Raw genomic sequence first — 56,936 nt, 5'->3', positions numbered from 1 at the left:
TGCTCTTCGCTTTCGAGCATCTCGCGGATTGCGCCGATGCGGCCGTCCATCATGTCCGATGGCGCGACGATGTCGACGCCGGCCTCGGCCTGCGCCTTCGCCTGCTCGATAAGAATCTCGACGGTCGCATCGTTGATCACATATCCGGCCTCGTCGAGCACGCCGTCCTGGCCGTGGCTCGTGTAAGGATCGAGTGCAACGTCCGTCAGCACGCCGAGCTCGGGGAAGCGCTTCTTCAGTTCGCGCACCGCGCGCGGAATCAGGCCGGCGGGATTGGTTGCCTCGTGGCCATCCGGCGTCTTCAACGACGGTTCGATGACAGGGAACAGCGCCAGCACCGGCACGCCCAGTTCGACGCACTGCTCGGCCACGCCTATCAGCAGATCGACGGAAACGCGTTCGACTCCGGGCATCGACGGCACCGCTTGCCGAACATTCGTGCCTTCGATGACGAACACGGGATAAATCAGGTCATTAGTGGTGAAAACGTTCTCGCGCATCATGCGGCGCGAGAACTCGTCACGGCGCATCCGGCGCGGACGGTGATGCGGGTAAAAACTCATATCGAAACTCGTGCGAATGTGAAACAGACGGCGTCTGTGTGCGAGAAACTTTTTGAGACAATGGTATATCATACCGATCGAGCAAGGCGCGCTGCGCCGACCTCCCCGCTTCTCCTCCCTGAGCGGGTGCCTGTCGTTATTCGATTAGGCTGTTTAGCCCGCCGTCTACTTGCGGCGGGTTTTTTTATGGTCGACGCAAGCGTTACGCTTCGCTCGTCGGATCAACCGCGGAGCCGTCCGCCACATCGGGCGCAATCCAGCTTTCGATCAACTCATGCGCCTCTTCGAGGCCGATTCGCTTGAGCGCCGAAAAAAGCTGTGCAGTGAGTTCGCCCTGATAGCCGGCGGCGCGATAGTCGGCAAATCCCTTCTTTGTCGCGCGCAACGCGTTGGTGCTTTCCTGACGCGTCAATTTGTCGCATTTCGTCAGCAACGTATGGATAGGCTTGCCCGTCGGCGCGAACCACTCGATCATCCGCCGGTCGAGTTCGGTCAGCGGGCGCCGCGAATCCATCATCAGGATCATCCCGCGTAATTGCGCGCGCGACTGCAAATAAGTGGACAGCAACGCTTCCCAATGGGCCTTCGCTGCACCGGGCACCTCCGCGTAGCCGTAGCCCGGCAGGTCGACCAGATGCGCGACCGGCTCGTCGGCCGGCCCGACCGAGAAGTAATTGATGTGTTGCGTGCGCCCCGGCGTTTTACTCGCGAACGCGAGGCGCCTCTGGTTGCACAGCACATTGATTGCCGTGGATTTACCCGCATTCGATCGTCCGGCAAACGCGATTTCAGGCTGCGCGGTGGGCGGCAGATCGCGCAAATGATTGACGGTGGTGAAAAAGCGAGCCTGATGGAGCAGAAAGGGCATGGGGGAACCGGGAAGGCGAGGCGGAAGCGGACGCGGAAGTGGGCACGACAGCCGCCGGGGCAAGCCCGACTGGCGTCTTGGCGATTAGCGAGTTATTGTACAATACGATGGTTTACTGAAAACCTGTGGAGCGTTGCGTGGTTCAAGGCATCATCAACGCGCACGTTCAATACGTAACTGGGTTGCGAGGTAATTCAATCAGGTAATTCGGTCGCCGTCGTATTTTGCAGAACCTCTAATTCCCACAAGACGAAACAGGGTGTGCGAATGAATCGACTGGGCAGGATTCTGGTGGTGCTTCACACAGCAGCAGGTCTTTCAGGTTTGGCGGTACAGGCAAAAGCGGCGGATCAGTCAAAGCCGGATTTGAATCGGGGGCAGGCAATTGCAGCGCAGGTTTGCGCTTCGTGTCACGGTGCGGATGGCAATAGCGCAGGCGGCGCGTATCCGAAGCTCGCCGGCCAGCATCCCGAATACCTCGTCAAAGAGCTCAAGGATTTCAAAACGCAACCGGGCGCAAAGCAACCCGCGCGGAACAATCCGATCATGGCCGGCATCGCTGGTGCGTTGTCGGATCAGGACATGGTAAACGTCGCGGCGTACTTCGCGACGCAAGCGCCGAAGCCCGGGTACGCGCACAACAAGAACACGGTGCCGCTCGGGCAGAAGATTTATCGTGCGGGTATTGCGGAAAAGGGCGTGCCGGCTTGCGCAAGCTGTCATGGACCGACAGGCCAGGGCATTCCGTCGCAGTATCCGCGCGTGTCGGGGCAGTGGTCCGACTACCTCGTTGCGCAGTTGACGGCGTTCCAGCAAGGGCCGGGCGCGCGCAACAACAATGAGGCGATGCATCAGATTGCGCAGCGTCTATCGGATAGCGAGATCAAGGCCGTCGCTGATTACATGGCCGGTTTGCATTAAGCTAGCGTCCGCGCGCAAGTCGAGCCGGCTTTGCAGCACGCTGTCGCCGCGTACACCGGTTGCGTGAAGCCGTGGTGACACGCAACCGCGGTGACGCACAGCATCGCCGGCAAAAAAACAAGAAAAGGGTGGGGGCGTCGCGACGATGCGATAGCCCTGCACCCTTTTTTGCTGTTCAGTTGGAGTGTGAATGAGCGTTACCACATCGGGTCTGCAGTCGAAATCGCGCCAGCGAGTCGCGCGCGACGCCATCGAGTTGCTCAGCTCGATGCGCTTTGCGATCGCGATGCTGGTGATCCTCGCGATCGCGAGCATCATCGGCACGGTCCTCACGCAGGACGACCCGTATCCGAATTACGTCAATCAGTTCGGTCCGTTCTGGGCCGACATCTTCCGGTCGCTGAGCCTCTACACCGTGTATAGCGCGTGGTGGTTCATGCTGATCCTCGGCTTTCTGATCGCGTCGGTATCGCTGTGTGTGATCCGCAATGCGCCGAAGATGCTCGCCGACACCAAAAGCTGGAAGGACAAGGTGCGCGAAGCGAGCCTGCGCGCGTTCCATCACAAGGGCGAGTTCGCCGTGCAGCAGACGCGCGCGCAAGCCACCACGACACTCACGCAACTGTCAGGCAAGCTCGGCTACCGGTTCGTCACGCGCGAGTCCGAAGGCGCGACGCTGATCGCCGCGAAGCGCGGCGCGATGACGAAGCTCGGCTATATCTCGGCACACCTTGCGATTGTCATTATCTGTATTGGCGGTCTGCTCGACAGCAATCTGCCGATCAAGCTGCAGATGTGGCTCTTCGACAAATCGCCGATCAGCAGCAACACGGTGATCAACGAGATTCCGCCCGAGCACCGCCTCTCGCAATCGAATCCGACTTTCCGTGGTTACGCATGGGTGCCCGAAGGGCAGCATGTGTCGACCGCGATCCTGAACCAGCCGAACGGCTCGCTCATTCAGGACCTGCCGTTCTCGATCCAGCTGAACAAGTTCATCGTCGATTACTACTCGACGGGCATGCCCAAGCTCTTCGCGAGCGACATCGTCGTGATCGATCACAAGACCGGCAAGCAGGTTCCGGCGCGCGTCGAGGTGAACAAGCCGTTCGAGTACGACGGCGTGTCGATCTATCAGTCGAGCTTCCAGGACGGCGGCTCCGAGATGAAGACGACCGCCTATCCGATGACGGGCGCAAGCGCGAAGCCGGTGCCGTTCGACGGCACGATCGGCAATTCGACGCCGCTGACGAGCGCGATTCCGGGCTCGGACGGCCAGACGGTCGAATTCGCCGATTTCCGCGCGATCAACGTCGAAAACATCACGAACGGCAACGGCCAGACCGACGCGCGCGGCGTCGCGCAGCACGAGACGCTAAAGCAGGCATTCGACGAGCGTCTCGGTTCCGGCGCGAAGACCTCGAAGCCGCTCGATCTGCATAACGTCGGCCCGTCGGTGCAGTACAAGGTGCGCGACAAGGACGGTCAGGCGCGCGAGTACAACAACTACATGCTGCCCGTGGACGTCGGCGGCGAACGTGTGTTCCTCGCCGGCATGCGCACGAATCCGGACGATCCGTTCCGCTATCTGCGCATCCCGGCCGACGAAGGCGGCACGGTCAAGGAATGGATGAGCCTGCGCGCGGCACTCGAAAATCCCGCGACGCGCGCAGAAGCCGCGCATCGTTTCGCGCAGCGCTCGGTACCGAATGCGGAACCGGAACTGCAGCAGCACCTCGAGGAAAGCGCCGTTCGCGTCCTGACCCTCTTTGCGGGCGCCGACAGCAGTCTCGCCGCGTCGGCGAACGCGCAGCCGAACACCCAGGCGCACGGCCAAACGAACACGCCCGGCGGCTTCCAGGCCATCGCGATGTTCATCGACCACTCGGTGCCGAAGGCCGAGCAGGAAAAGGCGGCAGGATTGTTGCTGCGCATGCTCGAAGGCGCGATGTGGGACGTCTGGCAAATCTCGCGCACGCAGGCGGGCGAAGCGCCGGTGCAGCCCGGCGATGCGGCGAGCCGTTTCGTGCAGAACTCGATCAACGCAATTTCCGACAGCTTTCTGTATGGATCGCCGGTTTTCCTGCAACTCGACTCGTTCAAGCAGGTGCAAGCTTCGGTATTTCAGTTGACGCGCGCGCCGGGCAAAAAAGTCGTGTATCTTGGCAGCCTGCTTCTCGTGCTGGGCATCTTTTCGATGTTTTACGTGCGTGAACGGCGCCTGTGGTTCTGGCTCAAAGACTCGGATCGCGGCGTCAACGTCGTGATGGCGATGTCGAGTGCTCGCAAGACATTCGACTTCGACAAGGAGTTCAAAGAGACGCGCGACGCGGTCGGTACGGCGCTTGGCGCCAGGCTGATCGACGAATCGGAAGCGTCCGCTGCGTCCGGCGGTGGCAGCCACCCGGCTGAACAGGCTCCCGGCCCACAAGATTCGACCCGGTAAGATCATGGACTTGACTCAGGTTTCCTCTTCCACACCCGAGCAACGGCGTGCCGGCGCGCCTGCACCGCATCATTCCCGTTTGCTCGACGACCGCCCCTTCCTGAAACGCCTGGCACCATTCGACTGGCTGTTCGCGCTGGCGCTGGTCGGCGGCGCGGGGTTTGCGCTGTCGCGCTACCACGCGTTCATGAACTACTACGACAAACTGGTGCTGGTCTGCGCGGTGCCCGTGTTCGTCGTGCTCGGCTGGCGCTGGAAACCGGTGCGGCCGCTGATGATCGGCATCGCAGCGCTGTCGCTGTCGGCCATCCAGATTTACCACGGCGATCTCACGCGCGCCGATCACGCGTTCTTCCTCAAGTATTTCCTGTCGAGCCAGTCGGCCATCCTGTGGATGAGCGCGCTCTTCGTGTTTGCGACGCTGTTCTACTGGATCGGCCTGCTATCGCGCTCCGCGACGGGCGCCGCGATCGGCTCGAAAATGACGTGGGCCGCCGTACTGATGGGCTTCACGGGCCTGATGGTGCGCTGGTACGAGTCGTACCTGATCGGCGCGGACGTCGGCCATATTCCGATCTCGAACCTCTACGAAGTGTTCGTGCTGTTCAGCCTGATTACGGCGCTCTTCTATCTGTATTACGAAACGCACTACAACACGCGCTCGCTTGGCGCGTTCGTGCTGCTCGTGATCAGCGCGGCGGTCGGCTTCCTGATGTGGTATTCGATCTCGCGCGATGCGCAGCAGATCCAGCCGCTCGTGCCCGCGCTGCAGAGCTGGTGGATGAAGATCCACGTGCCGGCGAACTTTATCGGTTACGGCAGCTTTGCGCTGTCCGCGATGGTCGGCGTCGCGTATCTGATGAAGGAACGTGGCGTGTTAGCGGACCGCCTGCCGACGCTCGATGTGCTCGACGACGTGATGTACAAGTCGATCGCGGTCGGCTTCGCGTTCTTTACCGTGGCGACGATTCTCGGCGCGCTGTGGGCCGCGGAAGCGTGGGGCGGCTACTGGAGCTGGGACCCGAAGGAGACGTGGGCGCTGATCGTATGGCTCAATTACGCCGCATGGCTGCATATGCGCCTGATGAAAGGCCTGCGCGGCGCGGTGGCGGCATGGTGGGCGCTGACCGGCCTGCTTGTCACGACCTTCGCGTTCCTCGGCGTGAATATGTTTCTCTCGGGGCTGCATAGCTACGGGAAGCTGTAATATTGGCGCTTCAGAACCGACCAATAACCGCCGCGTGCCATGCACCGGCGGTTTTTTTATGGGGCGCGGGATGATTTCCGAATTCCTTTCGTTTGCTACAACAGGGGTAGTGGACGACGCAATTCCGGACGAATCTTCGGACTGAACCTTCCGCTACACGCCGAACGATGAAATGAGCGTGCCCGACAAGGCGCGCGAGGAGCAGCAACATGTGGATCAAGCGTACCGGCACGTCGCGACTGGCCGGCGACGACATTGCGCGCAGCGAGATCACGCCGCAGCGGATCTTCGAAAACAGGCGGCGCGTGCTGCAGGCAGCGGGCGCCGCGGCCCTGGGTGGGCTGATCGGCGCGGGCGTGCACGAAGACGCCCATGCGGCGTTCTCGTCGCCGGACTCAAAGGCGCCGAAGCTCGTGGCAAAGACGAACCCGAAATTCGTCGTCGTCGACAAGCCGACGCCGTTCCAGGACGTCACGACTTACAACAACTTCTACGAGTTCGGCACGGACAAGTCGGACCCCGCGCATCACGCCGGCACGCTGCGGCCGCGGCCGTGGAAGGTGAGCGTGGAAGGCGAGATCAAGAACCCGAAGGTCTACGATCTCGACGAACTGCTGAAGCTCGCGCCGCTCGAAGAGCGCGTGTATCGCCTGCGGTGCGTCGAAGGCTGGTCGATGGTGATTCCGTGGATCGGCGTCCCGCTGTCGGAGCTGATCAAGCGCGCGCAGCCGACCGGCAACGCCAGGTACGTGCAGTTCATCACGCTCGCCGATCCGTCGCAGATGCCGGGCTTGTCGGACCCGATTCTCGATTGGCCGTATTCGGAAGGGCTGCGGATGGACGAAGCGATGAATCCGCTCACGCTGCTGACAGTGGGACTCTACGGTCAGGTGCTGCCGAACCAGAACGGTGCGCCGGTGCGCATCGTCGTGCCGTGGAAATATGGCTTCAAGAGCGCCAAATCGCTGGTGAAGATCCGCTTCGTCGAGAAGCAGCCGCCGACCAGCTGGAACACCTATGCGCCGAACGAGTACGGCTTTTATTCGAACGTGAATCCGAACGTCGACCATCCGCGCTGGAGTCAGGCGACCGAGCGGCGCATCGGCGAAGACGGCTTTTTCACGCCGAAGCGCAAGACGCTGATGTTCAATGGTTACGGCGATCTGGTCGCGTCGATGTATCAGGGCATGGACCTGAAGAAGAACTTCTGAGCGCAGAGGGAGACGTAGATGGCAACGGAAACGCAAACGGTATCGTCGGGGCGTAAGGTGCCGCTTGCGGCGACACCTGCCGCGGGCAGTGTTGCCGCGACGCGCGATGCCGGTGCCGCCGGCGCGAAGAAGAAACCCGCGACGGCGGCAAACGGGCGCTGGATCGTGCCCGTGAAGATCGCGGTATTTGTCGCGTGTCTCTATCCGCTCGGACGGCTCGTGCTGTTCGGCTTCACCGGTCAGCTGAGTGCGAATCCGATCGAGTTCATCACGCGCTCGACCGGGCTCTGGACGCTCGTGTTTCTGTGCATCACGCTCGCCGTGACGCCGCTGCGCAAGCTGACCGGCGTCAACGCGGTACTGCGGTTTCGCCGCATGCTCGGGCTCTATGCTTTCTTCTACGGCGCGCTGCACTTTACGACGTACTTCTGGTTCGACAAGTGGTTCGACGTCGCCGAAATTCTGAAGGACATCGGCAAGCGGCCGTTCATCACGGTCGGATTTGCCGCGTTCGTGCTGCTGATTCCGCTCGCCGTCACGTCGCCGAAAGCGATGGTGCGCAAGCTCGGGCGGCGCTGGCAGGTGCTGCATCGCGCGATCTATCCGATCGCGGCGCTGGCGATCCTGCACTTCTGGTGGATGAAGGCCGGCAAGCACGATCTGATCTTGCCGAAGATTTACGGCGCAATTGTGCTTGCGCTGCTCGGGTGGCGGTTGATCGTGTGGGCGCGCGAACGGGCTGCGCGGCGGAGCGCGGCGCGACGCTGATCGTCGGTCGGGCCGCGGTTGGTGACTCAGTGGGTGCTGAGCGGGTGACTCAGCGGGTGCCGCAGTCGGTGCCTTGGCGGGCACCCTGCTGGCGCTGCGGTCAGCGTCCGGCTCGGCGCCTTACCGAGCCGTTGCTGTTGCGTTAACCCGGCAGCAGCGATTCGCCCGCGAAGAGCTGCCCGACGTCTTCACGCGCACGCACGACATGCACCTTGTCGCCGTCCACCATCACCTCGGCGGCGCGCGGGCGGGTGTTGTAGTTCGAGCTCATCACGAAGCCGTACGCGCCCGCGGAGCGGATCGCGAGCAGATCGCCGGGTTCCACGGCCAGTTCGCGGTTGCGGCCGAGCCAGTCGCCGCTTTCGCAGACCGGGCCCACGACGTCATAGACGTGCTTCGGCTCATTGCGCACGACAACCGGTTCGATTGCGTGATACGCCTCGTACATCGCGGGACGCGCGAGGTCGTTCATCGCGGCGTCGACGATCACGAAGTTCTTTTCGACGCCCGGCTTCAGGAACTCGACCTGCGTCAACAGAATACCGGCGTTGCCGACGAGCGAGCGCCCCGGCTCGAAATACACTTCGCGATGGCCATGCCCGCGCGCTTCGATCCGATCGAGCACCGTGCGCACGAATACGCCGATATCGGGCGGTGTTTCGTCGTCGTAGGTGATGCCGAGGCCGCCGCCCACATCGATATGGCGGATCGTCAAACCATCGGCCTCGATCTGCTCGACGAGTTCGAGCAGGCGGTCGATCGCATCGAGATATGGCGCGACCTCGGTAATCTGCGAACCGATATGGCAGTCGATGCCGACCACCTCGAGGTGCCGCATCGCCGCGGCTGCGCGATAGGTGGCGCGTGCGTCGTCGAATGCGACGCCGAACTTGTTCGCTTTCAGGCCTGTCGAGATATACGGATGCGTTTTCGCATCGACGTCCGGATTCACACGCAGCGACACCGGCGCCCGCTTGCCCATCGCCCCGGCCACTTCGTTCAGGCGATCGAGTTCGGGAATCGATTCGACGTTGAAGCACTTCACGCCCGCCGCGAGCGCTTCGCGCATCTCGGCAGCACGCTTGCCGACGCCCGAAAACACCGTATTTTCCGCCTTGCCGCCAGCGGCAAGCACACGTGCGAGTTCGCCGCCCGATACGATGTCGAAGCCCGCGTTCATGCGCGCGAATACGTTGAGCACCGCGAGATTGCTGTTTGCCTTCACGGCCACATGCACGCTCGCCCGACGGCCCGCGCATGCGCCCGCATAGGCTTGCCAGGCGTCGGTCAGCGCCGCGCGCGAGTAGACGTAGAGCGGTGTGCCGAAGCGCTCGGCAAGCGAGACGGCCGACACGCCTTCGGCGTGCAGCACGCCGTCGACGTGGGCGAAGGCTGATCGAGTCATGCGAAGGTCTTGGTGAGGTCTTGAAGTCTCGGCAAGCGAGGGTCTTATTGCGCCTGAGGAACGCTGGAGGCGGGCCGTTGCGGCAGCGGCGCCGTGGTGCCGCTAGTAGGCATCTGCATTGCTTCGTCAGGCGACAGCGACAACGGTTCGCCGGTGGTGTCCGGAATGCTTGACGACGCCGTTTCCGGCGTTGGTTTCACCTCGTCGGGCGACGGCGGTTGCGTCTGTTCCTGCGGCTTTGGCGGCAACGGCGGTACGGTAGGCAGATAGAGCGCGCCGCGTTGGCCGCAGCCAGTGAGCACGACGGCTGCGAGAACGGACAAAGCCGCTACAATCGCGCTCATCCGGAAAACGGCTCGCATGACTGTCCCTGTGTAACGAATCCGCTGGAGTTTAGCATGTCCGATACTGATTACCTGGCTCGTGCCGAAGCTGTGCTGGCCGCCGTCGAGCGCGCACTCGACTACACCGACGCCGATATCGAGTTCGAACGCAGCGGCAATGTGCTGACGCTCGAATTCGAGAATGGCACGAAGATCATCGTGAACCTGCAGCCGCCGATGCAGGAGATCTGGATCGCGGCGAAGTCGGGTGGTTACCACTTCCGCTTCGTCGACGGCAAATGGCGCGATACCCGCAACGGCACGGAATTCTTTACCGCGCTGTCCGACTATGCGTCGCAGCAGGCCGGCGAGCCCGTGCAGATCACGCCCTGACGCTGGCATCGAGGCGTCATCGCGCACCTGAAACGCGGTAGGCGTGCCCGCTTTCGCGGGCACGCGTGCGCTTGAGCCTGCCGCTCGCTAGTGCCCGCGGAACAGGTTCATGATGTCCTGCTTCTCCTGTTCTCCGACCTGCTGTGGCGCGGCGCCCTCGGTTCCGCTTGCCATCTCGTCGGCCGGCGCTTGCGGGACGCCTACCGACGCGATAAAGCCGTTGCCCGGCGTAAAGCCATCGAGATACAGCTCGTCGCCGATCGTCGTGACGCCTTCGGGCATCGGCATCTTGTACTCGGGCACGCCTTTGAGTGCGCGGGCCATGTATTCGATCCACACCGGCAGCGCGAGCCCGCCGCCGGTTTCCTTATCGCCGAGGCTGCGCGGGTTGTCGTAGCCGATCCATGCAATGGCGGTCAGCGTGTGCTGGTAGCCCGCGAACCACGCGTCGCGTGAGTCGTTGGTGGTGCCGGTCTTGCCACCGAGGTCGGTGCGCTTCAGCACGTTCGATTTCGCGCCTGTGCCGCGTTGCGCGACGCTTTGCAGCAGGCTGTTCATCACATACGCGTTGCGCGGCTCGATCGCGTGCGGCGCGCTTTGCCCGGCCACGAGCGGCTGCGCGTGGGCCACGACGCCGCCGCGCTGGTCGGTCACTTCCGCAATCAGATACGGATTGACACGGTAACCACCGTTGGCGAACACGGAGTATGCGGCCGCCATCTGCAGCGGCGTGACGAGGCCCGCGCCGAGCGCCATCGGCAGGTACGCCGGATGACGATCGGCGTCGAAGCCGAATTGCGTGATATAGCGCTGCGCGTACTTCGTGCCGATCTGGTTCAGGATGCGGATCGACACAAGGTTTTTCGACTTCTGCAGTGCGGTGCGCATCGTCATCGGACCGTCGAAGCCACCGCCGTAGTTTTTCGGCTCCCATGCCTGGCCGCCTGTTTCGGCGGCGCTGAAAAAGAGCGGCGCGTCGTTGATCACCGTCGCGGGTCCGAGGCCTTTTTCGAGCGACGCCGAATAGATGAATGGCTTGAAGCTCGAGCCCGGCTGCCGCCATGCCTGCGTGACGTGGTTGAACTTGTTCTTGTTGAAGTCGAAGCCGCCGATCAACGCGCGGATCGCGCCGTCCTGCGGCACGACCGAGATAAAGGCGCCTTCGACCTGCGGCAATTGCGTGATCGACCAGTCGCCGTCGTCGTCCTTCACGACACGCACGATCGCACCGGGCCGGATCCGCTGATTCGGCTGAGCGCGTGAGTTCAATGCAGAAGCCGCGTAACGAAGCCCGCCGTCGGTAATCGTCACGGCGTTGCCGCCAATCAATGTGGCCTGCACCTGCTTCGGGTTCGCCGCTGTGACGACCGCGGCATAAATTTCACCGTTGTCCGGGTGTTCGAGCAGTGCATCGTCGATAGCCTGTTCGCGATCGTCGGCATCGGCCGGCAAGTCGATAAACGCTTCGGGGCCGCGATAGCCATGCCGGCGTTCGTAGTCCATCAGCCCCTTGCGCAGCGCACGATAGGCGACGTCCTGATCGGCCGAATCGATCGTCGTGACGACGTTCAGGCCACGCGTGTAGGCTTCTTCGCGATACTGCGCGTACATCATCTGCCGGACCATTTCGGCGACGTACTCCGCGTGTACGCTGAATTCCTTGCCCGCGCCCTTCACGACCAGCGGCTGACGCGCCGCATCGTCGAACTGCTGCTGCGTGATGTAGTGCAGTTCGAGCATGCGCTGCAGGATGTACTCCTGACGCACCTTCGCGCGTTTCGGATTGACGACCGGGTTGTACGCGGACGGCGCCTTCGGCAGCCCCGCAAGCATTGCGCATTCGGCGAGCGTGAGGTCTTTCAGATCCTTGCCGAAATACACGCGCGCCGCGCTCGCAAAACCATAGGCGCGCTGCCCGAGATAGATCTGATTCATGTAGACCTCGAGAATTTGATCTTTCGAGAGCTTCGACTCGATCTTGTACGCGAGCAGCATCTCGTACACCTTGCGCGTGTACGTTTTCTCGCTCGACAGAAAGAAGTTGCGTGCGACCTGCATCGTGATCGTGCTCGCGCCTTGCGTGGCATGGCCGTTCGTCAGCGCGACGAAGCCCGCGCGCGCGATGCCGGTCAGATCGACGCCGCCGTGATCGTAGAAGCGCGCATCCTCGATGGCGAGCACCGCCTTCTTGAGATTGTCCGGCACGTCGCGGATATGCACGATATCGCGCCGCTCCTCGCCGAACTCGCCGATCAGCACGTGATCGGCCGTATAGATGCGCAGCGGCACCTTCGGTTGATAGTCGGTGAGCGCTTCGAGCGAAGGCAGATTCGGCGTCGCGACGACGAGCGCATAGCCGAGTACGAGCGCGACACACAGGATGCCGGCAAAGATAAGGCCTACGAAACCGAAAATGAGCGTGAGCCACAACGGACGCTTGCGTTTGCGCGGCGCCGGCGGCGGGGAAGACGGATTCGAAGTTTGTTGCATATGACCACCAGAAACCAGTCCCGCGATTATAGCCGCGCGCATCGTCAGCTTTCGATGCGCTTACATGCGGCGCTGATCGGCGAGCACCCGCGAGGACAACCGGCGACGACCGCGACACTGAAAAACCCCAGTGCGAACGGCATCGCGGAATGACATCACTGTAGTCCCTTCGCGCACGAGCGGGCAGTCGTTGCGCGCGCGTTAGCCATTCGGCCGAATTTCGCAGACGAAACAGTCTCGACACAATCCTCTCCGTTGTCCGCGTTCGAATGGGTTGTGCGCGGGTTGGTGAAAGGGAGGCAAGATGGCGTTGAAAACTTCGTTGGAAATGGCGGTGCGCCGGTTCGCGGCTGGCATCGACCTGGGTCCGCACGCGGTGCGGCTTGTCGTGCTGAGCAGGGGCATGTGCGGCAATGGGCCACTGCGTATCGATTGCGTCGCGTCGATGCCGGTGCGATCCGGCGCGATGGCGGGCGCCGAGATCATCGATCGGCCGGCGGTTGCGCAGGCGCTCTTCGATGTGTTCGACTGCGTGCCGCCCGAACACGTCCTGCTTTCGCTGCGCTGTGCGATGGCGATTCCTGGCTCGGCCACGCTGACGGCAAGCGTGCCTCTCAAGCAGCTTCAGCAGCTCGCGCCGACCATGCGTCGCCCGCGCCCGCGCATGCCGGTGGCCGATTACGCGGAAGGCGACATGCTGACCGCACTGGAGCCCGCCGTGATGATTGAAATCGAGCGCATCGCGGGAGTCGAGCGGCACGCGCTCGCGGTCGACTGGTATATCGACAGGTCGGCGCTCGAAGGCGGCGAAGTGACGATTGCCGCCACCGCGAGGCAGCATCTCGAGGCGCGCATCGAATGCGCCGCGATCGCCGGCATCTCGCTAACGGCGATCGACGGCGAACCGCACGCGGCGCTGCGCGCGATGCGCTATTCGGCGGCGCAGGAACTGGAACCGGGTGACGAGTACGCAGCCCTTTGGGTCGGCGGCGACGGCATTTATGGCTGGCGCCTGACGGATGAAACGGTCATCGCATCGATGCACTATCCGGCGCCCGAGCACGGCAGTCTCGCCGATGCGCTGCGCGACCTCGCCGAGGGCGCCCCGCTTTCCGCGGTGTTCGTGGCGGGGGATATCGATCTGCTCGATGGTGTCTCGATGTCGCTTGCCGACATCGGCGACGTGCTCGGTTGCATGGTGTTCCCGTTCGAATGCACGTTGCTCGGTCAGGTCGCGGTGCCGTACGAAAGCGATCTGCTGCACGATCCCGCGACTGCGGTCGCGTTCGGGCTCGCCGTGCGCGGTGTGTACGAATGAAGCGGTTCACGTTGCGTGTCGGCGTTGCGCCGTCGCAGCGTGCGCGTCCGGTGCGGGCAGGCGGATTCAATCTGCTGCCGCACCGGCAGTTCGCCGCACGCCGCGAACGGCGGCGCCGCATCGTCGAAGTGCTGGCGGCGCTCGTCGTGGGATGCATCGCAGTGCTCATGCTGGCGGCCTGGCAAGCCGTCGAACGTGTGCGGCTCGATGGGCAGCGCGTTTCACTCGAGCGCTCGCTCGCGCAACTGTCGGCGCCGCTAGCCGAACACAAGCGGCTAGCGCGTGCCGCCGAGGATATGCGCACGCGCGCGGCGCACGCGGCGATGCGCTCGGAACCGCTGGTGCATCTCCTGTCGCTGCTCGACGCGCTGGGTCGCGAGTCGGACGACAAGGTCGTCTTGCAGCAATTGCGCCAGCGTGAACGCGAGACGGAGCTGCTCGCGAGCGCGCGCGATCACGCGGTGCCCGCGTCGTGGGTGAAACGGCTTGCCGCGATACACGGTGTGAAGGATGCCGAAGTCAAGGAGCAGCGCCGCGCGACGGTTCCCGCGCACGGTGACGTGCAAAACGCGAGTGGCGAAATCGAATTTTCGGCGCGCCTCTATTGGGCCGGTGCGCATGAACCGGCGGCGCGCGGCAATGCGCCTGCCGCAGCGCGTCCGGTACGAGGCGCCAACGTGCGAGGTTTGAAATGAATACGACGCTTACTGGCCGCCTCGGCCCGATCAATAGAGGAAAAACGCAGCGGCATGAGGCAGGGGCCTCTCTCGCACCCTTCGCGGCGCTGCGCGAGTGGTGCGTGCGAAACCCGCTGCTGTTCCGGTTTCTGGCCGCGAGTCTGATCGCAATCGCGACGTTCGCGATTGCGGCGAACGCGTGGATCGCGGCGGACTTCATGGGCACGCAGGCAATGCGTGCGCGGGTCGACGAGGCGCAAGAGCATCTTGACAGCGCGCAGCGTGCTGTCGGCGAACTGCCGGCACTGCGTGCATTGGCCGGCGCGGAAGGTCTTGCGAATCCGACGCGGGCGTCCGACAGCAGTGCATCGACCGATGACGTGCGCATCGTGTCGCAACTGGCGGCGCGCGGCGGCATGTCATTGGTCGCGCTTGAGCCCGGTGCGGTAACGGGCACCGGTATCGACGCGATGCGTCCGCTGCGCATGACGGCGCTCGCGAGTTTCGCGCAATTGCTGGCCTTCATGCGCGCGCTGCCCAGCCTGCCGGTGCTGATCGTGCCGGGAGAACTGCTCATCAAGCAGACTGGCAATCCAGGAGGCGGACTGTTGACGGTCAGTGCGACGCTCAACGTGTTCGACGCACTTCGTCCGTCCAGTCAGCTCGAAAGTCTGAACGACGATCTGACGACGGATGACGACGAAGATATCGTTTTTTACGACCCTTTCTCGCGTCCTTTCGCTCCCGATGCGCGTATACCCGGTTCGGACACGGTCGGCTTTCGCCTTGTCGGACTCCTTTACGATCTCGCACGCGGGCTCGGGCTCGTCGAAACACCCGATGGCGATGCAACGCTCGAGGCGGGGCAGCGTGTCGGCGCGGATAGCGTCGCGCGTGTCGACGGGTTCGGCATTACGCTCGCCGCGCGCGATGGAAGCGAGCACCGGTTGATGTTCGAGGAAGCGGTGCAATGAAGACCCGATATTGCGTGAAGTTGTTGCTTGCGTCGGCCGCGATGGCGAGTGCGGCCGCACATGCGTCGCTGCCGCCGTTGCCCGAGCCGATGCCGCTTGACGATGCGACTGCGCCTTATGGTGTGCCGCCGCTGCCGGCGCTTGCCTCCGACCAGCTGCGCAATCCGTTCAACGCGCAATCGGCAGGCAGCGATGAACTCGCCGAAGTCGATTCCCCCGGCAATGCATTGGCCGTGGCAGATGAGGACGAGACCGCACCGCGAACAATCGCGGCAAAGAGCGCATTGACGTCGCGCCCGGAGCCACCGCGCGCCGCAGACCCGCAGACCGCGCTCGAAGGGCCGCCCGTTCCGCTCGCGCCTTTGACGCGCCTCACGACCGCGTCGACCGGTTCAGCTACCGACGATCTGCCGCCCGACCGGCCGATTTCGCTGAACTTCCGGCACGCGGAACTCGGCGCGGTGCTGAATGCGTTTGCGCAGTTCACAGGCCTCAATATCATCGCGAGCGGCAAGGCCCGCGCGTCCGTCACGTTGCATCTCGACAAGGTGCCGTGGCGCACCGCGTTCGATACGCTGCTCGACGTCAACGGGCTGGCGATGGAGCGTCGCGGCAATGTGATCTGGGTCGCGCCGCTCGCCGAACTCGCCGCGCGCGAACGGCAGCGCTTCGAAGCGCACGCGCGTGGCGCGGATCTCGAACCGCTCGCGAGCCGCACGTTCGAACTGCACTATGCGCACGCGGAAGAAGTTCGCAAGATGCTGACGGGGTCGGGCAGCCAGCGCGTATTGTCGAAACGCGGCGCGGTGATCGCCGATCCGCGCACGAATCTGCTTTTCGTCACCGATCTGCAGGCGCGTCTCGACGACATCGCGCAACTGGTCGAGACACTCGATCAGCCGACGCGGCAGGTGATGATCGAAGCGCGTATCGTCGAAGGCGAGCTCGGCTTTTCGCGCAATCTGGGCGTTAAGCTGTCGATGGCGGCCACGAGCGAGGATGGCTCGGCTATGGGCATAACGGGCGGCAAGGAAGGGGCGATCCACGATCTGTCGGCGCGGCCGATTTCCGGCTTCGATGCGGCCACCGCGGGTTTGACGCTGTTCGCCGCGCGTGCCACGCGTCTGCTCAACATCGAGCTCAGTGCGCTCGAAGCGGAGGGGCGCGGGCAGATCGTGTCGAGTCCGCGCGTGGTCACCGCGGACCGCATGAAGGCGATCGTCGAGCAGGGCACGGAACTGCCGTATCAGGCGAAGGTCGGTCAAGGCGTATCGGGCGTGCAGTTTCGCCGCGCGAGCCTGAAGCTCGAGGTCGAACCGCAAATCACGCCGGACGGCAGAGTCGTGCTCGACCTCGATGTCGCGAAAGACAGCGTCGGCGAGCAGACCGCAGCGGGCCCCGCGATCAACACGAAACACGTGCAAACGCGCGTGCAGGTCGAGGACGGCGGGACGGTGTCGATCGGCGGCATCTACGAGACCGACAATCGCGACGATGTGACTCGCGTGCCGGTCCTGGGCAAAATACCGCTTTTAGGCGCGCTTTTTCGCCATCGCGCGCATCGGGACGCACGCAGCGAACTGGTCGTTTTCATCACGCCGACCGTTGTACAGATGAATTGATGCACAAAAGGACCCTGCACAACACATGCGGGGCCGCAGGCTCGACAAGCCGGCCGCTTTGCCAGTAAGCTGCGGCACGAACCCAACCGGATTGAGTAAGAGGACACCGTTGCAAGCGCGGGACGCACACGCCAGTGTATTTTTCGTAGGGCTCATGGGAGCGGGCAAGACGACCGTCGGCCGCGCCGTGGCGAGGCGGCTCGATCGTCCGTTCTTCGATTCCGACCACGAGATCGAGGAGCGCACGGGTGCCCGTATTCCGGTGATTTTCGAGCTCGAAGGCGAAGCCGGTTTTCGTGAACGTGAAGCGCAGGCGATCGAAGACCTGACGAGCCGCGCGGGAATCGTGCTCGCGACCGGCGGCGGCGCGATTCTTCGGCCCGAAAATCGCGATGCGCTGCGCAATCGCGGGCTGGTCGTCTATCTGCGCGCGAATCCGCATGATTTATGGCTGCGCACGCGGCGCGACAAGAACCGCCCGCTGCTGCAGACGGAGGACCCGAAAGCGAAGCTCGAAGCGCTCTTCGAGGTGCGCGATCCGCTTTACCGCGAATGCGCGCACTTCGTCATCGAGACCGGGCGGCCGTCGGTGAGCGGCCTCGTCAATATGGTGCTGATGCAGCTCGAGATGGCGGGCATCGGCAAGCCACCTGCAGCATAATCGTGAACATGAGTACCTCGATGATTACCGTCAATGTCGATCTGGGCGAACGCGCCTATCCGATTCATATCGGCGCCGATCTGATCGGCAGGACCGAACTGTTTGCGCCGCATATCGCGGGCTCGTCGGCCACGATCGTCACGAATACGACGGTCGAGCCGCTGTACGGCGATGCGCTGCGCCGCGCCCTTGCGCCGCTCGGCAAGAGCGTGTCGACCGTCGTGCTGCCGGACGGCGAAGCGCACAAGAACTGGGAAACGCTGAATCAGATCTTCGATGCGCTGCTCGGCGCGCGAGCCGACCGCAAGACGACGTTGATCGCGCTCGGCGGCGGGGTGATTGGCGATATGACCGGCTTTGCCGCCGCGTGCTATATGCGCGGCGTGCCCTTTATCCAGGTGCCGACCACGCTGCTGTCGCAGGTCGATTCGTCGGTGGGCGGCAAGACCGGCATTAATCATCCGCTCGGCAAGAACATGATCGGCGCGTTCTATCAGCCGCAGGCGGTGATCGCCGATATCGGCGCGCTGCGCACGTTGCCGGCCCGCGAGCTCGCCGCGGGCATTGCCGAAGTGATCAAGACCGGCGCAATTGCCGATGCCGCGTTCTTCGACTGGATCGAAGCCAATGTCGACGCGCTGAATCGGTGCGAACCGCAGGCGCTGGCCGAAGCGGTGAAGCGGTCGTGCGAGATCAAGGCGTCGGTGGTTGCGGCAGACGAACGCGAAGGCGGTTTGCGCGCGATTCTGAATTTTGGCCATACATTCGGCCATGCGATCGAAGCAGGTCTGGGCTACGGTGAGTGGCTGCACGGCGAGGCGGTCGGTTGCGGCATGGTGATGGCGGCCGATCTGTCGGTGAGGCTTGGCCATCTCGACGACGCGGCGCGCGAGCGGCTGGTTGCGCTCGTGAAGGCCGCGCATCTGCCGACGCGTGCGCCGGCGCTCGGCGCCGCGCGCTACGTGGACCTGATGCGCGTCGACAAGAAAGCGGAAGCCGGTGAGATCAAGTTCATCCTGCTCAAGCGTTTTGGCGAGACACTGATCACGCGCGCGCCCGACGATGCAGTGAACGCGACGCTCGCGGCGACCGTCTAAGCGTCGAGCGCGCCTCGGCCGCGAGCGCGCCAAACGCGCCAAACGCGCCAAACGCGCCAAACGCGCCAAACGCGCCAAACGCGCCAAACGCGCCAAACGCGGCGGCGGGCGCGAATGCCCTTGTTCCGGAGAGGCAGGTGATCGAAAGACTCAGCGACAATCCGCTTGAAGCGTCCAACGCGCCCGGCACGCCGCCGCTTTCGTCATCGCTGCCATCCGTCGTCGCTGCACTCGAGGCCCATCTCGCGCCCTACGCCGCGCATTCCGCGCAGTCGCAAGGGCGCCGTTATCCGGAAGCGCCGCCTAGCGCGCGCACCGAGTTCCAGCGCGACCGCGACCGTATCGTTCACTCGACCGCATTCCGGCGCCTCGAATACAAGACGCAGGTCTTCGTCAATCACGAAGGCGATCTCTTTCGCACGCGGCTCACGCACAGCCTCGAAGTGGCGCAGATCGCGCGTTCGGTCGCGCGTAACCTGCGCGTCAACGAAGATCTCGTCGAAGCGATTTCGCTGGCGCACGATCTCGGCCATACGCCGTTCGGCCACGCGGGACAGGATGCGCTGAACGACTGCATGCGCGAGCATGGCGGCTTCGAGCACAACCTGCAGAGCCTCGCGGTCGTCGACGAACTCGAAGAACACTACGGCGCGTTCAACGGGCTCAATCTGTGTTTCGAAACGCGCGAAGGCATTCTCAAGCATTGCTCGCGTGAAAACGCGCGCCGTCTCGGCGCGCTCGGCGAACGTTTCCTGCAGGGGCGTCAGCCATCGATCGAAGCGCAGATTGCCAATCTTGCCGACGAAATCGCGTACAACAATCACGACGTCGACGACGGCCTGCGCTCCGGCCTCATCACGATCGATCAGCTTGCGCAAGTCGAGCTATGGCGCACGCACTACGATGCGGCGCGCCGCGACTATCCGCAGATCGAAGGGCGCCGTCTCGTTCACGAGACCGTGCGGCGAATCATCAACACGCTGATCGTCGATCTGATCGACACCACGACGCGCAATCTGCGCCGCTACGCCCCGCAGTCGCTCGACGAGGTTCGTGCGGCGCCGCCGCTTGTCGCGCACAGCGAAACGGTGGCCGCGCAAGCGAGCGTGCTCAAACGCTTCCTGTACAAGAACCTGTATCGCCACTATCGCGTGATGCGCATGGCGAACAAGGCGCGGCGCGTCGTTACCGGCCTTTTCGAAGCATTCAGCGAGGACGCGCGCCTGCTGCCGCCGAACTATCAGTCGTCGGATCCGGGCGTGCAGGCGCGGCTGATCGCGCATTACATCGCGGGCATGACCGACCGCTATGCGCTCAAGGAGTATCGGCGGCTGTTCGTCGTCGACGACAACTGACGCACGGCACGCCGGTCACGCACCGCACGCACCGCACGCACCGCACGCACCGCGCACCACCCGCACGGCACGCGTAGCGCACCCGCCTCAGCGTCCGCGCGACATCAACACGCCCGCTACCAGCGCAACGGCGCCGACCATGGCCATGGTCCGCCATGGGTTTTCATGCACATATTCGTCCGCGCCGTTAAACGCGACCTGCGCGCGCTCACGCATCACCGAGCGCGTGTCGTTCAGGCGCTCGCGCGCATCGTCGAGGCGCTTGCGCACCTGGTTACGCAACGCGGTAGCGTCGGCATGCGTGCCGTCGCCCAGCGTGCCTTCAAGTTCCGAGATCAGTGTGCGCAGTTCGCTCGCGATATCTTCCGCGGCGTGACGGCTGTGACGCGCGATGCGGCGCGCACGGCGCCCCGTCGTCGTCCAGGATTCGCCAATCGCATCTCGCGTATTCGGTAGTGCAGTCATGGTCGCTCCGTCGATGATGGTTTGATGAAAGTCCCCGCTGCCTGATACGGAAAATCGCCGGTACAAGCGGTAAAACCCAGCGGTAAAACCCTCTGGACGCAACTTCGGTGCCTGACCACCGGAACGCCGGCGACTGCGCCGAAGCGTCACGCGCCGTACGCGCGCACATGGACCAATGCGGCGCAAACACGCGCTGCGCGGCGCATGCAGCAGAATTTTCAGCAGTAACGCCTGGCAACCGTCAAATTTACAATGCTTGCAGTATTGCCTTTACACGTACCTGATCGCGACGTGCGATTGCGTAAAAGCGAAAGCGCCGCTACGCATCGCGCAACGGCGTTATCCAAGCTTGAAAAACTCGTCTAACCTACGTTAAAACCGGTAGCCGACGCTCAGCAGCGTGACGATCGGATTCAGTCGAATCTTGGTTTGCGACTGCACGTTTAGCGTTCCCACCGGCGTTTGCGCGGCGGTATTCAGCTTCGCCGTGGTGCTGATCGGCAGATATGAAATCGAGAAGGCGGCGAACCAGTGTTCGGTGACGGCGTACGTGAAGCCCGCATTAAACACAGGCACCCAAGAACTATCCGTGGTCACTGTGGTCGGACCATGCAGTACGCCCTGTTCGAATGCACCATTCGTGATGGTTTCGTCGGTGAACCAGACACGGCTCACGCCGATGCCGAGAAACGGACGGAACTTCGACTGGGGCGCAAGGAAGTAGTACTTGAGCAGCAGCGCAGGGCTCCACTGTTTCGCTTTACCGAGCTTGCCGAATTGCCCGAACTGTCCCGTGCCTTCGATATCGAAGGTCGGTGGAACGCCGATGTCGAACTGGGCAGCGATATGGTCGGTGACGAAGTACCCCGCAGTGAAGCCAACGGTATCGGCGCTGCTGATTTTGGCGCCTGTGTTGGGTACTGTGATGTCGACGGGTGTACCCCCTACGTTTGTCTCCTTCAACGGATCACTACTGGACTGAGGCGCGAGATGGAACCAGCCTGTCGTGACGTAAAAGCTTCCGGCCGTTTGAGCGTGAGCTGCGGACGAAATGCATGCGAACGCGCATGCAGCAGCGGCCCCCGAGATGGCCTGTTTTAATTTCATATGTGCTCCTCCTGAAAGGCCCGCACATTATGAACATTACGTTTGAAACAAACCATACGCGCCGGCTAGAGCGTTCACTCTGGGCTGCGTACGGTTTCTGGCTCAGGCCCGCCACGCGGAACACCGCGCGGGTGGCGCCTGTCGGACCTTCGGGTATGTACCAACGCGAATTTGGATAATCCAGCATGGCACGGCTTGCACGTCTTTATGTTCCTGACCAGCCGCAACACGTGATCCTGCGCGGACTCGACCAGCAGCCCGCGTTTGTCGACGACCAGGACTACGAACTCTTTATCGATTGCCTGAGGGCGGCTTCACGCGATCATCATCTCGCGGTTCATGCCTACGCGCTGATGCCGGGCGCCGTGCAACTGCTCGTCACACCCACCGACGAGTCGAGTTTGCCGAAGGCGATGCAGGCAGTCGGCCGGCGTTACGTCGCGCACTTCAACCGGCGTTACTCGCGGCGCGGCACATTGTGGGAAGGCCGCTATCGCGCGACGGTGATCGAGGGCGAGCGCTACTTTCTGCTCGCGAGCCGCGTCGTCGAAATGTCGCCGGTGCGCAGTCAGCTCGTCGCCGCGGCCGAAGACTACCGGTGGTCGAGCTACCGGCATCACATCGGTCTCACGCTCGACAGTCTGATCACCGACCATCCGTTGTACTGGTCGCTCGGCAATACGCCGTTCGAGCGGCAGCGCGCCTATCGCGAACTGTGCGAGCAGCCGCTCGACGAACGCGAGGCAAGCCAGTTGCAGCAGGCGACGCTCAAAGGCTGGGTGCTCGGCAGCGATTCCTATCGCGAATGGGCGGCGCGGGCAGCGAACCGGCGCGTGTCGCCGTTGCCGCGCGGTCGGCCGCGCAAGGTCCGCGACGCCGCGGATCCGCCGGTGAAGTCGCAATAACGGAAGCGGCGGCCCGCAACCGCCGCCGAGCTCTTCGACAGTCGGCCAAGCCGGAAAGGCCAAAAAGAAAAGGCGTTGACCCATCAAGGAATGACGGCACGAACGGCATCTTCGCATGCCGTTTTCTTTTGGCCACTATTGATATGTCACCAATAAAATAAGCGCGCAATGCACCATTGTGATAATTGGGGATCAATCGTACGGTTTTGTTTGCTATTTCATTGATTCGTCGCGTATATTCCGAATTCCGGCGAGCCGGCGCGCGCAGCGCGTCGCGATACTCGTCCGGCAGCGGCGGTACTCCCCACCTCCACTGCGGGCAAGGCAACATGCAACAACCCGGCAACAATACAAACGGCAGCACACGATTTAACGGCCGCCCGGCCCCTGACAGACGGTGTCCCCCATGAACGACCAACAGCAACCGATCCGCGCAGGCGCGCACGCCTCGGTTCCCGCGGCGCAAGGTCTGTACGACCCGCAAAACGAACACGACGCATGCGGCGTCGGTTTCGTCGCGCATATCAAGGGCAAGAAAAGCCACGAGATCATCGAGCAGGGCTTGAAGATTCTCGAGAATCTCGACCACCGGGGCGCGGTCGGCGCCGATCCGCTGATGGGCGACGGCGCGGGCATCCTGATCCAGATTCCGGACGGCTACTACCGCGAAGAGATGGCGCGGCAGGGCGTGACGCTGCCGCCCGCCGGCGAATACGGCGTCGGCATGATCTTCCTGCCGAAGGAACACGCGTCGCGTCTCGCCTGCGAGCAGGAGCTCGAGCGTACGGTGAAGGCCGAAGGCCAGGTCGTGCTCGGCTGGCGCGACGTGCCGGTCGACCACTCGATGCCGATCTCGCCGACGGTGAAGGCGAGCGAGCCGCTGATCCGCCAGATCTTTATCGGCCGCGGCAAGGACATCATGGTGACCGACGCGCTCGAGCGGAAGCTGTACGTGATCCGCAAGACCGCGAGCCACCGCATTCAGGCGCTCAGGCTCAAGCACGGCAAGGAGTACTTCGTGCCGTCGATGTCGGCGCGCACGATCGTCTACAAGGGCCTGCTGCTCGCGGGCCAGGTGGGCGTGTACTATCGCGATCTGCAGGACGAGCGCGTGGTTTCGGCGCTCGCGCTCGTGCACCAGCGTTTCTCGACGAACACGTTCCCGGCATGGGAACTCGCTCACCCGTATCGCCTCATCGCGCACAACGGCGAAATCAACACGGTGAAGGGCAACGTCAACTGGCTGAACGCCCGTACCGGCGCGATCGCGTCGCACGTGCTCGGCGACGATCTGCCGAAGCTGTGGCCGCTGATCTACCCGGGCCAGTCGGATACCGCATCGTTCGACAACTGCCTCGAACTGCTGCTGATGGCCGGCTACCCGCTCGTCCACGCGATGATGATGATGATCCCGGAAGCGTGGGAACAGCACACGCTGATGGACGACAACCGCCGCGCGTTCTACGAGTACCACGCCGCGATGATGGAGCCGTGGGACGGCCCCGCCGCGATCGCGTTCACCGACGGCCGCCAGATCGGCGCGACGCTCGACCGTAACGGCCTGCGTCCGGCGCGCTACCTCGTCACCGACGACGACCTCGTCATCATGGCGTCGGAAGCGGGCGTGCTGCCGATTCCCGAATCGAAGATCGTCAAGAAGTGGCGTCTGCAGCCGGGCAAGATGTTCCTGATCGACATGGAACACGGCCGCATCATCGACGACAAGGAGCTGAAGGACAACCTCGCGAACGCGAAGCCGTACAAGAGCTGGATCGACGCCGTGCGCATCAAGCTCGACGAGATCGAACCGAAGGCCGAAGACGTCGTCACGGAACGCCGCGAAGCGGCCGCGCTGCTCGACCGTCAGCAGGCGTTCGGCTATACGCAGGAAGACCTCAAGTTCCTGATGGCGCCGATGGCGCAAGCGGGCGAAGAAGCGGTCGGTTCGATGGGCAACGACTCGCCGCTCGCCGTCATGTCGAACAAGAACAAGACGCTGTACCACTACTTCAAGCAGCTGTTCGCGCAAGTGACGAACCCGCCGATCGACCCGATCCGCGAAAACATGGTGATGTCGCTCGTGTCGTTCGTCGGCCCGAAGCCGAACCTGCTCGACACGAACAACATCAACCCGCCGATGCGTCTCGAAGTGTCGCAGCCAGTGCTCGACTTCAAGGACATCGCCAAGATCCGCGCGATCGATCAGTACACGGGCGGCAAGTTCAGCTCGTACGAGCTGAACATCTGCTACCCCGTCGCATGGGGCAAGGAAGGCATCGAAGCGCGTCTCGCCTCGCTGTGCGCGGAAGCGGCCGATGCGGTGAAGTCCGGCTACAACATGCTGATCGTGTCGGACCGCAAGACCGACCGCGACAACGTCGCGATTCCGGCGCTGCTCGCCACGTCCGCCATTCATACGCACCTCGTCACGCAAGGTCTGCGCACGAGCACGGGGCTTGTCGTCGAAACGGGCTCGGCGCGCGAAACGCACCACTTCGCGCTGCTCGCCGGTTACGGCGCGGAAGCCGTGCATCCGTACCTCGCGATGGAAACGCTCGCGCAGCTCGCGGCCGGCCTGAAGGGCGACCTGTCGGCGGAAAAGGCGATTTACAACTTCACGAAGGCAGTCGGCAAGGGCCTGCAGAAGGTCATGTCGAAGATGGGCATTTCGACGTACATGTCGTACACCGGCGCACAGATTTTCGAAGCGGTGGGCCTTGCCGAAGATCTCGTGCTCAAGTACTTCAAGGGCACGTCGTCGAAGGTCGGCGGCATCGGTCTTTTCGAAGTGGCGGAAGAAGCGATCCGTCTGCATCGCGAAGCATTCGGCGACAACCCGGTGCTCGCGACGATGCTCGACGCCGGCGGCGAATACGCGTACCGCGTGCGCGGCGAAGAACACATGTGGACGCCTGACGCGATCGCCAAGCTGCAGCACTCGGCGCGCAGCAACTCGTACCAGACGTACAAGGAATACGCCCATCTGATCAACGATCAGACGAAGCGCCACATGACGTTCCGCGGCCTGTTCGAGTTCAAGGTCGACCCGATGCGCGCGATTCCGCTCGACGAAGTCGAATCGGCGAAGGAGATCGTCAAGCGTTTCGCGACCGGTGCGATGTCGCTCGGCTCGATCTCGACGGAAGCGCACGCCACGCTGGCGGTCGCGATGAACCGCATCGGCGGCAAGTCGAACACGGGCGAAGGCGGCGAGGACGAAAATCGCTATCGCAACGAACTGCGCGGCATTCCGATCAAGAATGGCGACACGATGAAGTCGGTGATCGGCGACGAAGTGATCGTCGATATTCCGCTGAAGGACGGCGATTCGCTGCGCTCGAAGATCAAGCAGGTCGCGTCCGGCCGTTTCGGCGTGACGGCCGAGTATCTCGCGTCGGCCGACCAGATCCAGATCAAGATGGCGCAGGGCGCGAAGCCGGGCGAGGGCGGTCAGTTGCCGGGCCATAAGGTGTCCGATTACATCGGCAAGCTGCGCTACTCGGTGCCGGGCGTGGGCCTTATTTCGCCGCCGCCGCACCACGACATCTATTCGATCGAAGACCTCGCACAGCTGATTCACGATCTGAAGAACGTGAATCCGTCGTCGAGCGTGTCGGTGAAGCTCGTGTCGGAAAGCGGCGTCGGCACGGTCGCAGCGGGTGTGGCGAAGGCGAAGGCGGATCACGTCGTGATCGCCGGCCACGACGGCGGCACCGGCGCATCGCCGCTGTCGTCGATCAAGCACGCGGGCACGCCGTGGGAACTCGGCCTCGCCGAAACGCAGCAAACTCTTGTGCTGAACCGTCTGCGCGGCCGCATTCGCGTGCAGGCCGACGGCCAGATGAAGACGGGCCGCGACGTCGTGATCGGTGCGCTGCTCGGCGCGGACGAATTCGGCTTCGCGACGGCGCCGCTCGTCGTCGAGGGCTGCATCATGATGCGCAAGTGCCATCTGAACACGTGCCCGGTCGGCGTTGCGACGCAGGATCCGGTGCTGCGTGCGAAGTTCAAGGGACAGCCCGAGCACGTCGTGAACTTCTTCTTCTTCGTGGCCGAGGAAGTGCGCGAGATCATGGCGCAACTCGGCCTGCGCAGGTTCGACGATCTGATCGGCCGCTCGGATCTGCTCGACATGAAGAAGGGCGTCGAGCACTGGAAGGCGAGGGGTCTCGATTTCTCGCGCGTGTTCTATCAGCCTGAAGTGCCGGCCGAGGTCGCGCGTCTGCACGTCGAATCGCAGGACCACGGCCTCGACCGCGCGCTCGATCACACGCTGATCGAAAAAGCGAAGGCCGCGATCGAGAAGGGCGAGCATGTGTCGTTTATCCAGCCCGTGCGCAACGTGAACCGCACGGTCGGCGCGATGCTGTCCGGCACGATTGCGAAGAAGTACGGCCACGACGGTCTGCCCGACGACACGGTGCACATCCAGCTGAAGGGCACCGCGGGCCAGAGCTTCGGCGCATTCCTCGCGAAGGGCGTGACGCTCGACCTCGTCGGCGACGGCAACGACTACGTCGGCAAGGGTCTGTCGGGCGGCCGCATCATCATCCGTCCGACCAACGACTTCCGCGGCAAGTCCGAGGAAAACATCATCTGCGGCAACACGGTGATGTATGGCGCGCTCGAAGGCGAGTCGTTCTTCCGCGGCGTCGCGGGCGAGCGCTTCTGCGTGCGTAACTCGGGCGCGACGGCGGTTGTCGAAGGCACGGGCGATCACGGCTGCGAGTACATGACGGGCGGCACGGTGGTCGTGCTCGGCGAGACGGGCCGCAACTTCGCGGCCGGCATGTCGGGCGGCCTCGCCTATGTGTACGACCCGGACGGCACGTTCGCGGGCAAATGCAACCGCTCGATGGTGGCGCTCGATCCGGTGCTGCAGCAGGCCGAGCAGGAGCGCACGGTCGACAAGGCGCTGTGGCATGCGAACCAGACCGATGAAGCGCTGCTGAAGGGCCTCATCGAGCGTCACTTCCAGTTCACCGGCTCGCCGCGTGCGAAGGCGCTGCTCGAGAACTGGGATGCGGCGCGCCGTCAATTCGTGAAGGTCTTCCCGACCGAGTACAAGCGTGCGCTTGGCGAACTGGGCGCGAAGAAGGCCAGCAAGGAAGTGCTCGCAGCCTGATTCGCGAAAGCGCCGCGGGATTCAGCGCGGCGCCGTCGGCATCGAGGCCTGTAGCAAAAAGAAATCAATCCGCGCGCCCGCCGCTTGCATCGTTTGAATGCGGCGACGGGTGCCGATCCCCACCGAATTGGATAGACAAGAGAACCACATGGGCAAGGCAACCGGTTTTCTCGAGTTCGAACGCCGCCACGAGGCGTACGAAGCTCCGCTCACGCGTGTGAAGCACTACAAGGAATTCGTCGCGGCACTGACCGACGAAGACGCGAAGATTCAAGGCGCGCGCTGCATGGACTGCGGCATTCCGTTCTGCAATAACGGCTGTCCGGTCAACAACATCATTCCGGACTTCAACGATCTGGTGTTCCGCCAGGACTGGAAGAACGCGATCGAAGTGCTGCACTCGACCAACAACTTCCCCGAGTTCACGGGCCGCATCTGCCCGGCGCCGTGCGAAGCGGCATGCACGCTCGGGATCAACGACGACCCGGTCGGTATCAAGTCGATCGAGCACGCGATCATCGACAAGGCGTGGGCCGAAGGCTGGGTCGCGCCGCAGCCGCCGACGCACAAGACCGGCAAGAAGGTCGCCGTGGTCGGCTCGGGCCCGGCGGGGCTCGCCGTTGCACAGCAACTCGCGCGTGCCGGTCACGATGTGACGGTGTTCGAAAAGAACGATCGGATCGGCGGCCTGCTGCGCTATGGCATTCCCGACTTCAAGCTCGAGAAGTGGCTGATCGATCGCCGCATGCGCCAGATGGAAGCCGAAGGCGTGACGTTCCGCGCGAACGTGTTCGTCGGCAAGGACGCGCTGCCCGCGCACATCGGCAACACGGCGAAGGAAACGGCCACGCCCGACGAACTGAAGGACCAGTTCGACGCGATCGTGATCACGGGCGGCTCGGAAACGCCGCGCGACCTGCCGGTGCCGGGGCGCGAGCTTGCCGGCATTCACTACGCGATGGAGTTTCTGCCGCAGCAGAACAAGGTCAACGCGGGCGACAAGGTCGCGGATCAGATTCTCGCAAAGGGCAAGCACGTCGTCGTGATCGGCGGCGGCGATACCGGCTCGGACTGCGTCGGCACGTCGAACCGTCATGGCGCGAAGGATGTCACGCAGTTCGAACTGCTGCCGCAACCGCCGGAAGAAGAGAACAAGCCGCTCGTGTGGCCGTACTGGCCGGTCAAGCTGCGCACGTCGTCGTCGCATGAGGAAGGCTGCGAGCGCGATTGGGCGGTGGCAACCAAGCGCTTCGAAGGCAAGAACGGCAAGGTCGAGAAGCTGATCGCCGCGCGCGTCGAGTGGAAGGACGGCAAGATGCAGGAAGTGCCGGGCTCGGAATTCGAAATGAAGGCCGACCTCGTGCTGCTCGCGATGGGCTTTACGCAGCCGGTGTCGCCGGTGCTCGAAGCGTTCGGCGTCGAAAAGGATGCGCGCGGCAACGTGCGTGCGTCGACCGAGGGCGACAAGGCGTATTACACGTCGGTCGACAAGGTGTTCACGGCCGGCGATATGCGCCGCGGGCAGTCGCTCGTCGTGTGGGCGATTCGCGAAGGGCGTCAGTGTGCGCGGTCGGTCGACGCGTATCTGATGGGAAGTTCGGAGTTGCCGCGCTAAGTCGCGGATAGCGTGCGTCTCGCTCGATCGGGGCTGGCCGGTTTGATCAAGCCCCGGCTACAATGCAAATAATTTGCAGGAAGAGGTGGAGACGACAAGTGCAGTACTGGGCTGTGACTCAAAGGCAATGACCTTTGAGCCATGCTCCGGAGGCCGGGCGCCCGCAAGGGCGACCCGGCTTTCTGTTTTTACGACCCCGGGCGGGGCGGCAGGTTGGCTGTAGGTTCGCTGCCGGTTGGGCACGGGTCGGTCGCCGGTTGGCTGACAGGTTGGCCCATTCGGCCGGCCTTGGCCATAATGCGACGATGACTTCGCCACGCCGCGAGCGCGGAGCCCAAGCGATGCATCGTCAACCCAATCGATCGACCGGAAACGGCGGCGACGCCGCGACGGAAAACCCAACCGACGACGCCCAGCGACAATCGCCGCAAGGCTGGCAGCGCTGCTTTATCGCGCTCGAGCCCGACATGGCTACGCGCGATGCGCTGGCCGCGGTGCCGGTTCCGGCTGCCGCGCGCCGTGTGCCGCACGATCAATTGCATCTGACCGTCACGTTTATCGGCGCCTTGACGCACGAACGCGGTGCGGCGCTCATCGACGCCCTCGCGCCGCAGACGATTCCGCTCAAGCCCGCGTCCGTCGCGCGCATCGAGCACTGGCCGCGCGCATCGCATCCGCGGCTCACGGTGGCGATGCTCGCGATGTCCGACGAATTCGTCGCGCTCGACTGGCGCGTCCGTACGTTGATGATCGATCTGGGCTTGCCGGTCGACGCACGCGCGTTCCGGCCGCATGTGACGCTTGGGCGCTTCCGCCGCGATGCGCCGGCCGCGGGACACGCGCCCGCGCTCCAAGACGGCCTGCTCGCGCGTTTCGAATCGCTGACGCTTTATTCGAGCACGCTTGCGCGCACCGGCGCGCGTTATCGCGCGCTGGCAAGCGTGCCGGTTATCGATGCGTGAAAAGTGAAACGCACACGGCCGCCGTGAACGGCCGACTGCCGCGCGTCACCGGCGCGCTTCGCCTCGCACGTCACCGGCACATGTCGCCCGCGCGCGTCACCGGCGCGCTTCACCCACGATATCGCGCAATCGTCAGCCCTTCGAGATCGATCTCCGGTTGCTTCTGCGTCACCAGATCCGCCACCACGCGTCCGGACCCGAGCGACATGGCCCAGCCCGTCGACCCGTGGCCGATGTTGAGCCACAGATGATCGACACCCGAGCGCCCCAGCAGCGGCGCGCCATCGGGCGTCATCGGCCGGCGTCCGACCCAGAATTGCGCGGATGACGGCACGCTCGCATGAGGAAACCAGTCGTCGAGCACCTTCATCAGCGTACGCAGCGACTGTTCGCGCAGCGTCGCTCGCCGGTCGCCGAGTTCCGCCGTGCCGGCAATACGCAGATTGGGTCCGAGCCGTGTAATCGCGGTTTTCAGCGCTTCGTCCATTAGCGCGGCACGCGGCGCTTTCTGGTCGTCGATGATCTGCAGCGTCGCCGAATAGCCTTTGACCGGATAAAGCGGCACCGGTACGCCAAGCGGCTCGAGTAGCGCCGCGCTGTCGACGCCGGCCGCCACGACGATCGCGTGCGCGGCAAGCGTCTCGCTGCCGTGCGCGCTTTCGACATGCACCCCGCGCGCCGTGCCGCCTCGCACGTCGAGCGCGGTTGCACGCGTGTCGAAACGAAAGCGCACGCCTTGCCGCTCGCAGATCGCGCGCAGCTCGCGCGTGAAGATGGCACAGTCGCCGGTTTCGTCGTCGGGCAGATAGAGGCCTGCGTACGGCGCCTTGCGCGCCCAGCGCAGCCCCGGCTCCACGGACGCGCATTGCGCGCCGCTCAGTTCGCGGTGCGTGACTCCCGAGTCGCGCAGCAGCGCTAGCGCGGGCTGCGCGAGTTCGAGATCGTATTCGCTGCGAAACAGTTGCAGATAGCCATGGTTGCGCCGGTACTCGAACGGATGCGCGGCGCGGAATTCATGCAGGCACGCGCGGCTGTAGTACCCGATGCGCTGCATCCGCTGCTTGTTCAGACGGAATCGCTCGAGCTGGCATTCGCGCAGCCACCGGCCGATCCAGCGCCATTGCGCGACGTCGAATGTCGGACGGAAGACGAGCGGCGACGCGGGCCTGAACAGATATTTGAGAATCTTCGTGGGCATGCCGGGCGCGGCCCACGGTGTCATATAGCCGGGCGCGATCACGCCGGCGTTGCCGAAACTCGTTTCGAGTGCGACGTCCGCTTCGCGTTCGATGACGGTCACGTCGCATCCGCGCTCACGCAGATAAAAAGCTGTGGCCACGCCGATCACGCCGGCGCCGAGAACGATCGTCTTCATGCACGCGAAAGTACCATCAGACGGCCGGCGGCGCTTGCGCGAGCGGTGCGCCGGTTCGCCTTCCGGGGCGACCGGGGGCACCGGGCCGCGCTACGTGCTGCGCCTACGCGGCCTCGCGTTCGACGGCGCGCTCGACGAAGAGCGTCTGGTCGTGGAATGCCTCGAGCGTCTTGCGATGCGCAACGCTGACGATCGCCGCATCGGCGAGCCGCTCGTTCAGCGCCGTGTAGATCGCGGCTTCGTTGTCCGGATCGAGCGCGCTCGTCGCTTCGTCGAGGAACAGGAAGTCGGGCTTTTGCAGCAACGCACGCGCGGCGGCGACGCGCTGCTGTTCGCCTGGCGACAGCGTGCGTTCCCAGTGCGCGGACTCGGCGAGGCGTTCGGCCAGTTCGGGCAGCCGGCACGCGGTCAGCACTTCGCGGCACGCTTCGTCGGTAAAGGTGTCGTCGAGCGACGGGTAGCAGAGCGCGCCCTTCAAGGTGCCGATCGGCAGATAACTGCGCTGCGGAATGAACAGCAGTTTCGCGCCGGCCGGTGCCTCGATCGTGCCTTCGCCGAACGGCCACAGGCCCGCGAGCGCACGCAGCAGCGTGCTCTTGCCGGCGCCCGACGGACCCCGCACGAGCCAACGCGATTTCGGTGCGATCCTGAACGAGCCGATCGACGCAATCGGCTGCCCGTCCGGGCGCTTCAGCACAAGGTCTTTCACGTCGAGCATCTGCGTGTCCGTCAGATGCGTGTTGATGCCGCCGTGCGCGGTGCCGCCCACGACCGACTCGTGCAGATGCTGATCTTTCATCACGCGGTGGAATTCCCGCAGACGGTTGACGGTAGCGCGCCATTCGGCGAGCGAATCGTAATTGTTGATGAACCACGAGAACGAATCGCTGACCGTGCCGAACGCGCTCGTCACCTGCTGATAGACGCCGAACGAAATGGACTTCGAAAAGTACTTCGGCGCCGCCGCGATATACGGAAACACGATCGCAAGCTGCGAATAGCTGATGACGACGATCGACAGGCGCCGCGTGAAGCGCATGACGAGCCGCCAGTTGTCGCGAATGTGCCCGAACACGCCTTGCAGCGATTTTTCTTCGGCCGCTTCACCCCGATACAGCGCGATCTGATCGGCGTTCTCGCGGATGCGGATCAGCGAGAAACGGAAGTCCGCTTCGACGCGCTGCTGCTGGTAGTTGATCGATACGAGCGGGTGGTTGACCTTGTGCGTGATCCACGAACCGATTGCCGCGTAGATCAGCGCGACCCACACCATGTAACCGGGAATCGAGATCTCGGTGCCGAACAGGTGGAACGCGAGCGAACCCGACAGATTCCACAGAATCACGATGAAGGAGAACAGCGTGACGGTGGTCGACAGCAGTCCGAGCGAGAGGTTCAGCGTGTTGCTCGCGAGACCCTGCAGGTCGGCGGAAACCCGCTGGTCGGGGTTGTCGGCGAGACGGTCGCGCTCGATGCGGTAATACGCATCGTCGCCGAGCCATTCGTTCAGATACCGGGTGGTGAGCCATTGCCGCCAGCGGAATTCGAGCATCTGGCGAAAGTACGTGCGATACGAGCCAAGCAGGATCAGCGCGAGTGCGATGACCGTGAACTGCAGCAGCGAATGTTTGAAAACGGGGTAGTTGTATTGCTGGATCGCATCGAAGAAGATGCCTTGCCAGCGGTTGAACCAGACGTTGGCGGCCACCATCGTCATATTCATCGCGATGACGAGCACGAGCAGACCCCATGCGCGCCATCGGTCCTCGGACACCCAGTAGGGCTTGATGAGACCCCACGCGGTGATGTCCGCGGAGCTGTTCGGGTTTTCGGCCATATCTGTCCTTTGAAGCGGCGTTGGGTGAAGCAACTCGTCGCGATGCGCGGGGGGCCGCACGGTGGCGTAGAGCGACGCGTTCGCCGGTCGTACTTCGAGGCGCGATTGTCGCGGCCGCGGCTTAACCGGAGCTTAATCGGAGTACTCGCGGAGTACTCCGCGGAATACCCGCGGTGTGCCCGACGCCGGGCATCGGCCATCGGGCCGGCTGTGGCTGCCATGGCCGCGGCCCGGGCGCCGCTCTCAATACCGACTGCGTGTCGCGCATTATGTCAGAGGCGCCAAAACGGCTCATATTGAATTCGCCGGGCCGCGCTCAGTCTCGTCCATCGGCTCGCACATGGTCTTGCGCATGGGCTGGATACGGCGCCGCGCAGGCTCTGCACCGACGTACACGGGCCCGTAATCCCTCGGGTTTTCGCGACGAGTCTTTTATGGTCTAATGACCCAGACGAAACAGGGGTGCTTTGGCGCGGACACACGTCGCGGCGAGGCTGAGAGAGACCCTTCGCACCCGATCCGGGTAATACCGGCGCGGGAAGTTTCGAAGTCTTTCGTTTCCTGCCCGGATTCCATCGATTGCCTTTCAACCGGAAGGCCGTCGCCCGGCAGGTTCTCCTGCCGCTGCATCCGCAGTCGCCTCCGCGTGTTTCGTCCTTGGGTACGTGCGTTTTGTTGCCGTACGGAAAGGATCCGATGACCGCTCAATCTTCAGTTTTCTGTCCCGCCTGTCCTCATGGCGCTCGGCACGCCGCGCAGGGTATTGCTGCGCCGCGCAAGGAGCAGTCGACATGACGGCGCGTGACATATCCGCTGCCCGGACGGCGTCGCGAACGACTGCCGCGTCACAGGCTGGCTCGTTGCAGTCTGGTGCACAGGGCGGCGCACAGCGCGGCCCGCTGCCCGATTTCGCCGTGATCGGCGGCGGCCTGTGCGGACGGCTCGTCGCATGGCGGCTCGCCGGCGCGGGACATCGCGTCGCGCTGTACGAGCGCGGCGACGCGGCCGGCACGCAGTCGGCCGCGTGGGTGGCCGCCGCGATGCTCGCGCCGCTCGCCGAAGCCGCCAGCGCGGAGTTGCTGATTACGCGCCTTGGCGCCGCGTCGCTCGACAACTGGCCACGCATCATCGCCGAACTGCCGGAGCCGGTTTTCTTTCAGCGCAATGGCACGCTCGTCGTCTGGCATCACAGCGACCGCAGCGAGGCGCCGCTGTTCGAGCGGCGGCTGCGCGCAAATGCACCGGCGGAACTGCTCGAAGGCGGGTTGCTGGCGTTGTCCGGCGCGCAGATCAATGCGGCCGAGCCGGCGCTTGCGGGCCGCTTCGCACAAGGCTGGCTGCTGCCGCACGAAGGGCAGCTCGATAACCGGCAGGTGCTGGCCGCACTGGCCGCGGGGCTCGCCCGGCGCGGCGTCGAGACGCACTGGAACACCGCGATCGACGACCGCGCACTGCCCGCCGCGCACATCACGATCGATTGTCGCGGCCTCGGCGCGAAACCGGTGTTGCCGACGCTGCGCGGCATCCGCGGCGAAGTCGCGCGCGTGCACGCGCCGGGCATCGGACTTGCGCGTCCGGTACGGCTGCTGCATCCGCGTTACCCGCTGTATATCGCGCCGAAGCAGAACGACCTGTACGTGATCGGCGCGACCGAAGTGGAGGGCGAAGACATGTCGCCGGTCAGCGTGCGTTCAGCGCTCGAGCTGTTGAGCGCCGCGTTCTCCGTGCATCCGGGCTTCGGCGAAGCACGCATTCTGGAGTTGAACTCGCAGTGCCGGCCGACCTTGCCGGACCATCGCCCGGCTATCGTCTGGGACGGCGGGCGGACGCTGCGCGTGAACGGTCTGTATCGCCACGGTTACATGATCGCGCCGGAAGTAGCGGACGAAGCGGTCTGTTTCGCGCTCGCGCTTGCCGATGGCGCGATCGCCGGTATCGATGCATTTGCCGACTGGCGTCGGCAGGCGCGCTGGAGCGAGCTGTTCCACGTCGATCACCCGCAGTCGCGCGATGCCGTGCGCGAATCCGCGTGAACGCTCGAGAGGCCGCGGCGCCGAAGCACACACAGAGCAAACATAGAGACACCGATTATGGACATTGAAATCAACCAGAAGCCGCTGTCGTTGCCGGAAGGCGCGACGGTTGCCGATGCGCTCGCCGCGTTCGGCGCGCAGCCGCCGTTCGCGGTCGCGCTGAACGGCGATTTCGTCGCGCGCAAGCAGCATGCGGCGCGCGCGTTGCACACCGGCGACCGGCTCGACGTCGTGCACCCGGTGGCGGGCGGCTGAATCGCGCCGTCGAAGCGGGGCCGCGCTTCCCCTGCCGCACCCGCTGCCGCTGCTGCACCCGCTGCTGCATTACGCATCACAGGCATTACATGCTTCACAAGCATGACGGCACCACAAGAGACACAGGGCAATGACCCAGGCAACCAGGCAACTGCCACAGGCAAGGACTGACCGATGACTTCTACTCACTCCGCGCCCGCCGACGCGCTGACGCTGTACGGCGAGACTTTCGCGAGCCGCGTGCTGTTGGGCACGTCGCGCTATCCGTCGCTGCAATCGCTATCCGATTCGATCGAGGCGGCGCGGCCCGGCATGGTTACCGTCGCATTGCGCCGGCAGATGAACGAGGGGGGCGCGCAAGCGGGTTTCTTCGATCTGCTCAAGCGCCACGCCGTGCCGCTTTTGCCGAACACGGCCGGCTGCCAGACGGTCGGTGAGGTGATCACCACCGCGCAGATGGCGCGCGAGGTGTTCGAAACCGACTGGATCAAGCTCGAGCTGATCGGCGACGACTACACGCTGCAACCCGACCCGGTCGGCCTCATCGAAGCCGCCGCGAAGCTCGTAAAGGACGGCTTCAAGGTGCTGCCGTACTGCACCGAAGACCTCGTCATCGGCCGGCGCCTGCTCGACGCGGGCTGCGAAGCGCTGATGCCGTGGGGCGCGCCGATCGGCACCGGCAAGGGCGTCGTCAATCCGTACGGTTTGCGCGTGCTGCGCGAGCGTTTGCCCGATGTGCCGCTGATCGTCGATGCCGGGCTCGGCGTGCCGTCGCATGCGAGTCAGGTGATGGAGTGGGGCTTCGACGGCGTGCTGCTGAACACGGCCGTGTCGCAGGCTACGCATCCGGAGACGATGGCGCGCGCCTTCGCGCTCGGCGTCGAGGCGGGCCGCACCGCGTATCTCGCGGGCCCGATGGCCGAACGCGAGGCGGCGCATGCGAGCACGCCTGTCGTCGGCATGCCGTTCTGGCACCAGGACGGGAGCGCCGCGGCATGACCGATACGCTGAAGCTGACCGGCCGCGACCTCTTCTGGCCGCCCGCCGACGAACTGACGGAAGCCGCCGAACGGATTCGCGCGCGCCTCGGCGACTGGCCGCCGACGCACGCGCCGTGGCGCATCTGCCTGACCGCGCCGGACGCGCCGAACGGCGGCGATCTGATCGTCGTTGCCGATGAGCAGCATCAACATGAGCAGCACGGCGAGCAGATCGCGCGCTGGCTCGTGCAGGGCGCGGGCGTGATCGAAGCGGGTCAAAACGGCGCGACGCTGCACCTCGGCGGCGAACGCTACGGGCTCGCGGGCCAACTGGCCGAGGACTGGATCGCCGCGCTTGCCGCGTTCCTCGATTGCGGCTTCGATCCGCACGACGCACTCGTGCTCGCGCTTGCGTGGCGCGACGGCGACGAAAGGCGCGCCGACGACGCGTGGCCGTCCGACATCGCGCACTTCCCGCGTGTGGTGGGCCTGCCTGCCGCGCCGGCGCAGCCGTTCGCGCCGTGTCCGCACGACCTCGGCCTGTACCCGGTGCTGCCGACCGCCGAATGGGTCGAGCGTGTGGCCGGCTTCGGCGTGAAGACGATCCAGCTGCGCCGCAAATCGGCCGAGCCTGCCGCCGAGCTCGCGAACGAAATCGCGCGCTCGGTTGCGGCCGGGCGCAAGCACGATGCTCGCGTGTTCATCAACGACCACTGGCAGGCAGCGCTCGGGGCGGGCGCATACGGCGTCCACCTTGGCCAGGAAGACGTGCACACGGCCGATCTGCACGCGATCGCGGCGGCCGGCCTGCGCCTTGGCCTGTCGACGCACGGCTACTACGAGATGCTGACGGCGCTGCATTTCCGGCCGAGCTACATCGCGCTCGGCGCCGTGTTCGCAACGACGACCAAGGTGATGCCGACCGCGCCGCAAGGTCTCGCGCGCCTCGCGCGCTACGTGCGTCTGCTGGACGGCGTCGTGCCGATCCTCGCGATCGGCGGCATCAGTGGCGACGTGCTGCCGGATGTGCTCGCGACGGGCGTGAGGAGCGCGGCTGTCGTGCGCGCGGTGACCGAGGCCGCCGATCCCGCCGCGGCGGTTGCGTCATTGCGGAAAGCTTTCGGCAGCTAAACGTCAGATTAAGTAAAGGGACAGAATGCAACAAGGCAGCGTTTTCACGATGGCCCTATAATTCGGCTTCCGTGTAAAAGGACTGTCAGAGTTGCCTTCTTCTCCCGAGACCCTCCTCGAGCTACGCGACGTCGACTTCGGTTACAACGACCGGCTCGTTCTGTCGAACCTGAACTTGCGCTTTGGGCGCGGTCAGGTCGTGGCGGTGATGGGCGGCTCCGGGTGCGGCAAGACCACGGTGCTGCGCCTGATCGGCGGCCTCGAGCGTGCCCGGCGCGGCCAAGTGCTGTTCCATGGCCAGGACATCGGCGCGCAGACGCGTGACGGCCTCTACGCGCTGCGCCGCCGGATGGGCATGCTGTTCCAGTTCGGCGCGCTCTTCACCGATATGTCGGTGTTCGAGAATGTCGCATTCGCGCTACGCGAGCACACCGATCTCCCCGAAGAACTGATCCGCGACCTCGTGCTGATGAAGCTCAACGCGGTCGGCCTGCGCGGCGCGCGCGATCTGGCGCCGTCGGAGATTTCGGGCGGGATGGCGCGGCGCGTGGCGCTGGCGCGCGCGATCGCGCTCGATCCCGAACTGATCATGTACGACGAGCCGTTCGCCGGCCTCGACCCGATCTCGCTCGGCATCACCGCCAATCTGATCCGCACGCTGAACCGCGCGCTCAACGCGACGTCCATCCTCGTCACGCACGATGTGCCCGAGTCGTTCGCGATTGCCGATTACGTGTACTTTCTCGCGAACGGCGGCGTGCATGCGCAAGGCACGCCGGACGAACTGCGCGCGTCGGCGGACCCGGTCGTGCGGCAGTTTATCGACGGCGCGCCGGACGGTCCGTTCAAGTTCCACTACCCGGGCAGCACGTCGCTTGCGGCTGATTTCGGCCTTAACGGCAACGGAGGCCGCTCATGATTTCAACCATCGGACGTTCGGTCCTCGGCAGTCTTGGCACGGCGGGCTATGGGGCGCGCATGTTCGTGCGCCTCGTGCTCGAATTTTTTCCGCTGCTGCGGCGTCCGCGGCTTGTCACAAAGCAGATTCATTTTGTCGGTAACTATTCGCTTGTCATCATCGCGGTGTCGGGGTTGTTCGTCGGCTTCGTGCTGGGGCTGCAGGGCTACTACACGCTGAACCGCTACGGCTCCGAGCAGGCATTGGGTCTGCTTGTCGCGCTGTCGCTCGTGCGCGAGCTCGGGCCGGTCGTGACCGCGCTGCTGTTCGCCGGGCGCGCGGGCACGTCGCTCACGGCCGAAATCGGCCTGATGAAGGCCGGCGAACAGCTGACCGCAATGGAAATGATGGCCGTCGATCCCTTAAAGGTGGTGGTCGCGCCGCGCATGTGGGCGGGCATCATCGCGATGCCGATCCTCGCCGCGATTTTCAGCGCGGTGGGCATCATTGGCGGCTATGTGGTGGGCGTGCTGCTGATCGGCGTCGATGCAGGCGCGTTCTGGTCGCAGATGCAAGGTGGCGTCGATGTATGGCGCGACGTCGGCAACGGCGTGATCAAGAGCATAGTGTTTGGTTTTGCGGTGACGTTCATCGCGCTTTTCCAGGGCTACGAAGCGAAGCCGACACCCGAAGGCGTGTCGCGCGCAACGACGAAAACGGTCGTCTACGCATCGCTTGCGGTACTCGGCCTCGATTTCCTGCTGACCGCACTGATGTTCAGCTAGGTCCCGCGCGGGTGCGCCGGGAAGCGGCGCGTTGCGCGCGCCCTCCGGCTGCGCGCCGGCGCGTCAAGATTCACTTTGGGATGACGATGAAAAAGACTGCTCTCGACTTCTGGGTCGGCCTGTTCGTGGTGTTGGGCTTTATTGCGCTGCTGTTCCTCGCGCTGAAAGCCGGCAACATGAGCTCGCTGTCGTTCCAGGCAACCTACCCGGTCAAGCTCAAATTCGACAACATTGGCGGCCTGAAGCCGCGCGCGCCGGTGAAGAGCGCGGGCGTGACGGTCGGCCGCGTGGCGTCGATCGGCTTCGACAGCAATACGTACCAGGCGCTGGTGACGATCGATATCGACAAGCAGTACGAGTTTCCGAAGGACAGCTCCGCGAAAATCCTGACGTCGGGGCTCCTCGGTGAGCAATACATCGGGCTCGAGCCGGGCGGCGACACGGAAATGCTGAAGGCCGGCGACACGATTGCGATGACGCAATCGGCCATCGTGCTCGAAAACCTGATTGGACAATTCCTGTACAGCAAGGCCGCCGATTCGGGCGCGGCGAAGCCGGCGGCGTCCCCCGCGCCGGCACCGGCCGCGCCGGCTCAACCCGCCTCGGGCGCGGCCCAATAAGGAGAACAAGATTGCAGATCAAACCCCAGCGCGCTGCGGCGATCGCGCTTGCCGTGGCGGCTCTCGCCGGCTGCTCGACGGTCCAGACGCCGAGCAAGCAGGACCCGTGGGAAGGCTTTAACCGCACCGTATTCACGTTCAACGACAAGGTCGATCAGTACGCGCTGAAGCCGGTCGCGCAGGGCTACGTGAAGATTACGCCGCAGCCGGTGCGCGACAGCGTAACGAACTTCTTCTCGAACATCGGCGACGTCTATATCGCGGCCAACAACCTGCTGCAACTGAAAATTGCCGATGGCGTCGGCGACATCATGCGGATCGTGATCAACACGGTGTTCGGTGTCGGCGGCCTGTTCGACGTCGCGACGCTCGCGAAGCTGCCGAAGCATGACAACGACCTCGGTCTCACGCTCGGCTATTACGGCATTCCGTCGGGGCCGTATCTCGTGCTGCCGCTGTTCGGACCGAGCACGGTGCGCGACGCGGCCGGCTACGTCGGCAACTACTTCGCGAACCCGATCTCGTACATCGATTCCGACGCGATCAGCTGGAGCCTGTGGGGCGTGCAGCTCGTCAACACGCGCGCCAACCTGCTCAATGCGAGCGACGTGCTCGAAGGCGCCGCGCTCGACAAGTACTCGTTCGTGCGCAACGCGTATCTGCAGCGGCGCCAGTATCTGCTGACGGGTGGCGCGGGCGGCTCCTTGCCGAATTATGGCGATGGTGCGCCGCTGCCGAATTACGATCAGGAAGGCGCCGGCGCCGCGGGTGCCGCCGGTGCAGCAGGCGCCGCAGGGGCGATGCCCGGTGGCGGAGCGGTCCCTGCGGCGCCTGCGTCGTCGGCAGCGCCGGGCGCGCAGCCTGCGCAGGGCACATCGGGCACGCCGGCTGCTGAAGGTGCTTCTCCGGCTTCCGGTACGCCGTCGATCGATACGGTGCCGGGCGGGCAGGTTGTGCCGCCGGGGCGTTATCCGTCACTGCGGTTACGCTAAGCCGGAAGCTTGCGAGCGTTCGTAACACCGGGATACAACTCTCGCAAGTTTCCGATGGTTTACGATAGAACTCGCGTGATATCGTGAGTTCGAAGTGAGCGTTCTTCTTTATGCAGGGCTTGAAATGAAAAAATTCTTCTTTATCCCGTTTTTCGTAGCATGGTTCGCGTTCGGTAGCGCGGCGTCGGCGCAGACTGTCGACACGAATTCGCCGGACGGGATGGTCAAGACCGTCACGCAGCAGGTTATCGACACGATCCGCTCGGACAAGTCGATCCAGCAAGGCGATATCAACCGCATCACGCAGCTCGTCAACGAGAAGATCCTGCCGTACATCGATTTCCGCCGCACCACGCAGCTGGCAATGGGCCGTAGCTGGCGCACGGCTACGCCGCAGCAGCAGGAGCAGGTCGTCGAGCAGTTCAAGATGCTGCTGATCCGCACGTACGCAGGCGCGCTTGCCCAGGTGCGCAACCAGGAAATCCAGTACAAGCCGTTCCGCGCGAACCCGGACGATACGGACGTCGTCGTGCGCTCGACCGTAATGAACAACGGCCAGCCGATCGAGCTCGACTACCGCCTGTACAAGACGCCGCAAGGCTGGCGCGTGTATGACATCAACGTGCTTGGCGCGTGGCTGATCCAGGCGTACCAGCAGCAGTTCCAGGAGCAGATCCAGCAGCATGGCGTGGACGGGCTGATCCAGTTCCTCACGCAGCGCAACCAGCAACTCGCGGCGGGCAAGCAGTCGTGAACGGCACGCCACAACGGGCCGACGTCGCGGGTGCGGTAATGGGCGGCGTTGCCGGCGCCTCCCCCGACAAATTCGCGACCGGTCCGACGCTGACCCACGCGAGCGCGAAACAAGCGCTCGAGGCCGGTCTGGCGCGCATTGCGGGCGGAGCGCGTGGCGTCGATTGCGCGCCGCTCACCCAGTTCGATTCGTCCGCGCTCGCGGTGCTGCTTGCGTGGCAGCGCGCCGCGAACGCGCGCGGCGCAGCGCTGGAAATCGTCAATCTCCCCGCCGGGCTCGCCAGTCTCGCGCAGGCCTATGGCGTCGACGCGCTTCTGTCGGCGCAACATTCGCGCTCCGTCGATACCGAGCAGTCGCCCTCGTGATGCGCAGCTGAACCGCCGAATCCGGCGGGTCCGACTTCAGCGCGATTCATCGGGCTTTGGGCACCAGGGTTTTGCCCCTGCATTTCGCCTGCGGATTGCCCGCGCGGTTTGCCCGCGCAGTTTGCCCTATAATCAAACGTTTTTTGGGGCAAGCAACCGGCCCCAATTTCGTTTCGCTACATCTTTGTCACATCCTTTCTCGCGCGCACCGCGCACTTTTCAGTCGCCGCCATCCGTCGGCGCATAGTCATGCCAGCCATAGAATTCCGTAACGTCAAGAAGCGCTACAAAAGTCTGCAAGCGCTCAAAGGCGTGAGTCTGACGGTTGAAGAAGGCGAGTTCTTCGGGCTGCTCGGCCCGAACGGCGCGGGCAAGACGACGCTCATCAGCATCCTCGCAGGTCTCGCGCGCGCCGACGAAGGCAGCGTCGCGGTGCGCGGCCATGACGTCGTCGACGATTTCCGTGACGCGCGCCGCGCGCTCGGGGTCGTGCCGCAAGAACTGGTGTTCGATCCGTTTTTCACCGTGCGCGAAACCTTGCGCATTCAGTCCGGCTACTTCGGTCTGCGTCACAACGACGACTGGATCGACGAAGTGATGGCCAATCTCGATCTGACCGAAAAAGCCGATGCCAACATGCGCGCGCTGTCGGGCGGCATGAAACGCCGCGTGCTCGTCGCGCAGGCGCTCGTGCACCGGCCGCCCGTGATCGTGCTCGACGAGCCGACGGCGGGCGTCGACGTCGAATTGCGCCAGACGCTGTGGAAGTTCATCTCGCGCCTGAACCGCGAAGGCCACACCATTGTGCTGACCACGCACTACCTCGAAGAAGCCGAATCGCTGTGCGATCGCATCGCGATGCTGCGGCGGGGCGAAGTCGTCGCGCTCGAGCGCACGAGCGAGTTGCTGCAGCGCTTCGCGGGTCTGCAACTCTTCGTGCGCTTTGCGCAGGGCGTGTTGCCGGTCGAACTGCGCGCGCTCGAAGCCGACCCGGGCGCGGCCAACGCGCGCGAGCATTCGCTGCGCCTGTCGACCTACGACGACGTCGAGCGGATTCTCTCGCAGTGCCGCGCGGCGGGCTGTACATTCGATGAAATCGAGGTGCGCAAGGCGGATCTCGAAGACGTGTTCGTCCAGGTGATGAACGCACCCGAAGTGGTCGAGGGGCTTGCATGAGCGGGTTTCGCACGCTGTTCTACAAGGAGCTTCTGCGGTTCTGGAAGGTGTCGTTCCAGACGGTGCTTGCGCCGATCGTCACCGCGCTGCTGTATCTGATGATCTTCGGTCATGCGCTGCGCGACCATGTGCAGGTGTATAGCGGAGTCGGCTACACGAGCTTCCTGATCCCTGGTCTCGTGATGATGAGCGTGTTGCAGAATGCGTTCGCGAACAGCTCGTCGTCGCTGATTCAATCGAAGATCACCGGTAATCTCGTGTTCGTGCTGCTGCCGCCGCTGTCGCACTGGGAAATGTACGGCGCCTACGTGCTCGCTTCGGTCGCGCGCGGTCTCGCGGTCGGCTTCGGCGTGTTTATCGTGACGATCTGGTTCATTCCGGTGAGCTTCACCGCGCCGCTCTTTATCATTCTGTTCGCGGTGCTCGGGTCGGCGATTCTCGGCACGCTCGGCGTGGTCGCCGGCATCTGGGCCGAGAAGTTCGATCAGCTCGCCGCGTTCCAGAACTTCATCATCGTGCCGCTCACATTCCTGTCGGGCGTGTTCTATTCGACGCATACGCTGCCGCCCGGCTGGCGCGAGGTGTCGCGGCTCAATCCGTTTTTCTACATGATCGATGGCTTTCGCTATGGTTTTTTCGGCCAGTCGGATATCAATCCGTTCGTGAGCCTTGCGATCGTCGCCGCCTTTTTCGTGGTGCTGGCCGTGCTCGCAATGCGTCTGCTCGCAAGCGGCTACAAGCTGCGCCACTAGCCGGCTCGTGAGTCAGCTCGTCAGCCAGCTCGTTTGCCAGCTTATTTGCCAGCTCATTTGCCAAGATAGTTAGGAGCGTCCCATGTTACCGACTCCCGAGCAGATCAAGACTTACATCTCGGCAGGCCTGCCGTGCGAGCATCTCGAAGTCGAGGGCGACGGCCAGCATTTCTTCGCCACCATCGTTTCGCCGAGCTTCGAAGGCAAGCGGCTGATCCAGCGGCATCAGCTCGTCTACGCGGCGCTCGGCGATCGCATGCGCGAAGAAATCCACGCTCTCAGCATGAAAACACTGACGCCTGCCGAGTGGCAGAGCGCGTAATCTGGAACACTAGTGCGTATTACACAAGATAGTCAGGGCGCCGTAAGCGGCGCCGCCCACCTTTCCGCTCATGCGCAAAACGGCGCACGCAACGAACAGGAACCGACAGGCATGGACAAACTCGTCATCGAAGGCGGTCGGAAGTTGGCAGGGGAGATCACCGTTTCGGGCGCGAAGAACGCGGCGCTGCCGATTCTTTGCGCCAGTCTGTTGAGCGCGGACCCGGTCCAGCTCGCGAACGTGCCGAATCTGCAGGACGTGCGCACGACGCTCAAGCTGTTGCGACAGATGGGCGTCGCGGCCGAAATGGCGGAAGACACCGGCAAGGTGATGCTCGATGCGTCGAAGGTGAATAACCTCGTCGCACCGTACGAGCTCGTGAAGACGATGCGCGCGTCGATCCTCGTGCTCGGCCCGCTCGTGGCGCGCTTCGGCGAAGCGAAGGTGTCGCTGCCGGGCGGCTGCGCAATCGGCGCGCGGCCGGTCGATCAGCACATCAAGGGCCTGCAGGCGATGGGCGCCGAGATCACGATCGAACACGGCTTTATCGAAGCGCGGGCGAAGCGGCTCAAGGGCACGCGCATCATCACGGACATGATCACCGTGACGGGCACCGAGAATCTGCTGATGGCGGCCGTGCTCGCCGAAGGCGAAACGGTGCTCGAGAACGCGGCGCGCGAGCCGGAAGTGGCCGACCTGGCGCATCTGCTCGTCGCGATGGGCGCGAAGATCGACGGAATCGGCACGGACCGGCTCGTGATCCAGGGCGTCGACAGGCTGCACGGCGCCGAGCATACGGTGGTGCCGGACCGCATCGAAGCGGGCACCTTCCTGTGCGCGGTCGCGGCCGCCGGCGGCGACGTGATGCTGCGCCACACGCGTCCGCAGACGCTCGAAGCCGTGATCGACAAACTGCGTGAAGCCGGCGTCACGATCGACGAAGGCGAAAACTGGCTGCGTGTGCGGATGAACCAGCGCGCGAAGGCCGTATCGTTCCGCACGTCCGAATACCCGGCGTTTCCGACCGACATGCAGGCGCAATTCATGGCGCTCAATGCGATTGCCGACGGCCCGTCGCGGGTGGTCGAAACGATTTTCGAGAACCGCTTCATGCACGTGCAGGAGCTCAATCGTCTGGGCGCGAACGTCACGATCGACGGCAACACGGCGCTGGTGAACGGCGTCGACACACTCTCGGGCGCGAAGGTGATGGCAACCGATCTTCGCGCGTCGGCGAGCCTCGTGATTGCGGGCCTGTGCGCCGAAGGCGAGACGCTGATCGACCGTATCTATCACCTCGACCGCGGCTACGACCGGATGGAAGTGAAGCTCACGGCGGTCGGCGCCAATGTGCGTCGCATTTCGGGTAAGCAGGTATGAGCGCAGGGCAGTCAAGGGAAACCGCGCCGTCGTCCCGGCAAACCTCTTCTGCGCAGGCCGCCGCCGCGCCGTTGACGCTTGCGTTGTCGAAAGGGCGTATTTTCGAGGAAACGGTGCCGCTGCTTGCGGCCGCCGGCGTGCAGGTGGCTGAAGATCCGGAGTCGTCGCGTAAGCTGATTCTGCCGACCACCGATCCGAACCTGCGCGTGATCATCGTGCGCGCGACCGATGTGCCGACTTACGTCGAATATGGCGCCGCCGATTTCGGCGTGGCGGGCAAGGACGTGCTGATCGAGCACGGCGGCAGCGGTCTGTATCAGCCGACCGATCTCGATATCGCGCGCTGCCGGATGTCGGTCGCGGTGAAGGCCGGTTTCGATTACGCGAACGCGGTGCGCCAGGGGGCGCGCCTGCGCGTCGCAACGAAGTACGTGGAAACCGCGCGCGAGCATTTTGCAGCGAAGGGCGTGCATGTCGACCTGATCAAGCTGTACGGGTCGATGGAACTGGCGCCGCTCGTCGGTCTCGCCGATGCGATCGTCGACCTCGTCAGCTCGGGCGGTACGTTGCGTGCAAACAATCTGGTCGAGGTCGAGGAGATCATGCAGATCTCCTCGCGCCTCGTCGTGAATCAGGCCGCGCTGAAGTTAAAGCGCGCCGCGCTGCGGCCTTTCCTCGACGCGTTCGAACGCGCCTCGAGGCGCGCGGCGTGACGACGTGCGGGCGGCGTCGCGATGCCTGGCCAGGCGCATAGCCAGGTGCAAGGCAAAGCAACCCCGCTCGCGCGGATTACCGAAACGGATACCAGCATGTCTATCAAGATTCGCAAACTCGATTCCAGCGCCGATGGCTTCCAGAAGGCGCTGCACGCGGTGCTCGCGTTCGAGGCGAGCGAAGACGAGGCGATCGAGCGCGCGGTCGCGCAGATCCTCGCCGACGTGAAAGCGCGCGGCGACGCGGCGGTGCTCGAGTACACGAACCGCTTCGACCGGCTCGACGCGAAGCACGTCGCTGCGTTCGAATTGCCGATGTCCGAACTCGAAGCGGCGCTCGAAGGCCTCGAGCCCAAACGCCGTGCGGCGCTCGAAGCCGCGGCCGCGCGCGTGCGCGGGTACCACGAGAAGCAGAAGATCGAATGCGGCAGCCATAGCTGGCAATACGAGGAAACGGACGGCACGGTGCTGGGCCAGAAGGTGACGCCGCTCGATCGTGCGGGCATCTATGTGCCCGGCGGCAAGGCGGCGTATCCGTCTTCGGTGCTGATGAACGCGATTCCGGCGCGCGTGGCCGGCGTGCGCGAGATCGTGATGGTCGTGCCGACGCCCGATGGCGTGAAGAACCCGCTCGTGCTCGCCGCGGCGCTGATCGGGGGCGTCGATCGCGTGTTCACGATCGGCGGTGCGCAGGCGGTCGGCGCGCTTGCTTACGGCACGGAAACGGTGCCGGCCGTCGACAAGATCTGCGGGCCGGGCAATGCGTATGTCGCGTCCGCGAAGCGTCGCGTGTTCGGCACGGTCGGCATCGATATGATCGCGGGACCGTCGGAAATTCTCGTGCTGTGCGACGGCACGACCGATCCGCGCTGGGTTGCGATGGACCTGTTCTCGCAGGCCGAACACGACGAACTCGCGCAGTCCATCCTGCTGTGTCCGGACGATGCGTTTATCGCGCGCGTCGAAGACGCGATCAACGACCTGTTGCCGTCGATGCCGCGCCGCGACGTGATCACCGCGTCGCTGACGAGCCGCGGCGCGCTGGTCAAGGTGCGCGACATGACTGAAGCGTGCGCGATCGCGAACGATATCGCGCCCGAGCACCTCGAGATTTCGGCGCTCGAGCCGCAGCAATGGGCGCAGCAGATTCGTCACGCAGGCGCGATCTTTCTCGGCCGCTATACGAGCGAAAGCCTCGGCGACTACTGCGCGGGCCCGAACCACGTGTTGCCGACCTCGCGTACCGCGCGGTTTTCGTCGCCGCTTGGCGTCTACGATTTCTTCAAGCGCTCGAGCGTGATCGAAGTCAGCGCGGAAGGTGCACAGACGCTCGGTGAGATCGCGGCGGAACTGGCGTACGGCGAAGGGCTGCCCGCGCACGCGCGCAGCGCCGAGTACCGGATGAAGCAGAACGGCTAAACGAAAACGGCCTCACGAGAACGGCTAAAGCCGCACGCTATGACCACACCACAAGACATCATCCGCCGCGACGTGCTCGCGATGACGAGCTATCCGGTGCCGGATGCGACCGGCTATGTGAAGCTCGACGCGATGGAAAACCCGTTCGAGCTGCCGCCGCCGCTTGCCGCGCAACTCGCGGAGCGTCTGTCGGGCGTCGCGCTGAACCGTTATCCGGCGCCGCGTCCCGGTGCGCTGATCGACAAGCTCAAGCGCGTGATGCACATCCCGGCCAACTGCGATGTGCTGCTCGGCAACGGTTCCGACGAGATCCTCAGCATGATGGCGGTGGCGTGCGCACAGCCCGGCGCCAAAGTGCTCGCGCCCGTGCCGGGTTTCGTGATGTACGAGGTCTCGGCGCAGCTCGCGAATCTCGAGTTCGTCGGCGTGCCGCTGAACGCGGACTTCACGCTCGATACCGGCGCGATGCTTGCGGCCATCGAAGCGCATCGGCCGGCTATTGTCTATCTGGCCTACCCGAACAACCCGACCGGCAATCTGTTCGACGAAAACGACATCGAGCGCATCATCGTGGCCGCGAACCGCAGTCTGGTGGTGATCGACGAAGCCTACCAGCCGTTCGCTGAGCGCAGCTGGATGCCGCGCGCAGGCGATTTCGACAATGTCGTCGTGATGCGCACCGTGTCGAAGCTCGGACTGGCCGGCATTCGCCTCGGCTACCTCGCCGGGCGCCCGGCGTGGCTCGCGGAATTCGACAAGGTGCGCCCGCCGTACAACATCAATGTGCTCACGCAGGCAACCGCCGATTTCCTGTTCGACCACACCGACGTGCTCGATGCCCAAGCCGCGCAATTGCGGTCGGAGCGCACGAAATTGTCGCAGGCGGTAGCCGGCCTGCCGGGCGCCCAGGTTTTTCCGAGCGCCGGCAATTTTCTGCTCGTGCGCGTGCCCGATGCGTCCGCGACGTTCGAAACCCTGCTGAGTGCGCGGGTTTTGATCAAAAACGTGAGTAAAATGCACCCATTGCTGGCGAATTGCGTACGTCTCACGGTTGGGTCTCCGCAAGAGAACACGCAATTGCTTGCCGCGCTGAAGCTCGCGCTGCATTAAAGAGTGCGAGCAAGCGGCTCATCTCCCACCCTACCTTTCAAGAAAGCTTCGAGGAATTGTCATGCGCCTTGCGGAAGTCGTTCGCAACACCAGCGAAACGCAGATCCGTGTGAAGATCGATCTGGACGGCACCGGCCAGCAGAAGCTGGCCACCGGCGTGCCGTTCCTCGATCACATGCTCGACCAGATCGCGCGGCATGGACTCGTCGATCTGGACATCGAGGCGCATGGCGACACGCATATCGACGACCACCATACGGTCGAAGACGTCGGTATCACGCTCGGCCAGGCCGTGGCGAAGGCGGTCGGCGACCGGAAGGGCATCCGCCGCTACGGTCACGCGTATGTGCCGCTCGACGAAGCGCTGTCGCGCGTCGTGATCGATTTCTCCGGCCGCCCGGGGCTCGAATTCCATGTGCCGTTCACGCGCGCGCGGATCGGCACCTTCGACGTCGATCTGTCCATCGAATTCTTCCGCGGGTTCGTGAACCACGCGGGCATCACCTTGCATATCGACAATCTGCGCGGCCTCAATGCCCATCATCAGATGGAAACGGTCTTCAAAGCATTCGGCCGGGCGCTGCGCATGGCCGTCGAACTGGACGAACGCGCGGCGGGGCAGATTCCGTCGACCAAGGGCAGCCTCTGACACGAATCCCGGGGCACATTCTCAGGGCGGTCACTTAGGTGGCGCTTCAGGTGGCGCTGCAGGTGGCGCTTCAGGTCGCTCTTCAGGCGGCTCCTCGGGGCACTTGCCTGCCAGAGCGGGCGCCTGAAGCGTTGCCCAACCGGACCGGTGCCGCGTCGACGCGCCCGGCTTGCGATGGACATCCTCAAGTCGTTTATTTCGCTGCTTGCGCTGATCAACCCGGTCGGCGTCGTGCCGTTTTTTCTGAGCCTGACCGCGCAGCAGTCGGAAGCGGAGCAACGGCGCACGATTCGCATCGCATCGATTTCCGTGTTTTGCGTGATCGCGGTGACGTCGCTGTGCGGGCAGCAGATCATCAGCTTTTTCGGCATTTCGATCGGCTCGCTCGAAGTCGGCGGCGGCATCATCATGCTATTGATGGCGATCAGCATGCTCAATGCGCAGATCGGCAATGCGCGCGCGACGCCCGAGGAGCGCTACGAGGCGGAATCGAAGGACAACATCGCGGTCGTGCCGCTCGCGATTCCGCTGCTGACGGGACCCGGATCGATCAGTACGGTCATCGTCTATTCGGCCAGCTTTCGCCATTGGTACGACCGCGTTAGTCTGATCGCTATCGGAGCCGTGCTTGCCGCCATCTGTTTCGTGTCGCTGCGGCTGGCCGAACCGATTGCGCGCTGGGTCGGTCGGACCGGTATCAATATCGGCACGCGGCTCATGGGTCTGATGCTGTCGGCGCTCGCGGTGGAATTTATCGTCGACGGCTTGAAGGCGCTGCTGCCTGCCCTGAAGTAAAACCTGTTGAAGTGAAAACCCTGGTTTGAAATGAAGACTTCGATTGCGATTGTGGATTACGGAATGGGCAACCTGCGCTCGGTTGCGCAGGCGCTGAAAAAAGCGGCGCCCGAGGCGGACGTGGCGATCGTCGATCGCCCCGAGGCGATCCGCGCCGCCGACCGTGTCGTGCTGCCCGGCCAGGGCGCGATGCCCGACTGCATGCGCTCGCTCGGTGAATCCGGTCTGCAGGATGCGGTGCTCGAAGCGTCGCGCAACAAGCCGCTGATGGGCGTCTGCGTGGGCGAGCAGATGCTTTTCGACTGGAGCGCGGAGGGCGACACGCGCGGGCTCGGCCTGCTGCCGGGCAAGGTCGTGCGTTTCGAGCTCGAGGGCCAGCTGCAGGACGACGGTTCGCGCTTCAAGGTGCCGCAAATGGGCTGGAACCGCGTCCATCAGGCGCAGCCGCACCCACTTTGGGACGGCGTGCCGGATCAGAGCTTCTTCTATTTCGTGCACAGTTACTACGTGGTGCCCGACAATGCGGGGCACACGTCGGGCGAAACGATCTACGGCGTGCCGTTCACGTCGGCGGTCGCGCGTGAGAACATCTTCGCTACCCAATTTCACCCGGAAAAAAGTGCGGATGCGGGCTTGCGCGTGTACCGTAATTTCGTGCACTGGAAACCATGAATTCCGCTGTCTTGCGCGATCCGGTTCGTGCGTCCATCCGGCCATTGCGGCGGCGCCCCGACATTAGCAAGGCGGCCGAAAGAGTTGTACTAAACTAGCGGAACGGCTTTGCGCCGGCCGGACCTCAACCCTCTTCCCAGACATCACCCGATTGCTATGCTGCTGATCCCCGCCATCGACCTGAAAGACGGTCAATGTGTTCGCCTCAAACAGGGCGATATGGACCAGGCGACGATATTTTCCGAGGAGCCCGCGGCAATGGCCCGCCATTGGCTCGAGCGCGGCGCGCGGCGCCTGCATCTCGTCGATCTGAATGGCGCATTCGCCGGCAAGCCGCGTAACGAAGAGGCGATTCGCGCAATCATCGAAGAAGTCGGCAGTGAGATTCCGGTACAGCTGGGCGGCGGCATCCGCGATCTGAACACCATCGAGCGCTATCTGGATGACGGCCTCGAATACGTGATCATCGGCACCGCGGCGGTGAAGAACCCCGGGTTTCTGCTCGAAGCGTGTACGGCGTTCGGCGGCCACATCATCGTCGGCCTCGACGCGAAGGACGGCAAGGTGGCCACCGACGGCTGGAGCAAGCTGACCGGCCACGAAGTGGCCGATCTCGCGCGCAAGTTCGAAGACTACGGGTGTGAATCGATCATCTACACGGACATCGGCCGCGATGGCATGATGCAGGGCATCAATATCGAGGCGACCGTGCGTCTTGCGCGCGCGGTGAAGATTCCGGTGATCGCGAGCGGCGGCCTGTCGAATCTCGGCGATATCGAGGCGCTGTGCGAAGTCGAAGACGAGGGCGTCGAAGGCGTGATCTGCGGCCGTGCGATCTACTCGGGCGATCTCGACTTCGCCGCTGCGCAGACGCATGCGGACCGGTTGCGCGAATCGGATGACGCGTGAGCGCCGGCGCCCCGGGTTGTTAGTCGCCAGGCCGCATGATTCATCGATCGCCGTTGTCGTCATCCCGCATTGCAGCGGGTCGTGCGCGGTGGCGGCAGATCGCGCGGCACATCGTGCCGCACGCCGCACGCCGCGCATCATGCAGTACAGCACACCGCTCACCTACGCATCCGCACCATCATGGCCTTAGCTAAACGCATCATCCCGTGTCTCGACGTGACAGCCGGGCGTGTCGTCAAGGGTGTCAACTTTGTCGAGCTGCGCGACGCGGGCGATCCCGTCGAAATCGCGCGCCGCTATGACGACCAGGGCGCCGACGAGCTCACATTCCTCGACATCACCGCGACCTCCGATCAGCGCGATCTGATCCTGCCGATCATCGAAGCGGTTGCCGCGCAGGTATTCATTCCGCTGACGGTCGGCGGCGGTGTGCGCGCGGTCGAAGACGTGCGGCGCTTGCTCAACGCCGGCGCGGACAAGATCAGCATCAATTCGTCGGCGATCGCGAATCCGCAGCTCGTGCGCGATGCGACGAACAAATACGGCTCGCAGTGCATCGTCGTCGCGATCGACGCGAAGCGCGTGTCGGCCGATGGCGAGCCGCCGCGCTGGGAAGTGTTCACGCACGGCGGGCGCAAGGCGACCGGTCTCGATGCAATCGAATGGGCGCGCAAGATGGCCGAGTTCGGGGCCGGCGAAATCCTGCTCACCAGCATGGATCGCGACGGCACGAAAAGCGGCTTCGATCTCGCGTTGACGCGCGCAGTGTCGGATGCCGTGCCGGTACCGGTGATCGCGTCGGGTGGCGTCGGCTCGCTGGCTCACCTTGCGGACGGCATCACGGACGGCCATGCCGACGCCGTGCTGGCCGCGAGCATCTTCCACTATGGCGAACATACCGTCGGCGAAGCCAAGCGCTTCATGGCCGAGCGGGGCATTTCAGTGAGGCTGTGACGTGGTGAACGCTTCGGGTGTCGACTGGCTCGACAAGGTCAAATGGGACGCGAACGGCCTCGTGCCGGTCATCGCGCAGGAAGCTGCGACGAACGACGTGCTGATGTTCGCGTGGATGAATCGCGAGGCGCTCGCGAAGACGGTCGAAACCGGCCGCGCCGTGTATTTTTCGCGCTCGCGTCAGCGGCTGTGGTTCAAGGGCGAGGAGTCCGGCCATGTGCAGCATGTGCACGAAGTGCGGCTCGATTGCGACGAAGATGTCGTGCTGCTCAAGGTCGAGCAGGTATCGGGCATTGCGTGCCACACGGGCCGCCACTCGTGCTTCTTCCAGAAATTCGAAGGCTCGGTCGACGATGGCGAGTGGGTCGCCGTCGATCCAGTACTGAAAGATCCCGAACACATCTACAAATGACGCAAGCACACACGCACGACACGCTGCTGCGCCTCGCGGCGATTATCGACAGCCGCAAGGGCGGCGATCCCGAGACTTCCTACGTGTCGCGCCTTTTTCACAAGGGCGACGACGCGGTGCTGAAAAAGATCGGCGAAGAGGCGACCGAAGTCGCGCTCGCCGCGAAAGATGTGCGCCACGGCCGCGAGGCCAAGGCGCTCGTCTACGAGATGGCCGATCTGTGGTTTCATTGTCTGGTGGCGCTGTCGCATTTCGACCTGAGCCCGGCCGATGTGCTCGCCGAACTCGAGCGGCGCGAGGGCCTCTCGGGGATCGAGGAAAAGGCGTTGCGCAAGAGCCGCGACCGCGAGCACAACGGCGATTGAAGCCGCGCGGCGCGCCGCAGTGCATGAACGTTGCACGCAGCCGATCGCATAAACACGCTTCTGATCGCACCTGAAGGAGGACGCAACATGGAGCAGTCGCATAGCGGATATCCGCCGCCGACGTACCAGAGCGCGGTCGAAATCGACCGCCAGCGCGGCCTGCGCACGCTGACGCACGTGCTGTATGCGCTCTACGCGGTGTATTGGCTGACGGGCGGCATTTCCGTGCTGGTGGCGATCATCATCAACTATCTGAAGCGCGCCGAAACGGTCGGCACGCCGTACGAGGCGCATTTCGAGTGGCAGATCCGCACGTTCTGGATGGGCCTGATCGGCCATCTGATCGGCGTGGCGCTTTTTATCGTGCTGATCGGCGTGCCGATTCTATGGGCTGTCGCGATCTGGACGTTGTACCGTATTATCAAAGGCTGGCTGTATCTATACGACAATAAGCCGCTGCAAAACGCTCGCGCCTGGTTCTAGCGCTGAGCGCTCGGCGGTAAAGCATGCGCCGGCAGCCGCGCCACGCAAAATCGGGGAACCACGCATCAGCATCGGGAAGACCATGAGCCACGATCCGAACTGCCTTTTCTGCAAGATCGCCGCAGGCGAAATTCCGTCGACTAAAGTTCATGAAGACGATGAATTCGTCGCGTTCCGCGATATCCGGCCGGCTGCCGATACTCACGTACTAGTGATCCCACGCAAACATATCGCCACACTGACCGATTGCCACGAGGGCGACGCGCCGCTGCTTGGTAGAATGCTTGTATTGGTGGCGCGCCTTGCGGACAAGCTGGGCGTCGCGTACACGGGCGGCGAAACGGGCTTCCGGACGGTAATCAATACCGGTCCGGGCGGCGGTCAGGAGGTCTATCATCTGCACGCGCATGTGCTGGCCGGCCCGCGGCCGTGGCTGCGCATGGGATGACATATGTTCATCACCGAACGGCGGCGATACTGTCGGTCCCCGATAGTTGCGGTGGTCGGTGGCGAACCTGGTGGTGAACCGGAATACCGGTTTAGTTTAAAAAGCAGAGAGTGGACGGAGTACCGTCGCTTCGAGTCGGGCCGCAAGGCTTAAGGGTTTTCTTCACGTCGGTGGGCGACGGGAGACAAGGAGAGTTTTCATGGGTTCGTTGAGTATCTGGCATTGGCTGATCGTTCTGCTGATCGTCGCTCTGGTGTTCGGCACGAAGAAGCTGCGCAATATCGGCAGCGATCTGGGCGGCGCGGTGAAGGGGTTCAAGGAAGGAATGAAGGACCCGGACGCCCCGGCTGACGCGCAGGCGCAGCAGCGTGAACTGCCGCGCGCGGGCACGATCGACGTCGACGCGAAAGAAAAGGCCACGCATTCGGGCGACTCGCGCTAAGCCGGTGGTTCGTACGGCGCACTGACGGGAAGCTCATCGATGCTGGATCTCGGTCTCACCAAGATGGCGTTGATCGGCGTGGTCGCGCTGGTCGTGCTCGGCCCTGAGCGGCTGCCGCGCGTCGCCCGCACCGCGGGCGCGCTATTCGGCCGCGCGCAGCGCTATATCAACGACGTGAAGGCTGAAGTCACGCGTGAAATCGAGCTCGACGAGCTGCGGCGGATGAAAACCGAATTCGAATCGGCCGCGCACAACGTCGAATCGACAATTCACGACAACCTGCGCAAGCACGAAACCGAGCTGAACGAGGCGTGGCAAGCGGGGACGTCGGTTTCGCCGAGCATTGCGGGAAGCGGCGGCGATGGCGGCGCTTCTTCGGCTTCGAGCAGTTCTTCGACCTCGTCGTGGAACGGCTTCGGCACGACCACGCCAATGAGCGCGCCGAAGCGCAAGAACTGGCGCATCAAACAGACGGCCACACCGTCGTGGTACAAACGTGCGACCGCGCGCCGTACGCACGTGCAATCGGGCGCCGCCCGCGTGGCGCGCCACAAGCCGGCCAGCATGCGGCGCACGACGCGCTTCTTCTGATAACTCGTGAATCCATCTCCTACCGAGGGCCGGTGTGAGCGACCCCCAGCACAAGCAGAACGAAGGTCCTGAAGAGACCTTCATCTCCCATCTCGTCGAACTGCGCAACCGCATCATGCGCGCCGGCATTGCGGTGATTGTCGTATTCGTGGGGCTCGTCTACTGGGCGCCCGACATCTTCAGGCTGCTCGCGCGGCCGCTGATGATGAACCTGCCGAAGGACGGCAAGATGATCGTCACCGATGTGACCGGCTCGTTCTTCGTGCCGATGAAGGTGACGATGCTCGTCGCTTTCGTCATCGCGTTGCCGATCGTGCTGTACCAGATCTGGGCGTTCGTCGCGCCGGGACTCTATCAGCACGAGAAGAAACTCGTGATGCCGCTGGTCAGCAGCAGCTATGTGCTGTTTCTGTGCGGGATGGCCTTTGCGTACTTCGTCGTGTTTCCGACCATCTTCCGCGTGATGGCGCACTACAACGCGCCGCTCGGCGCGGAAATGACCACCGATATCGACAACTACCTGAGCTTCGTGCTGACGATGTTTCTTGCGTTCGGCGTGACGTTCGAGGTGCCGATCGTTGTCGTGCTGCTCGTGCGCATGGGCGTGCTGACGGTGCAAAAGCTCAAGCAGATCCGTCCGTATGTGGTGGTGGGAGCGTTTGTCGTGTCGGCGGTCGTGACGCCGCCCGACGTGTTCTCGCAACTGATTCTGGCCATTCCGCTGATCGTTCTGTACGAGGCGGGCATTATCGCGGCGCGGCTCTTCGTCAATAAGCCGGCAATGGCGGCGGAGAAAGAGGGTGAGGGTAACGCGGCGCCCTGATGCGGCGCGCGGGCAGCC

54 protein-coding genes, 2 pseudogenes and 1 riboswitch (1 of these 57 cut by a window edge) are annotated in these 56,936 nt (G+C 64.0%); of the genes and pseudogenes, 47 read left to right on the top strand and 9 right to left on the bottom strand.

Annotated elements, in window-relative coordinates; all coding sequences use genetic code 11:
- Together hemB and yihA are read right to left on the bottom strand one after the other, a co-directional pair.
- A protein-coding gene (hemB, locus tag ACYPXD_RS04410; RefSeq protein ID WP_459707912.1) for a porphobilinogen synthase crosses the window boundary here: on the bottom strand, positions 1–563 show its 5' portion. The gene continues 436 nt to the left of window position 1, outside the view; 563 of the gene's 999 nt are visible here — the first part of the coding sequence; it begins with the start codon at positions 561–563; its stop codon lies off the left edge, out of view.
- Between the two features lie 202 nt (positions 564–765).
- Complete coding sequence (gene yihA, locus ACYPXD_RS04405) at positions 766–1,431, bottom strand: ribosome biogenesis GTP-binding protein YihA/YsxC (protein ID WP_459707910.1); 666 nt, start codon at positions 1,429–1,431, stop codon at positions 766–768.
- A gap of 267 nt (positions 1,432–1,698) precedes the next feature.
- On the opposite strand from yihA, the gene ACYPXD_RS04400 reads away from it, so the two are divergent.
- From ACYPXD_RS04400 to msrQ, 5 genes are all read left to right on the top strand, one after another.
- Positions 1,699–2,352 (top strand): c-type cytochrome, encoded by a 654-nt coding sequence (locus tag ACYPXD_RS04400; protein WP_459707908.1) that lies wholly within the window; start codon positions 1,699–1,701, stop codon positions 2,350–2,352.
- Positions 2,353–2,542: 190 nt separating this feature from the next.
- On the top strand, positions 2,543–4,798 hold the full coding sequence (locus tag ACYPXD_RS04395; RefSeq protein ID WP_459707906.1) for a cytochrome c biogenesis protein ResB: 2,256 nt from the start codon (positions 2,543–2,545) through the stop codon (positions 4,796–4,798).
- A 4-nt stretch (positions 4,799–4,802) separates the two neighbouring features.
- Positions 4,803–6,005: a c-type cytochrome biogenesis protein CcsB gene (gene ccsB, locus ACYPXD_RS04390; protein ID WP_459707904.1), complete on the top strand. Its 1,203-nt coding sequence runs from the start codon at positions 4,803–4,805 to the stop codon at positions 6,003–6,005.
- A gap of 209 nt (positions 6,006–6,214) precedes the next feature.
- Complete coding sequence (gene msrP / locus ACYPXD_RS04385; RefSeq protein WP_459707902.1) at positions 6,215–7,216, top strand: protein-methionine-sulfoxide reductase catalytic subunit MsrP; 1,002 nt, start codon at positions 6,215–6,217, stop codon at positions 7,214–7,216.
- An 18-nt stretch (positions 7,217–7,234) separates the two neighbouring features.
- On the top strand, positions 7,235–7,984 hold the full coding sequence (msrQ, locus tag ACYPXD_RS04380) for a protein-methionine-sulfoxide reductase heme-binding subunit MsrQ (RefSeq protein WP_459707900.1): 750 nt from the start codon (positions 7,235–7,237) through the stop codon (positions 7,982–7,984).
- Positions 7,985–8,126: 142 nt separating this feature from the next.
- Here msrQ and lysA read toward each other — a convergent pair whose 3' ends face one another.
- Together lysA and lptM are read right to left on the bottom strand one after the other, a co-directional pair.
- Entirely contained in the window at positions 8,127–9,389 is a 1,263-nt protein-coding gene (gene lysA / locus ACYPXD_RS04375; RefSeq protein WP_459707898.1) for a diaminopimelate decarboxylase, read from the bottom strand.
- 44 nt (positions 9,390–9,433) lie between these two features.
- A complete protein-coding gene (gene lptM / locus ACYPXD_RS04370; protein ID WP_459707896.1) occupies positions 9,434–9,751 on the bottom strand; it encodes an LPS translocon maturation chaperone LptM in 318 nt (105 codons plus the stop codon).
- A 36-nt stretch (positions 9,752–9,787) separates the two neighbouring features.
- Here lptM and cyaY point away from each other — a divergent pair, with 36 nt between their 5' ends.
- Positions 9,788–10,105 carry an iron donor protein CyaY gene (cyaY, locus tag ACYPXD_RS04365; RefSeq protein WP_459707894.1) on the top strand — a complete coding sequence of 106 codons (318 nt, stop codon included), beginning with the start codon at positions 9,788–9,790 and terminating at the stop codon, positions 10,103–10,105.
- Between the two features lie 87 nt (positions 10,106–10,192).
- Here cyaY and ACYPXD_RS04360 read toward each other — a convergent pair whose 3' ends face one another.
- Positions 10,193–12,595: a penicillin-binding protein 1A gene (locus ACYPXD_RS04360; RefSeq protein WP_459707892.1), complete on the bottom strand. Its 2,403-nt coding sequence runs from the start codon at positions 12,593–12,595 to the stop codon at positions 10,193–10,195.
- Between the two features lie 304 nt (positions 12,596–12,899).
- Between ACYPXD_RS04360 and pilM the strand changes: the two genes are divergently transcribed.
- The 7 genes from pilM to ACYPXD_RS04325 all read left to right on the top strand — a co-directional run bounded on the left by pilM (position 12,900) and on the right by ACYPXD_RS04325 (position 20,299).
- Positions 12,900–13,913, top strand: coding sequence for a type IV pilus biogenesis protein PilM (pilM, locus tag ACYPXD_RS04355; protein WP_459707890.1), 1,014 nt, complete (start codon positions 12,900–12,902; stop codon positions 13,911–13,913).
- Positions 13,910–14,608 (top strand): fimbrial assembly protein, encoded by a 699-nt coding sequence (locus ACYPXD_RS04350; protein WP_459707888.1) that lies wholly within the window; start codon positions 13,910–13,912, stop codon positions 14,606–14,608. The genes pilM and ACYPXD_RS04350 overlap by 4 nt, the downstream gene beginning before the upstream one ends.
- Positions 14,605–15,564: a hypothetical protein gene (locus tag ACYPXD_RS04345; protein WP_459707886.1), complete on the top strand. Its 960-nt coding sequence runs from the start codon at positions 14,605–14,607 to the stop codon at positions 15,562–15,564. The genes ACYPXD_RS04350 and ACYPXD_RS04345 overlap by 4 nt, the downstream gene beginning before the upstream one ends.
- The gene (locus tag ACYPXD_RS04340) at positions 15,561–17,186 is read left to right on the top strand and encodes a type IV pilus secretin PilQ (RefSeq protein WP_459707883.1); all 1,626 of its coding nucleotides are present in this window, start codon (positions 15,561–15,563) and stop codon (positions 17,184–17,186) included. The genes ACYPXD_RS04345 and ACYPXD_RS04340 overlap by 4 nt, the downstream gene beginning before the upstream one ends.
- A 109-nt stretch (positions 17,187–17,295) precedes the next feature.
- Positions 17,296–17,847 carry a shikimate kinase gene (locus tag ACYPXD_RS04335; protein WP_459707969.1) on the top strand — a complete coding sequence of 184 codons (552 nt, stop codon included), beginning with the start codon at positions 17,296–17,298 and terminating at the stop codon, positions 17,845–17,847.
- A gap of 20 nt (positions 17,848–17,867) precedes the next feature.
- Positions 17,868–18,944 (top strand): 3-dehydroquinate synthase, encoded by a 1,077-nt coding sequence (gene aroB, locus ACYPXD_RS04330; RefSeq protein WP_459707967.1) that lies wholly within the window; start codon positions 17,868–17,870, stop codon positions 18,942–18,944.
- Positions 18,945–19,153: 209 nt separating this feature from the next.
- Positions 19,154–20,299, top strand: coding sequence for a deoxyguanosinetriphosphate triphosphohydrolase (locus ACYPXD_RS04325; RefSeq protein ID WP_459707964.1), 1,146 nt, complete (start codon positions 19,154–19,156; stop codon positions 20,297–20,299).
- An 87-nt stretch (positions 20,300–20,386) separates the two neighbouring features.
- Here ACYPXD_RS04325 and ACYPXD_RS04320 read toward each other — a convergent pair whose 3' ends face one another.
- Positions 20,387–20,764, bottom strand: a complete 378-nt coding sequence (locus ACYPXD_RS04320; protein ID WP_459707881.1) for an ElaB/YgaM/YqjD family protein — start codon at positions 20,762–20,764, stop codon at positions 20,387–20,389.
- Between the two features lie 372 nt (positions 20,765–21,136).
- Positions 21,137–21,871 carry an OmpW/AlkL family protein gene (locus tag ACYPXD_RS04315; RefSeq protein WP_459707879.1) on the bottom strand — a complete coding sequence of 245 codons (735 nt, stop codon included), beginning with the start codon at positions 21,869–21,871 and terminating at the stop codon, positions 21,137–21,139.
- Positions 21,872–22,056: 185 nt separating this feature from the next.
- Here ACYPXD_RS04315 and ACYPXD_RS04310 point away from each other — a divergent pair, with 185 nt between their 5' ends.
- From ACYPXD_RS04310 to thpR, 4 genes are all read left to right on the top strand, one after another.
- Positions 22,057–22,776 (top strand): transposase, encoded by a 720-nt coding sequence (locus ACYPXD_RS04310; RefSeq protein WP_459707877.1) that lies wholly within the window; start codon positions 22,057–22,059, stop codon positions 22,774–22,776.
- Positions 22,777–23,182: 406 nt separating this feature from the next.
- Positions 23,183–27,901 carry a glutamate synthase-related protein gene (locus tag ACYPXD_RS04305; protein WP_459707875.1) on the top strand — a complete coding sequence of 1,573 codons (4,719 nt, stop codon included), beginning with the start codon at positions 23,183–23,185 and terminating at the stop codon, positions 27,899–27,901.
- A gap of 148 nt (positions 27,902–28,049) precedes the next feature.
- Positions 28,050–29,516 (top strand): glutamate synthase subunit beta, encoded by a 1,467-nt coding sequence (locus ACYPXD_RS04300; RefSeq protein WP_459707872.1) that lies wholly within the window; start codon positions 28,050–28,052, stop codon positions 29,514–29,516.
- 341 nt (positions 29,517–29,857) lie between these two features.
- Positions 29,858–30,478, top strand: coding sequence for an RNA 2',3'-cyclic phosphodiesterase (gene thpR, locus ACYPXD_RS04295; RefSeq protein WP_459707870.1), 621 nt, complete (start codon positions 29,858–29,860; stop codon positions 30,476–30,478).
- A 109-nt stretch (positions 30,479–30,587) separates the two neighbouring features.
- Here the strand turns inward: thpR and ACYPXD_RS04290 are convergent, their stop codons facing one another.
- Positions 30,588–31,853 carry a D-amino acid dehydrogenase gene (locus ACYPXD_RS04290; protein WP_459707868.1) on the bottom strand — a complete coding sequence of 422 codons (1,266 nt, stop codon included), beginning with the start codon at positions 31,851–31,853 and terminating at the stop codon, positions 30,588–30,590.
- Positions 31,854–31,956: 103 nt separating this feature from the next.
- Complete coding sequence (locus ACYPXD_RS04285) at positions 31,957–33,690, bottom strand: ABC transporter ATP-binding protein/permease (protein WP_459707865.1); 1,734 nt, start codon at positions 33,688–33,690, stop codon at positions 31,957–31,959.
- A gap of 448 nt (positions 33,691–34,138) precedes the next feature.
- A riboswitch (TPP riboswitch) is annotated at positions 34,139–34,248 on the top strand.
- A gap of 302 nt (positions 34,249–34,550) precedes the next feature.
- Between ACYPXD_RS04285 and ACYPXD_RS04280 the strand changes: the two genes are divergently transcribed.
- The 30 genes and pseudogenes from ACYPXD_RS04280 to tatC all read left to right on the top strand — a co-directional run bounded on the left by ACYPXD_RS04280 (position 34,551) and on the right by tatC (position 56,918).
- Positions 34,551–35,723 (top strand): FAD-dependent oxidoreductase, encoded by a 1,173-nt coding sequence (locus tag ACYPXD_RS04280; RefSeq protein ID WP_459707863.1) that lies wholly within the window; start codon positions 34,551–34,553, stop codon positions 35,721–35,723.
- Positions 35,724–35,780: 57 nt separating this feature from the next.
- Positions 35,781–35,978: a sulfur carrier protein ThiS gene (gene thiS / locus ACYPXD_RS04275; protein ID WP_459707860.1), complete on the top strand. Its 198-nt coding sequence runs from the start codon at positions 35,781–35,783 to the stop codon at positions 35,976–35,978.
- A gap of 174 nt (positions 35,979–36,152) precedes the next feature.
- Positions 36,153–36,977, top strand: a complete 825-nt coding sequence (locus ACYPXD_RS04270) for a thiazole synthase (RefSeq protein ID WP_459707858.1) — start codon at positions 36,153–36,155, stop codon at positions 36,975–36,977.
- Positions 36,974–38,089, top strand: a complete 1,116-nt coding sequence (gene thiE / locus ACYPXD_RS04265) for a thiamine phosphate synthase (protein WP_459707856.1) — start codon at positions 36,974–36,976, stop codon at positions 38,087–38,089. The genes ACYPXD_RS04270 and thiE overlap by 4 nt, the downstream gene beginning before the upstream one ends.
- A gap of 91 nt (positions 38,090–38,180) precedes the next feature.
- Complete coding sequence (locus ACYPXD_RS04260) at positions 38,181–39,008, top strand: ABC transporter ATP-binding protein (RefSeq protein ID WP_459707854.1); 828 nt, start codon at positions 38,181–38,183, stop codon at positions 39,006–39,008.
- Positions 39,005–39,772: a lipid asymmetry maintenance ABC transporter permease subunit MlaE gene (mlaE, locus tag ACYPXD_RS04255; protein ID WP_459707852.1), complete on the top strand. Its 768-nt coding sequence runs from the start codon at positions 39,005–39,007 to the stop codon at positions 39,770–39,772. The genes ACYPXD_RS04260 and mlaE overlap by 4 nt, the downstream gene beginning before the upstream one ends.
- Positions 39,773–39,858: 86 nt before the next feature.
- Positions 39,859–40,392, top strand: coding sequence for an outer membrane lipid asymmetry maintenance protein MlaD (gene mlaD, locus ACYPXD_RS04250; protein ID WP_459707850.1), 534 nt, complete (start codon positions 39,859–39,861; stop codon positions 40,390–40,392).
- Positions 40,393–40,403: 11 nt separating this feature from the next.
- Positions 40,404–41,384 carry an MlaA family lipoprotein gene (locus tag ACYPXD_RS04245; RefSeq protein WP_459707848.1) on the top strand — a complete coding sequence of 327 codons (981 nt, stop codon included), beginning with the start codon at positions 40,404–40,406 and terminating at the stop codon, positions 41,382–41,384.
- A gap of 124 nt (positions 41,385–41,508) precedes the next feature.
- Positions 41,509–42,138, top strand: coding sequence for an MlaC/ttg2D family ABC transporter substrate-binding protein (locus ACYPXD_RS04240; protein ID WP_459707845.1), 630 nt, complete (start codon positions 41,509–41,511; stop codon positions 42,136–42,138).
- 38 nt (positions 42,139–42,176) lie between these two features.
- Entirely contained in the window at positions 42,177–42,503 is a 327-nt protein-coding gene (locus tag ACYPXD_RS04235; RefSeq protein ID WP_459707962.1) for an STAS domain-containing protein, read from the top strand.
- Positions 42,504–42,752: 249 nt separating this feature from the next.
- Complete coding sequence (locus ACYPXD_RS04230) at positions 42,753–43,679, top strand: ABC transporter ATP-binding protein (RefSeq protein WP_459707843.1); 927 nt, start codon at positions 42,753–42,755, stop codon at positions 43,677–43,679.
- Entirely contained in the window at positions 43,676–44,431 is a 756-nt protein-coding gene (locus ACYPXD_RS04225; protein WP_459707841.1) for an ABC transporter permease, read from the top strand. Before ACYPXD_RS04230 ends, ACYPXD_RS04225 begins: the two co-directional genes overlap by 4 nt.
- Positions 44,432–44,513: 82 nt before the next feature.
- Entirely contained in the window at positions 44,514–44,753 is a 240-nt protein-coding gene (locus tag ACYPXD_RS04220; protein ID WP_219798759.1) for a BolA family protein, read from the top strand.
- A 111-nt stretch (positions 44,754–44,864) separates the two neighbouring features.
- Positions 44,865–46,133, top strand: a complete 1,269-nt coding sequence (gene murA / locus ACYPXD_RS04215) for a UDP-N-acetylglucosamine 1-carboxyvinyltransferase (protein WP_459707837.1) — start codon at positions 44,865–44,867, stop codon at positions 46,131–46,133.
- Positions 46,130–46,846 (top strand): ATP phosphoribosyltransferase, encoded by a 717-nt coding sequence (hisG, locus tag ACYPXD_RS04210; RefSeq protein WP_459707835.1) that lies wholly within the window; start codon positions 46,130–46,132, stop codon positions 46,844–46,846. Before murA ends, hisG begins: the two co-directional genes overlap by 4 nt.
- Before the next feature lie 96 nt (positions 46,847–46,942).
- A complete protein-coding gene (gene hisD / locus ACYPXD_RS04205) occupies positions 46,943–48,265 on the top strand; it encodes a histidinol dehydrogenase (RefSeq protein WP_459707833.1) in 1,323 nt (440 codons plus the stop codon).
- Between the two features lie 39 nt (positions 48,266–48,304).
- Entirely contained in the window at positions 48,305–49,375 is a 1,071-nt protein-coding gene (gene hisC, locus ACYPXD_RS04200; RefSeq protein ID WP_459707830.1) for a histidinol-phosphate transaminase, read from the top strand.
- 61 nt (positions 49,376–49,436) lie between these two features.
- Positions 49,437–50,024: an imidazoleglycerol-phosphate dehydratase HisB gene (gene hisB / locus ACYPXD_RS04195; RefSeq protein WP_459707826.1), complete on the top strand. Its 588-nt coding sequence runs from the start codon at positions 49,437–49,439 to the stop codon at positions 50,022–50,024.
- A 174-nt stretch (positions 50,025–50,198) separates the two neighbouring features.
- A complete protein-coding gene (locus ACYPXD_RS04190) occupies positions 50,199–50,819 on the top strand; it encodes a YchE family NAAT transporter (protein ID WP_075158299.1) in 621 nt (206 codons plus the stop codon).
- 30 nt (positions 50,820–50,849) lie between these two features.
- A complete protein-coding gene (gene hisH / locus ACYPXD_RS04185; protein ID WP_459707823.1) occupies positions 50,850–51,491 on the top strand; it encodes an imidazole glycerol phosphate synthase subunit HisH in 642 nt (213 codons plus the stop codon).
- A gap of 156 nt (positions 51,492–51,647) precedes the next feature.
- Complete coding sequence (gene hisA / locus ACYPXD_RS04180) at positions 51,648–52,400, top strand: 1-(5-phosphoribosyl)-5-[(5-phosphoribosylamino)methylideneamino]imidazole-4-carboxamide isomerase (RefSeq protein ID WP_459707821.1); 753 nt, start codon at positions 51,648–51,650, stop codon at positions 52,398–52,400.
- A gap of 180 nt (positions 52,401–52,580) precedes the next feature.
- Positions 52,581–53,354, top strand: coding sequence for an imidazole glycerol phosphate synthase subunit HisF (gene hisF / locus ACYPXD_RS04175; RefSeq protein ID WP_459707819.1), 774 nt, complete (start codon positions 52,581–52,583; stop codon positions 53,352–53,354).
- Position 53,355: 1 nt separating this feature from the next.
- Positions 53,356–53,766 (top strand): phosphoribosyl-AMP cyclohydrolase, encoded by a 411-nt coding sequence (hisI, locus tag ACYPXD_RS04170; RefSeq protein WP_219798769.1) that lies wholly within the window; start codon positions 53,356–53,358, stop codon positions 53,764–53,766.
- On the top strand, positions 53,763–54,131 hold the full coding sequence (locus ACYPXD_RS04165; RefSeq protein ID WP_459707817.1) for a phosphoribosyl-ATP diphosphatase: 369 nt from the start codon (positions 53,763–53,765) through the stop codon (positions 54,129–54,131). Before hisI ends, ACYPXD_RS04165 begins: the two co-directional genes overlap by 4 nt.
- A gap of 87 nt (positions 54,132–54,218) precedes the next feature.
- Positions 54,219–54,614 carry a DUF4870 family protein gene (locus ACYPXD_RS04160; protein ID WP_459707813.1) on the top strand — a complete coding sequence of 132 codons (396 nt, stop codon included), beginning with the start codon at positions 54,219–54,221 and terminating at the stop codon, positions 54,612–54,614.
- An 82-nt stretch (positions 54,615–54,696) separates the two neighbouring features.
- Entirely contained in the window at positions 54,697–55,062 is a 366-nt protein-coding gene (locus tag ACYPXD_RS04155; protein WP_459707810.1) for a histidine triad nucleotide-binding protein, read from the top strand.
- Between the two features lie 199 nt (positions 55,063–55,261).
- Positions 55,262–55,504 carry a Sec-independent protein translocase subunit TatA gene (gene tatA / locus ACYPXD_RS04150; protein ID WP_459707808.1) on the top strand — a complete coding sequence of 81 codons (243 nt, stop codon included), beginning with the start codon at positions 55,262–55,264 and terminating at the stop codon, positions 55,502–55,504.
- A 39-nt stretch (positions 55,505–55,543) separates the two neighbouring features.
- Positions 55,544–55,820 (top strand): annotated as a pseudogene (gene tatB / locus ACYPXD_RS04145) (Sec-independent protein translocase protein TatB); the annotation flags it as partial.
- Positions 55,821–55,939: 119 nt separating this feature from the next.
- Positions 55,940–56,095: pseudogene (tatB, locus tag ACYPXD_RS04140) on the top strand (Sec-independent protein translocase protein TatB); the annotation flags it as partial.
- 34 nt (positions 56,096–56,129) lie between these two features.
- A complete protein-coding gene (gene tatC, locus ACYPXD_RS04135) occupies positions 56,130–56,918 on the top strand; it encodes a twin-arginine translocase subunit TatC (RefSeq protein ID WP_459707804.1) in 789 nt (262 codons plus the stop codon).
- The last annotated feature ends 18 nt before the right edge of the window (positions 56,919–56,936 follow it).

The organism is Paraburkholderia sp. 2C (assembly GCF_054589215.1).
The sequence above is the reverse complement of the archived record's forward strand: the minus strand, read 5'-3'. Positions and strand labels throughout refer to the sequence as shown.

Excerpts from the sequence above, each read along its gene's own strand:
- yihA (WP_459707910.1), bottom strand. The coding sequence starts at position 1,431 with ATGCCCTTTCTGCTCCATCAGGCTCGCTTTTTCACCACCGTCAATCAT.
- ACYPXD_RS04400 (WP_459707908.1), top strand. The coding sequence starts at position 1,699 with ATGAATCGACTGGGCAGGATTCTGGTGGTGCTTCACACAGCAGCAGGT.
- ACYPXD_RS04395 (WP_459707906.1), top strand. The coding sequence starts at position 2,543 with ATGAGCGTTACCACATCGGGTCTGCAGTCGAAATCGCGCCAGCGAGTC.
- ccsB (WP_459707904.1), top strand. The coding sequence starts at position 4,803 with ATGGACTTGACTCAGGTTTCCTCTTCCACACCCGAGCAACGGCGTGCC.
- msrP (WP_459707902.1), top strand. The coding sequence starts at position 6,215 with ATGTGGATCAAGCGTACCGGCACGTCGCGACTGGCCGGCGACGACATT.
- msrQ (WP_459707900.1), top strand. The coding sequence starts at position 7,235 with ATGGCAACGGAAACGCAAACGGTATCGTCGGGGCGTAAGGTGCCGCTT.
- lysA (WP_459707898.1), bottom strand. The coding sequence starts at position 9,389 with ATGACTCGATCAGCCTTCGCCCACGTCGACGGCGTGCTGCACGCCGAA.
- lptM (WP_459707896.1), bottom strand. The coding sequence starts at position 9,751 with ATGCGAGCCGTTTTCCGGATGAGCGCGATTGTAGCGGCTTTGTCCGTT.
- cyaY (WP_459707894.1), top strand. The coding sequence starts at position 9,788 with ATGTCCGATACTGATTACCTGGCTCGTGCCGAAGCTGTGCTGGCCGCC.
- ACYPXD_RS04360 (WP_459707892.1), bottom strand. The coding sequence starts at position 12,595 with ATGCAACAAACTTCGAATCCGTCTTCCCCGCCGCCGGCGCCGCGCAAA.
- pilM (WP_459707890.1), top strand. The coding sequence starts at position 12,900 with ATGGCGTTGAAAACTTCGTTGGAAATGGCGGTGCGCCGGTTCGCGGCT.
- ACYPXD_RS04350 (WP_459707888.1), top strand. The coding sequence starts at position 13,910 with ATGAAGCGGTTCACGTTGCGTGTCGGCGTTGCGCCGTCGCAGCGTGCG.
- ACYPXD_RS04345 (WP_459707886.1), top strand. The coding sequence starts at position 14,605 with ATGAATACGACGCTTACTGGCCGCCTCGGCCCGATCAATAGAGGAAAA.
- ACYPXD_RS04340 (WP_459707883.1), top strand. The coding sequence starts at position 15,561 with ATGAAGACCCGATATTGCGTGAAGTTGTTGCTTGCGTCGGCCGCGATG.
- aroB (WP_459707967.1), top strand. The coding sequence starts at position 17,868 with ATGATTACCGTCAATGTCGATCTGGGCGAACGCGCCTATCCGATTCAT.
- ACYPXD_RS04320 (WP_459707881.1), bottom strand. The coding sequence starts at position 20,764 with ATGACTGCACTACCGAATACGCGAGATGCGATTGGCGAATCCTGGACG.
- ACYPXD_RS04315 (WP_459707879.1), bottom strand. The coding sequence starts at position 21,871 with ATGAAATTAAAACAGGCCATCTCGGGGGCCGCTGCTGCATGCGCGTTC.
- ACYPXD_RS04310 (WP_459707877.1), top strand. The coding sequence starts at position 22,057 with ATGGCACGGCTTGCACGTCTTTATGTTCCTGACCAGCCGCAACACGTG.
- ACYPXD_RS04305 (WP_459707875.1), top strand. The coding sequence starts at position 23,183 with ATGAACGACCAACAGCAACCGATCCGCGCAGGCGCGCACGCCTCGGTT.
- ACYPXD_RS04300 (WP_459707872.1), top strand. The coding sequence starts at position 28,050 with ATGGGCAAGGCAACCGGTTTTCTCGAGTTCGAACGCCGCCACGAGGCG.
- thpR (WP_459707870.1), top strand. The coding sequence starts at position 29,858 with ATGCATCGTCAACCCAATCGATCGACCGGAAACGGCGGCGACGCCGCG.
- ACYPXD_RS04290 (WP_459707868.1), bottom strand. The coding sequence starts at position 31,853 with ATGAAGACGATCGTTCTCGGCGCCGGCGTGATCGGCGTGGCCACAGCT.
- ACYPXD_RS04285 (WP_459707865.1), bottom strand. The coding sequence starts at position 33,690 with ATGGCCGAAAACCCGAACAGCTCCGCGGACATCACCGCGTGGGGTCTC.
- thiS (WP_459707860.1), top strand. The coding sequence starts at position 35,781 with ATGGACATTGAAATCAACCAGAAGCCGCTGTCGTTGCCGGAAGGCGCG.
- ACYPXD_RS04270 (WP_459707858.1), top strand. The coding sequence starts at position 36,153 with ATGACTTCTACTCACTCCGCGCCCGCCGACGCGCTGACGCTGTACGGC.
- thiE (WP_459707856.1), top strand. The coding sequence starts at position 36,974 with ATGACCGATACGCTGAAGCTGACCGGCCGCGACCTCTTCTGGCCGCCC.
- mlaE (WP_459707852.1), top strand. The coding sequence starts at position 39,005 with ATGATTTCAACCATCGGACGTTCGGTCCTCGGCAGTCTTGGCACGGCG.
- mlaD (WP_459707850.1), top strand. The coding sequence starts at position 39,859 with ATGAAAAAGACTGCTCTCGACTTCTGGGTCGGCCTGTTCGTGGTGTTG.
- ACYPXD_RS04240 (WP_459707845.1), top strand. The coding sequence starts at position 41,509 with ATGAAAAAATTCTTCTTTATCCCGTTTTTCGTAGCATGGTTCGCGTTC.
- ACYPXD_RS04235 (WP_459707962.1), top strand. The coding sequence starts at position 42,177 with ATGGGCGGCGTTGCCGGCGCCTCCCCCGACAAATTCGCGACCGGTCCG.
- ACYPXD_RS04230 (WP_459707843.1), top strand. The coding sequence starts at position 42,753 with ATGCCAGCCATAGAATTCCGTAACGTCAAGAAGCGCTACAAAAGTCTG.
- ACYPXD_RS04225 (WP_459707841.1), top strand. The coding sequence starts at position 43,676 with ATGAGCGGGTTTCGCACGCTGTTCTACAAGGAGCTTCTGCGGTTCTGG.
- ACYPXD_RS04220 (WP_219798759.1), top strand. The coding sequence starts at position 44,514 with ATGTTACCGACTCCCGAGCAGATCAAGACTTACATCTCGGCAGGCCTG.
- murA (WP_459707837.1), top strand. The coding sequence starts at position 44,865 with ATGGACAAACTCGTCATCGAAGGCGGTCGGAAGTTGGCAGGGGAGATC.
- hisG (WP_459707835.1), top strand. The coding sequence starts at position 46,130 with ATGAGCGCAGGGCAGTCAAGGGAAACCGCGCCGTCGTCCCGGCAAACC.
- hisD (WP_459707833.1), top strand. The coding sequence starts at position 46,943 with ATGTCTATCAAGATTCGCAAACTCGATTCCAGCGCCGATGGCTTCCAG.
- hisC (WP_459707830.1), top strand. The coding sequence starts at position 48,305 with ATGACCACACCACAAGACATCATCCGCCGCGACGTGCTCGCGATGACG.
- hisB (WP_459707826.1), top strand. The coding sequence starts at position 49,437 with ATGCGCCTTGCGGAAGTCGTTCGCAACACCAGCGAAACGCAGATCCGT.
- ACYPXD_RS04190 (WP_075158299.1), top strand. The coding sequence starts at position 50,199 with ATGGACATCCTCAAGTCGTTTATTTCGCTGCTTGCGCTGATCAACCCG.
- hisH (WP_459707823.1), top strand. The coding sequence starts at position 50,850 with ATGAAGACTTCGATTGCGATTGTGGATTACGGAATGGGCAACCTGCGC.
- hisA (WP_459707821.1), top strand. The coding sequence starts at position 51,648 with ATGCTGCTGATCCCCGCCATCGACCTGAAAGACGGTCAATGTGTTCGC.
- hisF (WP_459707819.1), top strand. The coding sequence starts at position 52,581 with ATGGCCTTAGCTAAACGCATCATCCCGTGTCTCGACGTGACAGCCGGG.
- ACYPXD_RS04165 (WP_459707817.1), top strand. The coding sequence starts at position 53,763 with ATGACGCAAGCACACACGCACGACACGCTGCTGCGCCTCGCGGCGATT.
- ACYPXD_RS04160 (WP_459707813.1), top strand. The coding sequence starts at position 54,219 with ATGGAGCAGTCGCATAGCGGATATCCGCCGCCGACGTACCAGAGCGCG.
- ACYPXD_RS04155 (WP_459707810.1), top strand. The coding sequence starts at position 54,697 with ATGAGCCACGATCCGAACTGCCTTTTCTGCAAGATCGCCGCAGGCGAA.
- tatA (WP_459707808.1), top strand. The coding sequence starts at position 55,262 with ATGGGTTCGTTGAGTATCTGGCATTGGCTGATCGTTCTGCTGATCGTC.